Annotated in this window: 61 protein-coding genes (1 of these 61 running past the window's edge); 36 read left to right on the plus strand and 25 right to left on the minus strand. The window is 61.5% G+C overall.

Annotated elements, in window-relative coordinates:
• The 8 genes from BS629_RS03980 to BS629_RS04015 all read left to right on the plus strand — a co-directional run.
• On the plus strand, positions 1-158 hold the final stretch of the coding sequence (locus BS629_RS03980; protein WP_018245117.1) for an aldo/keto reductase. 1012 nt of this gene lie to the left of the window's left edge; 158 of the gene's 1170 nt are visible here — the last part of the coding sequence; its start codon lies beyond the left edge, outside the window; its stop codon occupies positions 156-158.
• Positions 159-372: 214 nt separating this feature from the next.
• Positions 373-891 (plus strand): cytochrome P460 family protein, encoded by a 519-nt coding sequence (locus tag BS629_RS03985; protein WP_018245118.1) that lies wholly within the window; start codon positions 373-375, stop codon positions 889-891.
• A complete protein-coding gene (locus BS629_RS03990; RefSeq protein ID WP_018245119.1) occupies positions 888-1604 on the plus strand; it encodes a DUF4405 domain-containing protein in 717 nt (238 codons plus the stop codon). Before BS629_RS03985 ends, BS629_RS03990 begins: the two co-directional genes overlap by 4 nt.
• A gap of 92 nt (positions 1605-1696) precedes the next feature.
• Positions 1697-2536 carry an SDR family NAD(P)-dependent oxidoreductase gene (locus tag BS629_RS03995; RefSeq protein ID WP_018245120.1) on the plus strand — a complete coding sequence of 280 codons (840 nt, stop codon included), beginning with the start codon at positions 1697-1699 and terminating at the stop codon, positions 2534-2536.
• 35 nt (positions 2537-2571) lie between these two features.
• Positions 2572-2949, plus strand: coding sequence for a DUF1330 domain-containing protein (locus tag BS629_RS04000; protein WP_018245121.1), 378 nt, complete (start codon positions 2572-2574; stop codon positions 2947-2949).
• A 96-nt stretch (positions 2950-3045) separates the two neighbouring features.
• Entirely contained in the window at positions 3046-4116 is a 1071-nt protein-coding gene (locus tag BS629_RS04005) for an alpha/beta hydrolase family protein (RefSeq protein ID WP_018245122.1), read from the plus strand.
• A gap of 232 nt (positions 4117-4348) precedes the next feature.
• Positions 4349-5185, plus strand: a complete 837-nt coding sequence (locus BS629_RS04010; protein WP_018245123.1) for an SDR family NAD(P)-dependent oxidoreductase — start codon at positions 4349-4351, stop codon at positions 5183-5185.
• Positions 5186-5400: 215 nt separating this feature from the next.
• Positions 5401-5817, plus strand: coding sequence for an ester cyclase (locus BS629_RS04015; RefSeq protein WP_018245124.1), 417 nt, complete (start codon positions 5401-5403; stop codon positions 5815-5817).
• A 122-nt stretch (positions 5818-5939) separates the two neighbouring features.
• On the opposite strand, the gene BS629_RS04020 is transcribed toward BS629_RS04015, so the two are convergent.
• The gene (locus BS629_RS04020; RefSeq protein ID WP_018245125.1) at positions 5940-6515 is read right to left on the minus strand and encodes a peroxidase-related enzyme; all 576 of its coding nucleotides are present in this window, start codon (positions 6513-6515) and stop codon (positions 5940-5942) included.
• A complete protein-coding gene (locus BS629_RS04025; protein WP_018245126.1) occupies positions 6512-6994 on the minus strand; it encodes a CMD domain-containing protein in 483 nt (160 codons plus the stop codon). The genes BS629_RS04020 and BS629_RS04025 overlap by 4 nt, the downstream gene beginning before the upstream one ends.
• 161 nt (positions 6995-7155) lie before the next feature.
• Between BS629_RS04025 and BS629_RS04030 the strand changes: the two genes are divergently transcribed.
• From BS629_RS04030 to BS629_RS04055, 6 genes are read left to right on the plus strand one after another with little or no spacing between them, the layout of a single operon-like run.
• Positions 7156-8154, plus strand: a complete 999-nt coding sequence (locus tag BS629_RS04030) for a LysR family transcriptional regulator (protein WP_018245127.1) — start codon at positions 7156-7158, stop codon at positions 8152-8154.
• On the plus strand, positions 8151-9641 hold the full coding sequence (locus tag BS629_RS04035) for an NAD(P)-binding domain-containing protein (protein ID WP_018245128.1): 1491 nt from the start codon (positions 8151-8153) through the stop codon (positions 9639-9641). The genes BS629_RS04030 and BS629_RS04035 overlap by 4 nt, the downstream gene beginning before the upstream one ends.
• Positions 9634-10374 (plus strand): amino acid ABC transporter ATP-binding protein, encoded by a 741-nt coding sequence (locus tag BS629_RS04040; protein ID WP_011650774.1) that lies wholly within the window; start codon positions 9634-9636, stop codon positions 10372-10374. Before BS629_RS04035 ends, BS629_RS04040 begins: the two co-directional genes overlap by 8 nt.
• A 16-nt stretch (positions 10375-10390) precedes the next feature.
• Positions 10391-11215, plus strand: coding sequence for an amino acid ABC transporter substrate-binding protein (locus tag BS629_RS04045; RefSeq protein WP_018245129.1), 825 nt, complete (start codon positions 10391-10393; stop codon positions 11213-11215).
• Between the two features lie 55 nt (positions 11216-11270).
• Positions 11271-11978, plus strand: coding sequence for an amino acid ABC transporter permease (locus tag BS629_RS04050; protein WP_018245130.1), 708 nt, complete (start codon positions 11271-11273; stop codon positions 11976-11978).
• A gap of 19 nt (positions 11979-11997) precedes the next feature.
• Positions 11998-12690 (plus strand): amino acid ABC transporter permease, encoded by a 693-nt coding sequence (locus tag BS629_RS04055; RefSeq protein WP_018245131.1) that lies wholly within the window; start codon positions 11998-12000, stop codon positions 12688-12690.
• A gap of 219 nt (positions 12691-12909) precedes the next feature.
• Here the strand turns inward: BS629_RS04055 and BS629_RS04060 are convergent, their stop codons facing one another.
• Positions 12910-13431 carry a hypothetical protein gene (locus BS629_RS04060; protein WP_018245132.1) on the minus strand — a complete coding sequence of 174 codons (522 nt, stop codon included), beginning with the start codon at positions 13429-13431 and terminating at the stop codon, positions 12910-12912.
• A 650-nt stretch (positions 13432-14081) separates the two neighbouring features.
• Here BS629_RS04060 and BS629_RS40200 point away from each other — a divergent pair.
• The 4 genes from BS629_RS40200 to BS629_RS04080 are packed head-to-tail and all read left to right on the plus strand — an operon-like array spanning position 14082 to position 16741.
• Entirely contained in the window at positions 14082-14210 is a 129-nt protein-coding gene (locus BS629_RS40200) for a hypothetical protein (RefSeq protein WP_018245133.1), read from the plus strand.
• Positions 14207-14956 (plus strand): metal ABC transporter ATP-binding protein, encoded by a 750-nt coding sequence (locus BS629_RS04070; RefSeq protein ID WP_018245134.1) that lies wholly within the window; start codon positions 14207-14209, stop codon positions 14954-14956. The genes BS629_RS40200 and BS629_RS04070 overlap by 4 nt, the downstream gene beginning before the upstream one ends.
• Positions 14953-15825 (plus strand): metal ABC transporter permease, encoded by an 873-nt coding sequence (locus BS629_RS04075; protein ID WP_018245135.1) that lies wholly within the window; start codon positions 14953-14955, stop codon positions 15823-15825. The genes BS629_RS04070 and BS629_RS04075 overlap by 4 nt, the downstream gene beginning before the upstream one ends.
• 16 nt (positions 15826-15841) lie before the next feature.
• Entirely contained in the window at positions 15842-16741 is a 900-nt protein-coding gene (locus tag BS629_RS04080) for a metal ABC transporter substrate-binding protein (RefSeq protein WP_018245136.1), read from the plus strand.
• A gap of 36 nt (positions 16742-16777) precedes the next feature.
• Here BS629_RS04080 and BS629_RS04085 read toward each other — a convergent pair whose 3' ends face one another.
• From BS629_RS04085 to BS629_RS04095, 3 genes are all read right to left on the minus strand, one after another.
• Complete coding sequence (locus BS629_RS04085) at positions 16778-17086, minus strand: Dabb family protein (protein ID WP_018245137.1); 309 nt, start codon at positions 17084-17086, stop codon at positions 16778-16780.
• A 108-nt stretch (positions 17087-17194) separates the two neighbouring features.
• Positions 17195-17620, minus strand: coding sequence for a hypothetical protein (locus tag BS629_RS04090; RefSeq protein ID WP_018449254.1), 426 nt, complete (start codon positions 17618-17620; stop codon positions 17195-17197).
• Between the two features lie 142 nt (positions 17621-17762).
• A complete protein-coding gene (locus tag BS629_RS04095; protein ID WP_050566337.1) occupies positions 17763-18206 on the minus strand; it encodes a RidA family protein in 444 nt (147 codons plus the stop codon).
• Positions 18207-18437: 231 nt separating this feature from the next.
• On the opposite strand from BS629_RS04095, the gene BS629_RS04100 reads away from it, so the two are divergent.
• Positions 18438-19136 (plus strand): TetR/AcrR family transcriptional regulator, encoded by a 699-nt coding sequence (locus tag BS629_RS04100; protein ID WP_018245140.1) that lies wholly within the window; start codon positions 18438-18440, stop codon positions 19134-19136.
• 76 nt (positions 19137-19212) lie between these two features.
• On the opposite strand, the gene BS629_RS04105 is transcribed toward BS629_RS04100, so the two are convergent.
• From BS629_RS04105 to BS629_RS04125, 4 genes are all read right to left on the minus strand, one after another.
• A complete protein-coding gene (locus BS629_RS04105; protein WP_018245141.1) occupies positions 19213-19563 on the minus strand; it encodes a DUF2200 domain-containing protein in 351 nt (116 codons plus the stop codon).
• Positions 19564-19770: 207 nt separating this feature from the next.
• On the minus strand, positions 19771-20667 hold the full coding sequence (locus tag BS629_RS04115; protein ID WP_018245142.1) for an MBL fold metallo-hydrolase: 897 nt from the start codon (positions 20665-20667) through the stop codon (positions 19771-19773).
• 60 nt (positions 20668-20727) lie between these two features.
• Positions 20728-21216, minus strand: coding sequence for a GlcG/HbpS family heme-binding protein (locus BS629_RS04120; protein ID WP_018245143.1), 489 nt, complete (start codon positions 21214-21216; stop codon positions 20728-20730).
• 4 nt (positions 21217-21220) lie between these two features.
• Positions 21221-21907 (minus strand): DsbA family protein, encoded by a 687-nt coding sequence (locus BS629_RS04125; RefSeq protein ID WP_018245144.1) that lies wholly within the window; start codon positions 21905-21907, stop codon positions 21221-21223.
• Between the two features lie 106 nt (positions 21908-22013).
• Between BS629_RS04125 and BS629_RS04130 the strand changes: the two genes are divergently transcribed.
• Positions 22014-22910 (plus strand): LysR family transcriptional regulator, encoded by an 897-nt coding sequence (locus BS629_RS04130; RefSeq protein ID WP_018245145.1) that lies wholly within the window; start codon positions 22014-22016, stop codon positions 22908-22910.
• A 389-nt stretch (positions 22911-23299) separates the two neighbouring features.
• Positions 23300-23926, plus strand: a complete 627-nt coding sequence (locus BS629_RS04135; RefSeq protein ID WP_018245146.1) for a class I SAM-dependent methyltransferase — start codon at positions 23300-23302, stop codon at positions 23924-23926.
• Between the two features lie 266 nt (positions 23927-24192).
• On the opposite strand, the gene BS629_RS04140 is transcribed toward BS629_RS04135, so the two are convergent.
• The gene (locus BS629_RS04140; protein WP_018245147.1) at positions 24193-25350 is read right to left on the minus strand and encodes an acyl-CoA dehydrogenase family protein; all 1158 of its coding nucleotides are present in this window, start codon (positions 25348-25350) and stop codon (positions 24193-24195) included.
• A gap of 165 nt (positions 25351-25515) precedes the next feature.
• Between BS629_RS04140 and BS629_RS04145 the strand changes: the two genes are divergently transcribed.
• Positions 25516-26208, plus strand: coding sequence for a winged helix-turn-helix transcriptional regulator (locus BS629_RS04145; protein ID WP_018245148.1), 693 nt, complete (start codon positions 25516-25518; stop codon positions 26206-26208).
• 274 nt (positions 26209-26482) lie between these two features.
• On the plus strand, positions 26483-26992 hold the full coding sequence (locus BS629_RS04150; RefSeq protein WP_018245149.1) for a DEAD/DEAH box helicase family protein: 510 nt from the start codon (positions 26483-26485) through the stop codon (positions 26990-26992).
• A 253-nt stretch (positions 26993-27245) separates the two neighbouring features.
• Here BS629_RS04150 and BS629_RS04155 read toward each other — a convergent pair whose 3' ends face one another.
• The 4 genes from BS629_RS04155 to thrC are packed head-to-tail and all read right to left on the minus strand — an operon-like array spanning position 27246 to position 33525.
• The gene (locus tag BS629_RS04155) at positions 27246-30158 is read right to left on the minus strand and encodes a sensor domain-containing phosphodiesterase (RefSeq protein WP_018245150.1); all 2913 of its coding nucleotides are present in this window, start codon (positions 30156-30158) and stop codon (positions 27246-27248) included.
• Positions 30155-30769: a GNAT family N-acetyltransferase gene (locus BS629_RS04160; RefSeq protein WP_018245151.1), complete on the minus strand. Its 615-nt coding sequence runs from the start codon at positions 30767-30769 to the stop codon at positions 30155-30157. Before BS629_RS04160 ends, BS629_RS04155 begins: the two co-directional genes overlap by 4 nt.
• A gap of 29 nt (positions 30770-30798) precedes the next feature.
• Positions 30799-32097, minus strand: a complete 1299-nt coding sequence (locus tag BS629_RS04165; protein WP_018245152.1) for a M16 family metallopeptidase — start codon at positions 32095-32097, stop codon at positions 30799-30801.
• A gap of 3 nt (positions 32098-32100) precedes the next feature.
• Positions 32101-33525 (minus strand): threonine synthase, encoded by a 1425-nt coding sequence (gene thrC / locus BS629_RS04170; protein WP_018245153.1) that lies wholly within the window; start codon positions 33523-33525, stop codon positions 32101-32103.
• 275 nt (positions 33526-33800) lie between these two features.
• Between thrC and BS629_RS04180 the strand changes: the two genes are divergently transcribed.
• Positions 33801-34448: a hypothetical protein gene (locus BS629_RS04180; RefSeq protein ID WP_018245154.1), complete on the plus strand. Its 648-nt coding sequence runs from the start codon at positions 33801-33803 to the stop codon at positions 34446-34448.
• Between the two features lie 185 nt (positions 34449-34633).
• Here the strand turns inward: BS629_RS04180 and BS629_RS04185 are convergent, their stop codons facing one another.
• The gene (locus BS629_RS04185) at positions 34634-35323 is read right to left on the minus strand and encodes an HAD family hydrolase (protein WP_018245155.1); all 690 of its coding nucleotides are present in this window, start codon (positions 35321-35323) and stop codon (positions 34634-34636) included.
• 201 nt (positions 35324-35524) lie between these two features.
• On the minus strand, positions 35525-37357 hold the full coding sequence (locus tag BS629_RS04190; RefSeq protein ID WP_018245156.1) for a methyl-accepting chemotaxis protein: 1833 nt from the start codon (positions 37355-37357) through the stop codon (positions 35525-35527).
• Positions 37358-37618: 261 nt separating this feature from the next.
• Here BS629_RS04190 and BS629_RS04195 point away from each other — a divergent pair, with 261 nt between their 5' ends.
• Together BS629_RS04195 and BS629_RS04200 are read left to right on the plus strand one after the other, a co-directional pair.
• Positions 37619-37828 carry a hypothetical protein gene (locus BS629_RS04195; RefSeq protein ID WP_018245157.1) on the plus strand — a complete coding sequence of 70 codons (210 nt, stop codon included), beginning with the start codon at positions 37619-37621 and terminating at the stop codon, positions 37826-37828.
• Between the two features lie 235 nt (positions 37829-38063).
• Positions 38064-38495 carry a hypothetical protein gene (locus BS629_RS04200; RefSeq protein WP_245315051.1) on the plus strand — a complete coding sequence of 144 codons (432 nt, stop codon included), beginning with the start codon at positions 38064-38066 and terminating at the stop codon, positions 38493-38495.
• 46 nt (positions 38496-38541) lie between these two features.
• On the opposite strand, the gene BS629_RS04205 is transcribed toward BS629_RS04200, so the two are convergent.
• Positions 38542-39228, minus strand: coding sequence for an ArsR/SmtB family transcription factor (locus tag BS629_RS04205; protein ID WP_018245159.1), 687 nt, complete (start codon positions 39226-39228; stop codon positions 38542-38544).
• An 84-nt stretch (positions 39229-39312) separates the two neighbouring features.
• On the opposite strand from BS629_RS04205, the gene BS629_RS04210 reads away from it, so the two are divergent.
• From BS629_RS04210 to BS629_RS04220, 3 genes are all read left to right on the plus strand, one after another.
• Complete coding sequence (locus BS629_RS04210; RefSeq protein WP_018245160.1) at positions 39313-39642, plus strand: NIPSNAP family protein; 330 nt, start codon at positions 39313-39315, stop codon at positions 39640-39642.
• A complete protein-coding gene (locus BS629_RS04215) occupies positions 39639-39989 on the plus strand; it encodes an antibiotic biosynthesis monooxygenase family protein (protein WP_018245161.1) in 351 nt (116 codons plus the stop codon). The genes BS629_RS04210 and BS629_RS04215 overlap by 4 nt, the downstream gene beginning before the upstream one ends.
• A gap of 153 nt (positions 39990-40142) precedes the next feature.
• On the plus strand, positions 40143-41285 hold the full coding sequence (locus BS629_RS04220; protein WP_018245162.1) for a site-specific DNA-methyltransferase: 1143 nt from the start codon (positions 40143-40145) through the stop codon (positions 41283-41285).
• 155 nt (positions 41286-41440) lie between these two features.
• Here the strand turns inward: BS629_RS04220 and BS629_RS04225 are convergent, their stop codons facing one another.
• Genes BS629_RS04225 through mutY form a run of 3 tightly spaced genes read right to left on the minus strand, consistent with a single transcriptional unit; the run spans position 41441 to position 43532 of the window.
• Entirely contained in the window at positions 41441-41806 is a 366-nt protein-coding gene (locus BS629_RS04225; protein WP_018245163.1) for a nuclear transport factor 2 family protein, read from the minus strand.
• Between the two features lie 5 nt (positions 41807-41811).
• Positions 41812-42426: an HAD family hydrolase gene (locus BS629_RS04230; RefSeq protein ID WP_026188650.1), complete on the minus strand. Its 615-nt coding sequence runs from the start codon at positions 42424-42426 to the stop codon at positions 41812-41814.
• Between the two features lie 2 nt (positions 42427-42428).
• A complete protein-coding gene (mutY, locus tag BS629_RS04235) occupies positions 42429-43532 on the minus strand; it encodes an A/G-specific adenine glycosylase (RefSeq protein ID WP_018245165.1) in 1104 nt (367 codons plus the stop codon).
• Positions 43533-43640: 108 nt separating this feature from the next.
• Between mutY and BS629_RS04240 the strand changes: the two genes are divergently transcribed.
• The 5 genes from BS629_RS04240 to BS629_RS04260 all read left to right on the plus strand — a co-directional run bounded on the left by BS629_RS04240 (position 43641) and on the right by BS629_RS04260 (position 49357).
• Entirely contained in the window at positions 43641-44138 is a 498-nt protein-coding gene (locus tag BS629_RS04240; protein ID WP_018245166.1) for a DUF721 domain-containing protein, read from the plus strand.
• Positions 44138-44332 (plus strand): hypothetical protein, encoded by a 195-nt coding sequence (locus BS629_RS04245; RefSeq protein WP_018245167.1) that lies wholly within the window; start codon positions 44138-44140, stop codon positions 44330-44332. Before BS629_RS04240 ends, BS629_RS04245 begins: the two co-directional genes overlap by 1 nt.
• Before the next feature lie 258 nt (positions 44333-44590).
• Positions 44591-44815, plus strand: a complete 225-nt coding sequence (relB, locus tag BS629_RS04250) for a type II toxin-antitoxin system RelB family antitoxin (RefSeq protein WP_018245169.1) — start codon at positions 44591-44593, stop codon at positions 44813-44815.
• 213 nt (positions 44816-45028) lie between these two features.
• Positions 45029-45799 carry a DsbA family protein gene (locus BS629_RS04255; RefSeq protein ID WP_018245170.1) on the plus strand — a complete coding sequence of 257 codons (771 nt, stop codon included), beginning with the start codon at positions 45029-45031 and terminating at the stop codon, positions 45797-45799.
• 96 nt (positions 45800-45895) lie between these two features.
• The gene (locus BS629_RS04260) at positions 45896-49357 is read left to right on the plus strand and encodes a chromosome segregation SMC family protein (protein ID WP_018245171.1); all 3462 of its coding nucleotides are present in this window, start codon (positions 45896-45898) and stop codon (positions 49355-49357) included.
• Here BS629_RS04260 and BS629_RS39565 read toward each other — a convergent pair.
• Positions 49354-49671: a hypothetical protein gene (locus BS629_RS39565; RefSeq protein WP_077987942.1), complete on the minus strand. Its 318-nt coding sequence runs from the start codon at positions 49669-49671 to the stop codon at positions 49354-49356. The genes BS629_RS04260 and BS629_RS39565 overlap by 4 nt on opposite strands.
• A gap of 442 nt (positions 49672-50113) precedes the next feature.
• Between BS629_RS39565 and ppdK the strand changes: the two genes are divergently transcribed.
• Positions 50114-52822 (plus strand): pyruvate, phosphate dikinase, encoded by a 2709-nt coding sequence (gene ppdK, locus BS629_RS04270; protein WP_018240961.1) that lies wholly within the window; start codon positions 50114-50116, stop codon positions 52820-52822.
• Between the two features lie 37 nt (positions 52823-52859).
• Here ppdK and BS629_RS04275 read toward each other — a convergent pair whose 3' ends face one another.
• Positions 52860-53138 (minus strand): hypothetical protein, encoded by a 279-nt coding sequence (locus BS629_RS04275; protein WP_018240962.1) that lies wholly within the window; start codon positions 53136-53138, stop codon positions 52860-52862.
• Between the two features lie 244 nt (positions 53139-53382).
• Positions 53383-53580: a hypothetical protein gene (locus BS629_RS04280; RefSeq protein WP_012756389.1), complete on the minus strand. Its 198-nt coding sequence runs from the start codon at positions 53578-53580 to the stop codon at positions 53383-53385.
• 143 nt (positions 53581-53723) lie between these two features.
• Between BS629_RS04280 and BS629_RS04285 the strand changes: the two genes are divergently transcribed.
• Entirely contained in the window at positions 53724-53969 is a 246-nt protein-coding gene (locus tag BS629_RS04285; protein ID WP_018449220.1) for a hypothetical protein, read from the plus strand.
• Between the two features lie 16 nt (positions 53970-53985).
• On the opposite strand, the gene BS629_RS04290 is transcribed toward BS629_RS04285, so the two are convergent.
• Positions 53986-54378 carry a hypothetical protein gene (locus BS629_RS04290; protein WP_018240964.1) on the minus strand — a complete coding sequence of 131 codons (393 nt, stop codon included), beginning with the start codon at positions 54376-54378 and terminating at the stop codon, positions 53986-53988.
• Positions 54379-54576: the final 198 nt, after the last annotated feature.

Here is a 54576-nt window from a genome sequence, read left to right on the forward strand (position 1 = left end):
CGCGCAATATCGATCATCTGAATGAGAACCTGGGTGCGCTTCGGGTCGAGTTGACACCTGACGACCTCCGCGAGTTCGGGACTGCCCTCGCGGCGCTGACCGTGCATGGCGGACGCATGAACGAAATGCAAATGGGTCTGGTTGACCAAACAACCTAAAGCGCGTCGCGATCTTTCCGACCTCCAGGCGCCGCGCGTTTTTCAGACGCGCGACGCTGCAGCACTTTGAATTGCTGCAGCAATTTGGCGGATTAAGAAGCCCGCTTTCTAAGCCCATGCAAATACCGCCGCCTAATCTGATCGGCTTCGCCGGACTACGGTGTCGTCGATTGTCCGTGTCAAATCCCGCTCCGGTAAACCAAGGGAATCCTCTATGGCTGACGCCAGATCCAAAAAATCCAATCAACCATTCGCCGCAATCCAACGTCTTGTCGTGACCGTGGCCGCTATCGTCTTCAGCGTCTTCGGCCCATTCAGCTCTTCGGCAATGGCGCAGGCAACCGGAAACCGAGCAACCTTCCCAAAGAATTTCGATGAGTATGTCCACTATGCGACCTACGACCGTGGCTCTTCCAGGGAGGAGGCGTTTGCAACGCGCGAAACTCTGGAGATCGCGAAGTCCGGCCGACCGCTGCCGCCCGGCACGCAATTGGTCCTGGGCATCTGGGCTGACTACAAACTCACCGGCTATTTCGTCATGGAGAAAGGTGTGGACTGGGGTCTCAGCGTCCCGGAGGAGCAGCGCACCGGAGACTGGCATTTTCAGCAGTTCGATACCAACATGCAGGTCAGTCGGACCGCGTTCGCCGAGCGATGCCAATCGTGCCACGGGTCTCAGGCAGATAACGACTTCATGTTCACGACCGACAGAATGCGGGCTTACGTCCCTTGAAGCCGCTGTTTCTCTTGCGGTTGATCCTCGATGTCTTGGCGGCCGGCTTGTTGCTGGCCGCTCTGGCTTACAACTGGCTCGGCAATGCGGCACATGAGATAATCGGCATGGGGATGTTCCTGCTGCTGATCAGCCACAACATTTTCAACCGCCGTTGGTACGGCATGATCACGAAGGGCTGGCGCGAACCGCGCGGTATCGTCACCAGGGTGATCAATCTCTCGCTGCTGATCACCATGCTGACCTTGCTGGCAACCAGCATAATCATCTCACAGACTGTCTTTGGCTTCCTGTCTTTGACCGGCACCTTCACCTTGCGCCAGATCCACGCGTCGGCGGCATATCTGGCGCTGCTCATGGCTTCCATTCACCTGGGTCTGCACTGGTCGATGATCATCGGCGTGGTGAGCAGCAGGTTCGGCATGACGGCCGAGGGCAGACTGCGGACGCTTGTTTTGCGTGTGGTCGCCATCACCATCGCCGTCTATGGCGTTCAGGGCTTGCTCACGATCGATGTCGGATCGAAATTGTTCATGCAAATGAGCTTCGACTTTTGGGATTTCCAGACTGCGGCGTCGGCCTTTTTCCTGCATCACATGGCGATCATTGGGCTTTTCGTGTTTCTCGCCCACTATGGCCTTAAGCTGATCAGGGGCCGAAAGCGCCGGACGCGTACTCTCGGCCATAAAGCAGTTAAACGCGGGTCTATTTAGAAACCCGCTTTCTAGCTTCATGCAAATTATGCATTCTAATCAAATAGACCGAGCGCATCTATCTTCCTGTCTGTCGAAACAGGGAGTTAAGCGTGAGCAAAGTTTGGTTCATCACAGGCGTGAGCAGCGGCATCGGCGCCGGGGTCGCCAGAGCGGCATTGAAGGCTGGCGACAAGGTCGTTGCCACCTCCAGAAATCTCGACAAGGCCCGTGATGCCTTGCGCGACGTTGCTGGTGACGATCTTGCGTTCATCAAGTTGGACGTGACCAGCGAAGTACAGGTCAATGCTGCTGCAGAAGACGCCGCCGCGCGGTTCGGACGCATCGACGTCGCGGTGAACAATGCTGGCTATTGCCTGCTCGGCAACTTCGAAGAGCAGAGCCTTCCCCAGATCGAAGCCCAGTTTGCCACTAATTTCTATGGCGTTGTGCATGTCGTGCGCGCCGTGCTTCCGGTCATGCGCAAGCAGCGGTCGGGTCACATCATCAACATCGGCGCCGCAGCCGGCGTCATCGGCCTGAAACACTGCGGTGCCTATTCCGCCACCAAGTTCGCGATCGAGGGTCTGGCGTTTTCCGTCGGGATCGAGGTCGAGCCATTCGGCGTCAAGTTCACGACCGTCGAACCTGGAGCCTTCCGCACGGATCTGCTGGACAGCCAGAATGTTCGTTACGTTCCCAGAAGCGGCATCGAAGACTATGCCGGCGATGCAACATCCGAGGTCACCTGGTCGAGCTTCCATGGCGTGCAACCTGGCGATCCCGACAAGCTCGGCACGGCCGTTGTCACCGTCGCCGCCATGGAAAATCCGCCGAAGATATTCGTCGCCGGAACGGATGCGATCGCCATGATCGCGCCCGGCATAGAAAGCCGTCTCAGCGACATGCGAACCCATGACGAACTGTCCAGATCGACGGACGGATCACTCTGATCATCCTCAACTCAAAAACCAAAGGACCCGACACAATGAAGAAGATCGCTTTCGGAGTGGCTGCCGCCATCGCCTTGACCCTCACCACGACCGCCTTTGCCCAGGATTCGCAGGCCCCCGGCTACATGATTGCGAATTATACGATCAAGGATCAGGCCGGCTACAACAAATACATGGAAGAGGCCGGTCCGCTCGCTCCGAAATTCGGCGGCAAGATCATCGTGTTCAATCTGAATGCGACGGCGGTGGAAGGCGAACCGAAAAAGGTCATGGCCATCGCCGAGTTCCCAAGCGTGGCTGACGCGCAGCGCTTCTACAATTCTCCGCAGTACACGGCCGCGCGGAAATTTCGCGTCGCGTCGACCGAAGGCTCGGTGATCATCACCGAAGGCTTCGTTCCTCCCAAGCAGTGAACGCGGACGGTGGCAGAGGGTGCCGACACCCCTATCCGGTGCCCTCTGCCTCGATTGTCCCGATAACGCAACGTCTCAAGCAAACAGGAGCCTGATATGGCCAAGCAAACTGATACGATCGTTTCACAGGAAGGTGCTTTCAACAGCCGCCGCCAACTTCTGAAAGCCAGTGCGGCGCTCGCGACGCTGCCTCTCATGGCAGCGGCCGCGACCAGCGCACAGGCCGCAGATACCAAGGCGGCCATGGCTGCGACAGCGCCGGATGCAAACTCCGAAGCGTTCATCAACGGCATGGCCGACCTGATGGCGCATTCGACGCGCACACCGGTTCTGCGGTGGCCGAACGAATACGGCATGGACTATGAGGAAATCTTCTTCCCGGCGATGGACGGCATCACGATCGAGGGCTGGTTCATTCCAGCCGCCGGCTCCGACAAGTTGCTCATCATGAACCACCCGATGCCCTGCAATCGCTACGGCTATCCGGGGCATCTGGCGCCCTGGCAGGACTTTGGCGGCTTCGAGGTGAACTTCCTGCCGGAATACAAGATCCTGCATGACGCAGGTTACAACATCATCACCTATGACATGCGCAACCATGGCCGCAGCGGCACCGGAAGCGGTGGCATCAATGCCCATGGTACCCTGGAATATCGTGACGTGATCGGATCGCTGCGTTACGCCAAATCGCGGCCCGACACCAAGGACATGAAGACGGCCCTCTACAGCCGTTGCCTGGGCGCCAACTCTACCATCGTCGGCATGCACAAGCACCCGGAAGAGTTCACCCACATCAAGGCGATGATTGCATTGCAGCCGGTAACGCCTGCCGTCTTTGTCCAGACAGCGATGGAAAATCAAAAAATCGCCAACGGTGTCGAGCTGTTTGATGCCGCCTACTTCAAGCGGACCGGCTATCATCTCTCCGACGTCTGGCCGATGGAATATGCCAAGTCGGTGACGGTTCCGACATTGGTCGCGCAGGTCCGCGACGACTTCTTGACCAAGCCGTCTAATGTTCAGGAGATCTACGACACGATTTCCTCAAAGGATAAGAAGCTTTTCTGGATAGAAGGCACGGACCAGCGTTTCCAAGGCTACAATTATTTCGCGAAGAACCCGCAACTGGTGCTGGACTGGTTCGCCACTCACATCAACGTCGCCTAAACGCAGACGTCTTCACCTTTAAACAGGATCCCGTCTTTGGGGACGGGATGGTTCAATCCTCCTTCACAAGGAGGATTGAACACCAGTGGGGTTTAATTGGGCGCGGGACGTCAGCATGTCCGTTCTCCCGGCGCATTCATAAATCTCATTTCTAAGTTCATGCCGATAATACCATCTAATCGTGCCTCGCTAGGCGATCTATCCTCCGGTTCATCAGGAAGAGGAGTGAGATATGAGCAAGGTTTGGTTTATCACGGGTGCAGGCAGCGGTATCGGTGCTGCCAGTGCCAAAGCGGCCCTGAGGGCAGGCGACCGCGTCGTCGCGACCGGCCGCAACCTCGACAAGGTACGCAATGCCCTGAGCGACGTCGCAGGCGACCGCCTTCTATTCGTCCAGCTGGACGTCGCCAATGAGGAACAGGCCAGAACTGCGGTAGACGAAGCTGTGAAGGCGTTCGGTCGCATCGACGTTCTGCTCAACAATGCGGGCTACAGCCTGCTCGGCAACTTCGAAGAGTTGAGCACCGCCGAAATCGAAGGGCTGATGTCGACCAATTTCTACGGGGTCATGTATGCGATGCGCGCGGTTCTTCCGGTCATGCGCAAGCAGCGGTCGGGCCGGATCATCAATATCAGTTCGCTTGCCGGGATCGTCGGCTTCAAGCACTGCGGGGCATACAGCGCCTCGAAATTCGCGGTCGAAGGCCTCTCGCAGGCGGTTGCTCAGGAAGTCGAACAATTCGGCATCAAGATCACCGCCGTCGCACCTGGCTTCTTCCGGACAGATCTGCTCGACGCCCAGAATGCGAAGTACGCCGCCAGCACCATCGAGGACTACGCCGCCGAAGGCAGCGCTGAAGACATGTGGTCAGGCTACAACGGCAAACAGGGTGGTGATCCCGCAAAGCTGGCCGACGTCCTTGTCAAGTTCGTCGGCATGGAAAATCCGCCAAAGCAATTTCTGGCTGGAAGCGATGCTCTTGCGGCCTACCAGCCGACCCTCGAAGGACAGCTCGACGCGCTGCGCGCATACGAGCAATTGTCCAAGTCGACAGATGGTTCCTTCTGAGGATAAGAGTGGGGTGGCCGTGGCAAAGAACCATGACGACACTCCGAAAAGACGCGGCGCTATCGTGAGTTGGTCTCGTGGGTCCCGCTTTTCATGCCCCGCCGATTTCCCCAGAGCGCCGCATGAAATTCACCGCCGCCGTTTCGACAAGCCGAAACTCATCGTCGATCGATCGCAACCATCCAGCTTGAAACAGTGCTTGAAGGAGAACAGGAATGGCAATGGAACGCAACAAAATGGCAATGCGCCGGTTTGTCGAGTTTATAAATACAGCTAGCGAACAACTCGCCGCGGAGTTGATTGCTCCGGAGGCGATTTTCCATGTCCCTGGGCGGCAAGAGCCTCTGCGCGGCCCGGATGGTTACCTCGAGATCATTGGAATGATGCGAGGCGGCTTTCCCGACATCCAATGGACTTTGGAAGAAATCATCGCTGAAGACGATAAGATAGCCGCACGCTTCACAATGCGCGGCACGCACCACGGTCCGTTCCTTGGCGTTGAGCCGACAGGTAAGTCGATCACGGTCCAGGCCGTGAACTTTTACCGCCTCGCTGATGGAAAATTTGTCGAAGAGCGTGGTCAACCCGACTTGCTGAGCTTGTTGCAACAAATCGGCGCGGTTGCGGGTTAGTGCGGGGCTGAAGCTCTGAGCGCTCATTCCGGACAGATGAAGGGCGGCCATTCGGTCGCCCTTTTCGCTTGTGTGATCGGCTCGCTCTCGGGTCGCCGGTTGCAGCACGATTGCGACGCGCTTTAGTCCTTCATCGGCTCGCCGAGCGTATGCATCAGGCGGTTCGCCCAGCCGAAGATGGCCGATGAGAGGACGAGATCGAGAGCCTCCAACTCGTCGAGCCCGACATCTGCCAGCGACTGCGCGTCGGCCACGACCGCCTCGGGCGGTGTGGTAGACAGTCGGGCTGAAAAGTCGAAGATTGCCTGGAGGTGCTCGTCGAGCGTCGCCTCGAGACCATCGGCGAATACGGCTTCGATGACATCAGTGCGTTTTGTCAGATTGTTGAATCGGGATGCATGGACGGCGGCGCAGTAGACGCAGCGGTTGACGACGGAGGCGGCGACCGCGCCCAATTCGCGCTCGCTCCCCGCCAGTCCGTCCTTGCCGTACATGATCAGGTTGAACAGCGGCGAGCGGACCGCGAGCGTCTCGGGATCATGCGCCAGGGTCAGCACATAGGGCGAGATGCCCTTGTTCGATGGCGTCGTCTGCATCGCTGCATGCTGCTCGTCGGTGGCGGTCGCGAAATCGACCGGAATGACATAGGGCTGCCAGCGCGGCACCGTGGTGGTGAAGGTGTGGACGACCTCGCTCATCGCATTTCTCCCAGCAGCTTCAGGCCGGCGAGAACCCGCACCTGGTAATTGACGAAAGCCGCAAGCTCCGCGAGCCGGACGATGTCAGCGTCGGTGACGCCGACCTGACGCAATGCCTCGACATGGGCGCGCGTGGCATCGCGCGGCGCGAGCGTCAGCCGGTCGGCATGACGAACGATCTCCGCAGTCCGCGGGTCCGTCACCTTCGTGTCCGGCTCGGCGAGCAAGGCTGTCGCCGCTTCGCCGGCGCGGGCAACGAGCGTGTCGTAGTGGCTTGCGAGCGCCGGGCTGCGGTTGTGGCGCGCCATGCGGGCGGCAAGCGCGGCCCTCAGGCCGTGCGACAGTCCGCCGGGATCGCGGGGCAGAAGCACGGCGTCGTGGGCCGCTTCACTGAGGCGCAGGATTTCCGCGCGTTTCCCCATGGCTTCCGCGAGGGCTGAACCCGGGCTCACAGAGGCAAGAGTTTCGATGAGTGTCAAAACAAGCTCCTCAAGACGTCAAAGGACATAAGCCCTAGGTAGGCCTGACGCCTCATTATGTCAAACTGGAATGATAACGAGCATTCGATGTGAATTTTTTATCTACTGCCAGTCGTCAAATGAGAATTGTCATGCTTTACTGACATGAAGGAGAGTGTTTGATGTCCATTATGCATTCTAACTCTTTCGATATAAGGCAACTTGAAGCCTTCGCAGCGGTGATGTCCGCCGGCAGCGTGACCGGGGCGGCAAGGCTGCTGGGACGATCGCAGCCGGCGGTCACGCGGCTGATTCAGGATCTGGAAGCCGATATCGGCTATGCGCTGCTGCATCGAAGCGGCCCGCGCATCAGCCCGACCGCGCGCGGTCTGCAATTTCATGCCGAAGTGGAACGCCATCTTGCCAGCCTTGCCCATATCCGCGAGCGGGCGAACGCCATCGGTCTCGATGAACCGCCGTCGCTGACGATCGCGGCCACGCCTTCACTTGCGGCCGGCGTTCTGCCCCAGGCGATCGCAGCCGTCGCGCCGGACCTCATACCGCGTCATCTCCATGTGCAGGCGCTGGCGGCAGAGAACGTCGTGCAGGCGGTGCTCGCCCGCTCGGCGGACTTCGGCATATCAAGCCTGCCGCTGGAACATCCCGGCCTCGACGTGCACTGGATTGCCGAAGCGCCCTGTGTCGTTGCGCTCGCCGCCAACGACCCACTCGCCAGCAATGACGTGGTGCGTCTTTCCGATCTCGCCGAGCGCCGCATCATCACGCTCGCCAATCCCTATCGCCTTCGGCACCGCATCGACGAGGCTTTGGAACGGGCAGGCGTCGCGCTGCAACAGATGATCGACGTCAACGCCTCGCTGACGGCCCTCACCATGGTTCGGGCCGGACTGGGAGCGGCCATCGTCGAGCCGGCAACCGTCTGCGGCGTTCCGCTCGAGGGGATCGTGATGCGCGTCCTTGACCACACCATCCCCTTCCTGTTCGGCGCCATCTCGCCGGCCGCGATGCCGCTGACCCCGACGGTCGCCGCCGTCATCGATGCGGCGCGCGCGGTGGCCCTGGCGATGCCCGGGTGCCGGCTGCATGACGCAGGCGGCGTTGAAGCCTTGGCCGACACCGTCTATGGCGGTAGCCCGATGACCGAGGAGGTGCCGTCATGAGCGACCTCTCGGCGTTTCCGAACAGTCTCGAAGCGCTCGAGGCACGCCTGCGGCAGGACCTCGCCTGGCTGGAGCTGCCGGCCAAGTCCTGGGTTCCGCCCCGCGTCGTCGATGGCCAAGGGGTGGTCGACGTCGTGATCATCGGTGCGGGCATGGCCGGGCTCGTCGCCTCCGCCATGCTGAAGCGGCTCGGCGTCGCCAACCACGTCGTTCTCGACAAGGCGCCTGCCGGAAGCGAGGGGCCATGGGTCACCTTCGCCAGGATGCGAACCCTACGCTCTCCCAAGCAACTGACCGGGCCGGCGATGGGCCTGCCGGCGCTGACCTTCCGCGCCTATTACGAGGCGCTGCACGGCCGCGATGCCTGGGTCGCGCTCGACAGGGCGCCGCGTCAGACATGGATGGATTACCTGGTCTGGTACCGGCGTGTGCTTGACCTGCCGGTGCGCAATGGGGTCGCCGTCGAGGCCATTCGTCCGCGCGCCGACGGCCTGCTCGATGTCGTCTGCCGTCACGATGGCCGGACCGAAACGAAGATCGCGCGCCATGTGGTGCTGGCGACGGGCCGCGACGGCCTGGGCGGCCCCTTCGTGCCGCCGATCGCCGATGACGTCGATCGCAAGTTCTGGGCTCACACCGCCGACGAAATCGATTTCGCCGCATTGCGCGGCAAACGGGTTGGCGTCGTCGGCGCCGGGGCCTCGGCGATGGACAACGCCGCCACCGCGCTCGAGGCAGGCGCCGCCCGGCTTGACCTGTTCGTGCGCAGGGCCGACCTGCCACGGATCAACAAATTCACCGGCATCGGCAGCCAGGGCGTGGTGCACGGCTTCGCCGGTCTGCCGGATGACTGGAAGTGGCGGTTTCTCGACTACGCCATGCGCTCGCAGACGCCGCCGCCGCGTCCGAGCGTCTTGCGTGTCAGCGCATTCCCGCAGGCCCATCTCCATCTCGCAAGCCCGATCAACCGGCTGCAACGGGAAGGCGATCATATCGTCGTGACGACGCCGAAAGGCAGCTATCCCGTCGATTTCCTGATCTTCGGCACCGGCTTCAAGGTCGACCTGACGAACCGGCCGGAACTTGGCCCCGTCGCATCGCATATCCGTCTGTGGCGCGACCGCTTTCCCGTGCCCGCCGACATGCGAAACGACGAGCTTGAAACCTCGCCGGACCTCGGCGACGCGTTCGAGTTCCTCGAGGTTGAGCCGGGCGCCTGCCCGGCGCTGGCCCGCATCCACTGCTTCAATTTCCCCGCCACGCTCAGCCACGGCAAGCTCACGGGCGACATTCCCGCAATCAGCGAAGGCGCCGACCGGCTTGCCCGCGGCATCGTCAGGGCGTTGTTCGTCGCCGACCGCGAGCGTCATTTCGCCGATCTCCAGGCGTTCGACACGCCCGAATTGCTCGGAGACGAGTGGGCCGACGACGAGACCACGACGCTTTCCGACCTCTCTGTCGAAAGGACACCGACCCGAAATGCTTGAGCTCAAAGATCTAAAGCTGTCCTACGGCAACACCCAGGTCCTGAACGGTGTCGATCTCTCGGTGAACCGCGGCGACGTGGTGTCGATCATCGGCCCCAGCGGCACCGGCAAGACAACATTGCTGAAGTGCATCAACTATCTGGCCAAGCCGGCCTCCGGCACGATCGCCTTCGATCAGGTCAGGATGGACTACCGGAAGCCGGACAGCACCGCGGTCCAGGCGATCCGGCTGCGGACGGCGATGGTCTTCCAGCAGTTCAACGTCTTCAAGAACATGACCGTCATTCAGAACGTGATGGATCCGCTCGTCGTCGTGCAGCGCAAGTCGAAGGACGAGGCGCGTTCGATCGCTTTGCAGGAGCTTGAGCGGGTGGGCCTTTCGAACAAGATCGACAGCTACCCGTCCCAGCTTTCCGGCGGCCAGCTGCAGCGAACCGGCATTGCGCGTGCGCTGGCCGTCAAGCCTGATGTCATGCTCTTCGACGAACCGACGTCGTCGCTCGACCCCGAACTCGTCGGCGAGGTTTTGAAGGTGATCAGGGACGTCACGTCATCAGGCATCACCTCGCTCCTCGTCACCCACGAGATGCAGTTCGCAAAGAACATCTCGAACCGCATCGTCTTCATGGATCGGGGCGTCGTCGCCGCTCAAGGCAGCCCTGCCGAGATCTTCGACACGCCCTCCAACCCGCGCCTTGCCCAGTTCCTGAATTCCGAACACTCCATCCAGTAAAGAAAGGATGCCTGACATGTCTTCCATCAAGTCGACTTCCCGCCGCACCTTCGGCCTCGCTGTCGCCGGCGTTGCCTTTGCCCTCGCAACCGCGGGCCTATCCCATGCCGAGGACGTGCGCACCATCAAGATCGCCACGGCTGCCGAATCCAAGCCGCTCTCGTGGGGTGCCATCGGCGTCGAGCCGCAGGGTTACGAACCCGATGTCCTGAAGGCGATCAACGCCAAGCTGCCCCAGTACAAATTCGTGATGGAGGGTGCTGCCGACATCGCTCAGGAGACCGGCCTTGCGACCGGCAAGTACGACATCGCGACCGGCGGCTACTACCGGGCGCCCGCTCGCGAAAAGCAGTTCCTCATTCCCGAGAGCCCGATCGGCGCCAGCCTGATCAAGATCTACAGCCGCAAGGATAGCGGCATCAACGAGATGAAGGATCTGGTCGGCAAGAAGATCGTGCCGGTGACGGCCGGCGGCGGCATCTACAAATTCGCCACCGCCTGGCAGGAAAAGAATCCCGACTTCAAGATCGAGATCACCGCCTCCAGCGCCGGCATTCCCTATCCGGATCGCCTGAAAGAGGTCGAGAACGGCAAATACGACGCGCTGGTTTTGCCGTCGAACCTTGGCGAGCAGACGGTCATCGACCAGCAGAAGCTCAACGTCAAGGCAAGCGAGCCGGTCGCGATCAACAACACATTCGTGCTGATCCATCGCTCCGAGGAGAACAAGGCGCTCTCCGCAGACATCGACAAGGCTCTGAAGGAGCTCAAGGCCGACGGCACGCTCGCCAAACTCTCGCAGAAATGGTTCGGCGAGGACATTACCACCTACATGAAGTAACGCCCAAGGCAGGGCCGACGATCAAGGCTGAATTTGAAACAAGGAGTGTTCCCAAGTGGACCTTTCCATCATGATCCCCGAGCTGCTCAAGGCATTGCCGCTGACGCTTGCGATCACGTTCACGGCCATGATCGCCGGCTTCCTGCTGGCCCTGATTGCGACGACGTTCCGGGTACGCAGGATACCGGTTCTCAGCCAGCTGGCCGACCTCTACGTGTCCTATGCCCGGAGCGTCCCCGTCGTGCTGCAACTGTTCGTCGCCTTCTACGGACTGCCGCTGGTCGTCGCTCTGTTCGAGGTCGAGGACTTCGTGTCCCCGAATGTCGCGGCGATCGTCGGCCTCAGCCTCTACCATGGAGGCTATCTTTCCGAGGTTCTGCGGCCAGCCTACCTCGCCGTAGAACGCGGTCAGCACGACGCCGCCGACAGTCTCGGATACACCTTCCTTCAGAAGATCCTTCGTGTCGTCGGACCCCAGGCGGTGCACATCGCCCTGCCAGGCTACGGCAACTCGATCATCTACCTCATCCACAACGTCGCACTCGTGATGTACATCGGCGCCGCGGATGTCATGGCGACCGCCCATCTCGTCATGGAGCGCGACTACAATCAGTACCAGTTCGAGACCTACCTTGTGCTGGCGGTGATCTATTCGCTGCTATGCCTCGTGGCATGGATGGTCGTGCGCTTTTTCGAAACGCGAAACGCAAAGTTTGCGCCCAATACCGCACCGGCCAAGGCCACCATGATGGCAAGCGTCTGATCGAATAGGAGGTCATCACATGTTCGATTCCGAAGTCCTTCTGCCCGATCTCTGGGACATCCTGGGCGCGGTCCCGGTGACGCTCGCCATGGCGCTTGGCATCTTTGTCTTTTCTACGATCGTCGGCAGCCTTTTTGCGATGGTGGAATACCGGCGGGTCCCGCTGCTTCGGGAACTGGTCGTCGCCTACAAGGTCGTCTTCAAGGGCGTTCCGATGGTGATCGTGATCTTCCTTGCCTATTACGGCTTGCCGCCGACGCTGCAGTTCCTGACCTCGCTCGTCGGCATCGATTACAACGGCCACTCGACGCCGAACTGGATCACGCTCATCGTCGCCCTGACCGCCTGCGTCGCAGCCTTCCAGGCGGAAGTCGTGAAGGGCGCCCTCAACTCCTTCGACAACGGTCAGGCCGATGCGGCCTACTCCCTGGGCTACAAGCGCAGCCAGGTGTTCCGCCGGGTGATGCTGCCGCAGGTCATCGTCGCGGCCATCCCCGATCTTGCCAACTCTATCATGGTGATCATGAAGGCACTGTCGCTGGGATTTGCCATCGAGGTCGTCGACATCTTCGCGCAGTCACAGCTGACCGCGGCGCTGAACTTCTACTATCTCGAAGCCTTCCTGATCGCCGTCGTCATCTACATGGTGATCGCCTATCTCGTCACATATGCCGCCGACCGGATGGAACGGGCGCTGAGGGTATGGGCCTAGGGTAGTTTGCCCTTCCTCGAGCACGATGCAGGGGTCAGGATACACTCGTTTCGGCCTATAGCGGCCAGAGGCTTGGGCTTTGGTTGAAGGGCGGCATAGGCCGATCTCCGCCAAATGTCAGAGACCGCCCCGAATGCGGAGATCGGACGCGTCGCAACAATGTCGCCTTCATCGCGAGTTTCGCGAATGGAAAGTATTATGGGACACAGTTACATTTCGTCACTTTAGGAATGATGGACCGAGGGTTTCATGGGCATCCCATTCCTCGTTCAGCGCCTGGAGCGTCTCTGTTGGAAATCCCTGCTGCCGATCCTTTTGAAACGAAGGTTCAAGCAAGAAGCGACCAACTTTCCACAGTTCCGCCATGAGCAGCCCGAGCAGTTGCTTGCGTTTAACCCGGATTGAGATGATGGTTTTCTCATCGCCAGTGAGCTCATAGGCCCCATGACACAGCGGGAACTCTTGGATCATAAGCAGCATCGTATGTTGTTGCCGAGCGTCCGGGGTCACTGACAGGGCATGGCCGCCGGGTTCATCATAGAGCGCAATGGACACGACCTCGTTGGCTAAGACGCCACGGCACAGTTTCAGAAGCTCTGATGCTGGATCCGAGAACACGTCACTGATGCGGCACCTCACTATTCCGCCATTGCAAGAGATGAGAAGATCGCTCCAACCGTGTCGATCGAGCGTGAAGCAGAAACCCAGAGCATCGCAAACGTCAGGAGGCGATCTGGTCAACTTTTCATTTCCCTTTGCGTAACGCTGGTTGGCTAATTGAAGGCGGGATGGGCCGGTGCGAGTTTGGATGGCCAGGCCGCAAAATCTTAGTTCGGGATGGCAGCAAAGCTGTCAGGACCTGAAACCCAATGAAGTTGGCCCAAGAAGGTCCTAAGCCTTTGAACAGCTCGTTCTGGCGTTTCCGTCCGCGTCCATTGCCGGCGTTCCACATGCGTGTCGATATAGCGAAACTCTATCAGGCCCGATGATTGCGCTGAAATCCGAAGGTAGGGCACCGAGGGAGGGGCATGGTCGGTTTGTTGGACGCATAGATCAGCCATCGATGTCCATCCGAACAGCGCACTCCGAAGCGAACTTCGAGCGATGAAATCGGCAAGTTGCTCAATGCCCTGCAAGGCAGACGAGAATTTTTCGTCTTCCGAATGTCCTCGCACGTTGCGAATATGGTCAACAAGTAGGGGCCATGGCCTGATCATGTGTCAAGTCTGGCCCGGCAGCACATGGCTGTCAAATGGGTGCACGCACGCGATCATCTCATGTCGAATGCTGCCCGTATTTAGCTTAGCGATGAATCTGGGATTGGCCTTCGCCTCAATCTCGCCGCAATCGTTATAACATAACCGTAATGTTATTACATTGTAGGATGCGCCATGCCCCCGAGCCCCGATCGCCCCTCCGTCAGCCTGCTGGGACAGTCGGCTTTATCCAGGATGATCGGCATGGCGCTGGTCCTTGCCGTGCTCTGGCTGGCGATCCACTGGGCGGTTCTCTTGCCATGACGCCGCTGATCCGTCTGGAGAATTTGACCGTCGCCTATAACAGGCACCCCGCCGTCCATCATGTCTCCGGCGCCTTCGCCTCGGGCAGCCTGACGGCGATCGCCGGGCCGAACGGGGCGGGCAAGTCGACGCTTTTGAAGGCGATCATGGGCGAGCTTCGCCCCGCCGAAGGCAGGGTCGAGCACCGGCTGGGGCGGGCGGAATTCGGTTACCTCCCGCAGGCGGCCGAGATCGACCGCCGCTTTCCGATCTCGGTCATCGACACCGTCATGCTCGGCGCCTGGAAGAAGACGGGAGCCTTCGGCCGCATCGCGCCCGCCGAGATGAAAAGGGCAGGCGAGGCGCTGTCGGCAGTCGGCCTCGAAGGTTTCGGCCGGCGCCATGTCGGGTCGCTGTCGGCCGGCCAGTTCCAGCGCGTGCTCTTTGCCCGCCTGCTGCTGCAGGATGCCGGCATCATCCTGCTCGACGAGCCGTTTACGGCAATCGATGCCCGCACGACCAGGGACCTCATCGATATCGTCACCCGCTGGCACGGCGAGGGCCGCACCGTGATTGCCGTGCTGCACGATTTCGAGCTCGTCTGCGCCCATTTCCCGCAAACCCTGCTGCTTGCCCGCGAACTGGTCGGCTGGGGTGCGACTGCAGACGTCATGTCCTCCGTCAATCTCCTGAAGGCGCGAGCCATGGCCGAGCGCTGGGACGAGGATGCGAATGCCTGCGCACCTGAAGAGGCGCCGGCGGCATGACGGCCTACGATCTCTTCCTGGCGCCCTTTGCCGATTACGGTTTCATGCGCCGCGCGCTCGTCGCCTGCCTCTGCCTCGGGCTCGGCTCCGGACCGATCGGCGTCTTCCTGATGCTGCGGCGCATGAGCCTGATGGGCGACGCCATGAGCCATGCCGTGCTGCCGGGGGCTGCCATCGGTTACCTCGTCGCCGGCTCGCTGTCGCTGACGGCTATGGGCCTCGGCGGCCTCATCGCCGGCCTGTCGGTGGCGCTGCTTTCCGGCGCCGTCAGCCGGATGACCGTGCTGCAGGAAGATGCAAGCTTTGCCAGCTTCTATCTCGCCTCGCTGGCGCTCGGCGTGCTGATTGTCTCGCTACGCGGCTCGAATATCGATCTCCTGCATGTGCTCTTCGGCACCATCCTGGCGATCGATGCGCCCGCCCTTTATCTGATCGGCGCGATCACCTCGATGACCCTCGTCATCCTCGCCTTCATCTACCGGCCGCTGGTGGCGGAATGCTTCGATCCGGGGTTCCTGCGCGCCGTCGGCGGGCGTGGGCCGGCCTATCACGTGCTCTTCCTGCTGCTCGTGGTGCTGAACCTCGTCGCCAGCTTCCAGGCGCTCGGCACGCTGATGGCGGTCGGCCTGATGATGCTGCCGGCAGCCGTCGCCCAGCTCTGGTCGCGCAGCCTGCCGGTGATGATGGCGATATCAGCCGCAAGTGCCGCCGCATCCGGTTATCTCGGCCTGATCGCCTCCTACCATCTCGAGCTCGCCTCCGGCCCGACGATCATCATGACGGCGGCGATCCTCTACGGCCTTTCTATTCTTTTCGCGCCCTCCGGCCTGGCCCGGCGCTTCTTTCCCCGCCCGCATTTGAAGGGCTGATCCCAAGGAGACTTCGATGACATCGCACAGACTGCTTCTCTCCGCAGCAATCCCCGCTTTGATGGCGCTGTCGGCCATGCCCGCCTCCGCCGAAACGCTGAAGGTTGTGGCGTCCTTCACCGTGCTTGCCGATGTTGTGAAACAGGTCGGCGGCGAGCACGTCAAGGTGACGAGCCTCGTCGGGCCGAACGGCGATCCCCACGAATTCGAGCCGTCGCCGGCCGATGCGAAGAATTTGAACGCGGCGCAGGTTACCTTCGTCAGCGGCGAGGGGCTGGAGGGCTGGATGGACCGGCTGATCACCGCCTCGGGCTATAAGGGCAAGCCGGTCACCGTTTCCGAAGGCATCAACACCCGCACCATGGAAGAGGACGGCGAAAAAATCACCGATCCGCATGTCTGGAACAGCCCCGTCAACGTCAAGGTCTGGGTCGCCAATATCGAAAAGGCGCTGTCATCGGCCGATCCCACCGACGCCGCCGCCTTCAAGGCCAATGCCGAGAAGTACACAAAGACGTTGGATGAATTGAACGCCTACGCCCACGCGAAATTCGACAAGGTGGCCGAGGATCGCCGTAAGGTGCTGACCAGCCACGATGCCTTCGGTTATTTCGGCCGCGAATATAATGTCAGCTTCCTCGCCCCGCTTGGTCTGTCCACCGAAAGCGAGGCCTCGGCCGCCGACGTCGCCAAGCTGATCGAGCAGATCAAGGGCGAGCATGTGAAAGCCTATTTCTTCGAGAATTCCAACGATCCGCGCCTGGTCAAGCAGGTCGCCAAGGCAACCGGTGCCGAGCCCGGCGGCGAGCTCTATGTCGAATCCCTGTCCGACGCCAAGGGGCCGGCGCCGACCTATGAGAAAATGTTCAAATACAATGTCGACCAGCTCGCCGCCGCCATGGCGAAATCGAGCTGAGGATCGAGAGGGCTGCGGGGTTTGACCCCGCAGTCTTTACAAATTGAGGTCGAAGACCAGGATGCCGGCAAGGCCTCCATCCGTCGACGAGACGATGCGCTCGCCAACAGCCACATGTTCGGGATGGATGAGATAAGCGTCGCGGGCCTCGGCGCTTTCAAAGGTCACGGCAAACCCGTCGACGAAGCCGCCATGCAGTCCCTCGGGCGAAACATTCGGCCCGTATTTGATGTCCAATATGCCGGGAATGACCTGTTTCAGGGCGACGATTGCCGCAAACAGCGACTGCTTGTCGTCGGTCGTCACCGCGGTTTTCAGCCGCAGGAATACGCAGTGCAGGATCATCCGTGGTCCTCCCGATTTTCTTTGAGAGGACAATAGCGGCGAAAGCCGGGAGAGCAATGAGATTTATTTTCACGCAGGCGTTGCGCCGCGAGCCGGCACCCCAACCGATTACATCTGGTCGGTCTTAGCCAGAGGCCGCTTGTAGATCTTCTGGACGAGATCGCTCGCCAGCGCGCGGGCTTCGTCTTTCTCAGCCGCCGTCATCGGCCGGCAGGTGATCCTGGTGTTCGAACTGTCAAGCACTGTTGTAGTACCGGAATTGGCGATGACGAGATGCCAGCTGCAGGAGGCGACCTTGTCGATGGCGACGGCACCATGGCAACCTGTGGACAGGCAGAAGGCAACGGTCGCCTGCGCCCCGTGATCGCCTTTATACGCCAGCTCGACGGCTTTCTTAATATCTGTGACCCATCGCTCGCATTGCGCCTGTTTTGCCCCCGGCTGGCAGCTCTTGGTAACGGGAGTGACGTCGCCGGCCTGAAGCGGCGATACGCAAAAAACACCCATCGAGAGGGCGAGCAGAAACTTGAGCATGGGATTTTCCTTGTACAAGGAATGAGTGGCGCACATCGCAGGCGATTGGTCAATGGCCACCCACAAAAGCGCAGGTGGCACGCCAAGCAGATGTTGGCGCGCCACCGGGAAAATCCGAAATTGTGTAGATCCGGCGCCGCCGCTATTCCAGAACGACGGTGGCTTCGACCTCGAAGAGCATGGGATCGATGGCCAGCTTGGGAACGGGAATCAACGTCTGCGCCGGCAGCGACGCGCCGAACATGTCCTTGACGTTCTTGGTCAGCACCTCGAGCTTGGACATATCGTGATCGACCACGAAGACCGTGAGCTTGGCGACCTGATCCGGCCTGGCGCCGAGCGCATCGAGGGCGGTGCGCAAATTCGCATAGGCCTGCTTCACCTGGACGGCGAAATCGGGCGACAAGGCTCCCGTGCTGTCCTGGCCGCCCTGTCCGGAGATGTAGGCCAGCCGGCCTTGGCGGGGCACGATCACCGCCGTGCTGTAGCCATTCGGCGAGGGGTCGTAGAGGTTTTTTGGATTGACGATATCAAGCTTGAGATCGTCCTCATTGGCTGGCGCCGCAGTGGGAACGCTGATGGTCATGATGATGAGTCCTCCGATAATGAGATGTTTGATTGACACGATTTTCTCTCGGCTTCTCAGGACTGCGAGCAACGGATCCTCGCGGCCTGCAGGATGGAACTTTGTCGCTATAGAATTGACTCGTACGTGGTACGATTAAATTGCATCGTACGACGTACGAGTCAATCGGTCAGGATCGACATTCCCAGCATTGTCGGCTTAGATCGACATCTGATGAGTAAAGGGAGACGAATGGCAGCCAAACGCAGCGGCGCTGAGAGCAAAGGGTCCGGGCGGACAGGTGAGTCACCCCAGTCCGGGCAGGAGCCGCGCAATGAACCGCCTCTCTCGCTGGAACGGATCGTGGCGACCGCGGTGGAACTGCTGGACGCCGAGGGCATCGACGGATTGAAGATGCGTCGGCTGGCCGATCGCCTCGGCGCGGGCGCGATGAGTCTCTATTGGCACGTCGACAACAAGGAAAAGGTCTTCGATCTGGCGCTCGATTCGGTGCTCGAATATCGCGGCCCGCCTGAGGTCGATGCGTCCCGAGACTGGCGCGGCGACGTCGTTCATATGCTCGAAGACTGGCGCGCCAGCATGCTGCGCCATCCCTGGTCGGCATCGCTGCTGCCACGCCGGGCGCTCGGCCCGAACATCCTCGGCCGCCTGGAACTGCTGAGCAAGACCTTGTCCGGAGCCGGTGTCGCCGATGCTGATTTGAACGTCGCGATCTGGTCGCTCTGGAATTTTGTGATCGGCGCGACCACCACCCGGGCGAACTTCGACCTCTCGGACGACGACAGGACCGCCGCGCAACAGCGCCTGACAGGTCTCAGCCAAGACTACCCGACGATCGAGCGCTCTCGTCTGCTGCTGGACAATGATTGGGACGGCGCTTTCAGGAAGGGCCTCGACTTCCTGCTCGATGGCCTTGCCCCGCGACAATGAACATTCGTCATTCCTGGACGAGGCGGTGCCGGATTCTGCGCCCGTGCCTTGGGTGAGCTCATGCAAACCTGACTGGCTATTTCCGCAGGATTTTCTCCATCGCTTTCCCCTTGGCGAGTTCGTCGATCAATTTGTCCAGATAGCGGATTTCCCGCATCGTCGTTTCCTGGATATCTTCAACGCGGACGCCGCAGATCACGCCTGTAATCAACGATCGAGAGGGATTCATCCGAGGCGCTTGCGCAAAGAAATCCTCGAAGTTGGTCTTCTCCGCCAATTGATCGTCCAGGCTCTGCTGGCTATGCCCCGTCAGCCAAAAGATGATTTCATCGACCTCTGCCTTCGTGCGCCCCTTCTTCTCTGCCTTGGCGAGATAGTGGGGATAGACGCTGGCGACGCTGACTGAATAGATGCGATGCTTCGTCATGCGTGCTCCTCAACGTTCCGGATATTTTCCGGCTTGAGATAGCTGACTTCAAGACCTCAACAAGTGGCCGACAACGGTACCAGCGTAGGGGAAACCTTCGGCTTCCGTCCACGTCGCATCAGGTGCCAAGGCCGCAAGTAGATTGCGGCCATTGTCTTCCGATGAGCCCTCATAGGTGGCCCGGATGAAGATTAGCGCTCATGGCGATCAGCCCCACTTCATTTCGCCGGTCGCGACCTTGGAGCCAATATCGAGCGCAACACCCATGCCGAGGTTGGGGAAACGGCCTTCCATGGCGGCCTTCAGCGATGCGGAGTCCTTGGCCTTGGCCAGTTCTTCCTCGAAGGCCTTCAGGTAGGCGATGGTATGTTCCACACCCGCGAGGTCGGTCTTGGCGTCGGACGTCATGTGTCCGGCCACGACGACGGCCGGCTTGCGCGCCGCGAGCTTTTCGAGATTGGCAACCCAGGCGGCGCGCAGTTCCGCGCTGTTGGTATCTGCCGTCCAGACGTGGACGCCGTTGAAGATCATCACGCCGCCGAACACGGCATTCAGCGATGGAACGAAGAGGTAGCGACGATTGGCCATGCCTTCCGCATCGACAATCTCGATGGTCTCGCCATCAACAGTCAGCCTCTTTCCGTCAAAGGTTTCCGGCATGACGATGTCAGCCAGAGTCTGGGGACCGTTTTCCTTGAGCTGCGGCCCCCAGACGGCCAGCTTCTTTTCGACGCTCGCCTTGATCGCATCGACTGTCGCCGAGGCAGCGATCACCTTGGCATCGGGGAAAGCTACCTTGATCGGGCCGAGGCTGAAGTAATAGTCCGGATCGGACTGGCTGATGTAAATCGTGGTCAGCTTTTTGCCCGTCGCCTTGATGGCGTCGGCGAGCGCCTTTCCATCGGGCAGCGTGAAGCCGCCATCGATCAGCACAGCTTCGTTCGCGCTGGAAACCAGAACGGGCGCGCGGAAGAAGCCATTCTGCCCTGCAGGGAAATGCTTCCAAGTGAGGCTTCCTGCTGCGTGGCCGAGGCCTGCGGGTGCAAGTACGGCGGTCACGCCAGCGGCGAGAGTGGTTTTCATGATGGTTCTCCTGGTGAACATGGTCCTGGTGTCCTGTCTTGGTTCATTCATGCGTCATATCAATGTGGATCGGCGGTCGGGCTAGAGCGCCTTCGCGCCGGTATTGGCGATTGCGCCATCATCTGCGGGCATGCCGCCACTGACGCCGATCGCACCGATTACCTGGCCATCGGCGACGAGAGGCACTCCGCCTTCGACCGGAAAAGCTCCCGGCACGGCAAGCAGATTGCTCTGGTTGTTATGAAGGATCACATCCTCGATCGCCTTGGTCGGCGTCTTGATACCGTTTGCGGCCTTCGCCTTACCGAGCGCGGCGTCGATCGTGCCGATACCCGCCTGATTGGAGCGTTCGAGATAGACGAGGTTACTGCCGGAATCGACGATGGCGACCGTCATCTCAAAGCCTTTCTTGCGCATTTCCGCGAGGGCGGCCGCGGCGACCTGCTTGGCGCGCTCGATGCTGATCGGCGCGCCGTAGGGTGGCACACTCTGGGCGAAACCGGGCGTCGCCGATGCTGCCGCGAGCATGAAGACAGCCAGTGCTGTATAGGTCGTGCGCTTGATCATCATCGGGTTATCCTTTCATCGGATGGCTATTGCGACCGAGACGTGCAGGTGAAGCGCCTGTGTTGGACAGCCTGGCGAGGAGATCGCCGCCGCTGAATAGGTCCTGCGCCTTGAGCAAAGTCCGGTCCGCGCCGTCATCCACGATCAATCCCGGTACGCCATCGACTGCGAACTCACGCGTCAGGGCGCGCGCCGAGGCCATGCGCGCGCGATTGGCGGCCAGCAGGTCGGAATCGGGAGAAGCGAGGCGGGAGGCTGCCGCATCAAGTCCAACACTGACCAGCACGCTCTGCAGTTCGGACATGTCCGTGACATCGCGGCCCGAAACATAGCGCGCCTCCTGGATGAACCGGAGCGCATCGAGTTCGTGCTGCCCCGCCGTCAGGGCAACGGCAGTTAGTGCCAGCGTGGCCGGACCAGAATCCAGCATGCCGCCTTTTGCCAGAACCTGGCTCCGGTAGACATCGCTAAACCGCTGCCCCGTGAGGCTCCCAATGCGCTGGTCGTTTGACCAAGCGAAGGCGGCGAACTGTTCGTCCATCGCCCTGGCCCCGGAGTCGGAAAACAGACCGGTCGGGGCGAGCGACACTGTCAGATCAGGTGCCGCGGCGAGCTGTGCGAGCAGCGGCGATGCGCCATAACACCAGCCGCAAAGGGGATCGAAGAGATAGGTGATGTGGGTCTTGCCAGTCATGTCGGCTCCTTCTTGAGCCATAGATGACATGAGCCGATTGGAACGAGAAGATCGAGAAAAATGACAGAATGTATGCTAGAGGCTGACAATAAAATCGGAGAATACTATGCAGGAAGCGACCAATCTCAATCGGCTGGCTTATTTCGCGGCCGTCGTTGACGCGGGATCGTTCACGAGAGCTGCGGAATATTTGGGCATCACCAAGGCGGTTGTCAGCCAGCAGGTCGCAAGGCTTGAACAGGAGGTCGGCACCACATTGCTGATGCGCACGACGCGGCGGGTGCAGGCGACCGAAGCCGGGCTGTTGTTTCACGCCCGATGCGTCTCGATCCTGCGCGACGCAGAGGATGCCCTGGGAGAGTTGGCTCAGCGCAGGACGGAACCCAAGGGCCTTCTGAGGATCACCGCCCCCTACGACTACGGTACCTCGGTTGTCGTGCCCTTGGTCGCCGCCTTCCGCCGACGCTATAATGATTGCAAGGTGGAACTGAACCTCAGCGACAAGATGGTTGATCTGGTTGCCGACAACATGGACCTTGCCATCCGCGTCGGCTGGCTGGCTGATTCCAGCATGCAGGCACGACGAATCGGATCGTTCCGCCAACTCTTGGTGGGATCGCAAGCCTTTGCCGCGGAGATAGCGGCAATGAGCGAGCCGATTGACTGCACGCCTCTACCCTTCGTGGCCAACAACGCTTTGAGAGAGCCGCTTATATGGACGTTCACTCGCAGCGATGGAGACGCCAGGAGCGTCCGTTTTAAAGCGGACATCGCGATCAATACCACGCCAGCGGTCATGGAGGCGGTCCGACAAGGCGCAGGTCTGTCGGTTCTGCCCGATTTTCTCGCGACCGCCGGCATATTGGCGGGAGACCTCATTCCAGTCCTGCCTGAATGGCAACTCCCATCCGGCGGCGTTTACACGGTCTATCCCGCCGGGCGATTTCGGCCGCCCAAAGTTTCCGTGTTTGTCGACATGCTGATCGCAGCGTTGAAGGCGTGAAGCTATCGAATGTCGCGTAAACGATCGGAAATTGACATCGGATGTTGATATGGAGACGAAACCGGATACCAGCGCCTTGGTAAAGCCCCGCGAAATTCAGTCTGCCAAGCGTCCTCCAACATGTCTTGGTCTGGCGCTTTCCGGGCGCGACCGCTGGCGAAGCAGACCGACGGCTTCCAGTAGCTCGCGCGGGTGGTGTGAGTGACCAAAATGAAGGCGCATTGCCGCCCGGCAGCATTGGCTCGGTCTGTGGTGTCTCTGACCGCATTTCTGCTAAAGCTCGGAAGCAAATCGCCCGCGATGTCACCAACTGCCGAAGTGTGAACGGCGCAACGGGCTGATGGGCCTCTCGCTCATCAGGCCTCTTGTCTTGAAGGAGGAGCGCTAGGATGAGCACCGACCTGGATACCGTGCGGTCCTATGATACGGTCGCGGCGGAGTACGCTGCGGAGGCCGCGGCGATGCCCGAATGGGTCGCGACAGAGATCGATACGTTCGTGACCGAACTGGGCGGCTCGGGCAGGGTGCTGGAAATCGGAAGCGGTGGTGGGCGAGATGCACTTGAGCTGGAGAAGCGGGGAATTAGCGTCCGGCGCACCGATATTTCAAAGGGTTTCGTCGAACTGCTTCGCGAAAATGGCTTCGAGGCCGACCTGTTGGACCCGCTGACCGAAGACTTGGCCGACCCGCAGCGTCCCGGCACGCCATACGACGGGATCTGGGCCTGTGCCTGCCTGATTCATGTCGCGCGCGAGGATTTCGGCACGGTGCTTGGACGGCTTGCCGAGGCGACCCGGACCGGTGGCCGATTGCACGCCTCGGTTAGAGAGGGCGAAGGCGAGGATGTGTCCACACACGGCAGTGCTGCAGCGCCTCGGCGCTACGTCGAGACGTACTGGCGCGAGTCTGCCCTGCGGTCCGCACTCACAGACGCCGGCTGGATCGTTAGCGAGGTACGTCGGTGCGTCGGAAAGCCCCATGATCGGTGGCTGAGCGTTCGGGCGAGTCGGGCGTGACGCACACAGAACTTGCGGAAGTGGCCGGTTGTGGCGCGACTATGAACTCTAGGTGATCACCGCAATGTCGGCTTCTGGGCGAAGGCAAAGATCCCCTCTGTGGCCGACATGGGGGCGCATTGCTGCCGTGGTCGGTCGCATATCGGCCCAAAACGCACAAGAGGTTGCTCTGTCGTCCCTGCTGGCGGGGCTCGTCCATTCGAATTCTGGACGTCAAACTAACCACCTAGCCTATGATTCCGCGGAGTTCGTCGTTGCGCCAGGCGCTAGAAAATCTTCTCGGTGGGAAGTCCGAGCGCGAATGAACCCGCGTATTGCGCCTGGGCTCCGGGCTGCATCGGATGATAGCGAGCGCCCTGTATGTCACGGAAGCAGCGCTCCAGCCCGTTCTCTCGATAGAATGCCGCGCCGCCTGCGACCTCCATTGCAAGCTCCGTCACCTCGATAGCGTGCCGTGCGACCAAGGAACGGCCGATCATAACCTCGTTGACGGTTTCCGCGGACGGTTCGTTTCGAGCAACTACCTCTAACATCCAGCGATGCGCGATCTGTGCGGCCCTCAGAGACGTTTCCATGCGCCCGACCAACCCGATCACATGATCGTTGTTGGCCTTGCTACGGACCATCTTGACTGCGATGTCGCGGGCGCTCTCGGCGACGCCAAGATAGACCGCGTAGATCAGAGGAAACGCGATCGTGCCGATGACTTGAAATACTGGATGCCATTGCCCCGCGCTTCTGGAAAATGCGACACTGGCATCCGGCACGAAGAGGTTTTCGATGATGACATCGTTTGACCCGGTTCCCCTCATTCCGAGTGTTCGCCACGTATCCTCTATCGAAACCTCTGGCGATGCCATCGGAACGCCGAAATGGATGACGGAGCCCGCGCCATCCGGTTCTTCATAAACAGCACCGGTCATCAGGATGTTTCCTGCCGCCGCGCCGGAAGTGAAGCGTTTACGCGCGGTGATCCGGTATCCGCCATCAACTTTCATGGCCTTGCCCGATCCGCCGATCCAGTCCGATCCGCCGCTCGAGAGCAATATGATTTGCTCCGATGCAACACGTCTCAGGAGCGGCTCCACCGCGGCCACCTTTTGATGCCGCCAGCGCCAGGCGGGGATGGCGACTTGATGGGTATGCATGGAAAAGGCAAGCGCAGTGGACCCACATGCACGAGCAATGGATTTGAGCATCTCAGAAAGTTCGGGCACTTCCGCGCCCAGCCCGCCCAATTCGATTGGAACGCCTGCCCGCACGAGTCCAGATTCCTTTAGAAGCGCGTAATTCTCGCCGACGAAGGTGTCGCTCTCGTCGATCGATGCGGCGCGTTGCGCGATGGTGGGCAGGACCGAATTGGTTAGTTCGACAATGGTCCGACCGCCGGCAAGGTTCTGTTTTGGTTCTGTAAGCCCGAGCATATCAATGCCTCCTATCTCGTGAGGATTGAGACTCTGCGCTCGTTTCACAATTGCGGCTAGTACACGAACTGTACTGAACGCCGCCCCCGTATGGCTGGGCAAGGAGCATTTGGCGGACCGGTTGTTTTACAATATTGTGCCTGATCCAGACCGGTGGAGGTCCTTATGGTAGAGCGTGACGGCTACGGGCAATTCTGTCCAGTATCAATGGCGTCGGAAATCCTCTGCTCGCGGTGGACGACCTTGGTCGTCCGCGAATTCCTTTGCGGATCGACGCGCTTTAATGAGTTGCGTCGCGGTCTACCGAAAATGTCTCCGGCACTCCTGTCAAAACGCCTGAAAGAACTGGAACAATCGGGCGTCATCACGGTGACAAGGAGTGCGAACGGCATTGCCGATTACCAACTCACGGCAGCGGGCGAAGAATTGAGACCTCTGATTATAGGTCTCGGAAATTGGGCTCAACGGTGGATGGAATCGCGACTTTCCTTGAAGAATCTCGACCCTTCTCTGCTCATGTGGGACATGCGGCGGAGCCTCGATACAAGAAGACTTCCGACCCGCCGTTGTACGATACAGTTTCTGTACCCGGAACTTTCGGCCGCGCAAAAGAGCTGGTGGCTTGTGGTCGAAAACGGAAAAGTCGATCTCTGCAACTTCGATCCGGGCTATGATGTAGACCTTCTCGTTGAAGGGTCGCTCCGTTCGATGACCGCAATTTGGATGGGCCTCACGACCATACGTCAGGAAACCGATGCAGAAACGCTGAAACTTGAAGGGGACAGGGTCCTCGCGCGCGACATGCAGGAATGGCTCGGTCTTAGTGTGTTTGCCAAAACCCCCCGGATGAGGGCTTGAACCATCGAAGGCGAGTGGTTCTGACGGATACAGCCCAGCAACGAAGACCCGTCACCCAGCCGGAAAGGCTCTAGTTCCAGTGCATCCTCAATATCCACCCCCCGGGTACCTGAAGTGTTGTCGATCTTGGTATGATCTAAGAGGATCTGGTCGGCCAAGGATTGGCCGCTCGGAAAACATACGTGAGCAGTGAGAGGGGCTGCCATTTCTTTGGCGACGCGTGCTTAGGGAGAGTGTCTTTTCACCAGATCGAAGTCCATGATAAGCGGCGCCTATGGGAATCAAGAACTATTTGATCGAAGGCGGTTCCGGCACTGGGAAAACGTCTGTCGCTACCGAACTGGAGCGGCGGGGCTACCATGTCGTCCATGGTGACCGGGTCTTGGCCTATGTCGGCGACCCCGAGACGGGCCAGGCACTCGCACGACCACCCGAAGGCGCGGACCGCATCATTTGGGGATACGCCCACTGGATCTGGCGTGTCGACAAGGTCAGCGCTATTGCTGCCGACACCACCCATCCTGCCACTTTCTTCTGTGGCGGCTCGCGCAATTTCCACAAATTCCTCGACCTTTTCGATAAGGTTTTCGTGCTCGACATAGACGTTGAGACTTTAAACCGACGATTGGATGGGCGGCCAAATGAGCCGGGCTTCGAGCCGGCCGAGCGGACGCTGGTGCTCCGCTATCATCATACCCGGGAATATCTTCCCATCGGCATCAATATCGACACGACGGGTACTGTCCCAAGTGTCGTCGACGATATCCTCGCTCAACTCACCTGACGCTCTGAAAGTAATGAGAATGGGATGGGAGGCACTCGATTATTGCGGGAACGCGAGTCGCCTGAACGACTCACAGGCGGCATTATCGCTTTCGTAGTCGACCGGCAGCTCTCAGAACGAGAAACCCGGTGTCTTAACGACCAACAAGACGGCGCAAAGTACCCGCATCCCTCAACAACAAACAGATGTCCGCCTCGGGCTGAAGCCGGCCTTTGGTTGCTACCGAGGAAACCGACGAGACCGGCCGCTCCGCTTACGCCCGTTTCGTCAGCGGAAAGCGGTCGCGCAGCAGCCGCAGCACCGATTCCGACGGGATCGGCGGGCCGAAAAGGTAGCTCTGGCCGTAGTTGCAGCCCATCTTGGCGAGTTCGATCGCATCCTCGTTGGATTCGATCCCCTCCGCCACCACCTTCATCTCAAGTTCGCGCGCCATTGATATCACCGACCGGAGCACGGTCGCCTTCTTGTCGCTGCCGTCGCGCACCAGCGCCTTGTCGAGCTTGATCATGTCGAAGGGGAAGCGGGTGAGATAGGCGAGCGACGAATATCCGGTGCCGAAATCGTCGAGCGCCAGCCCGATGCCGGCTTCCTTCAGCTTCTGCAGCACCAGCCGGGCCTGTTCCGGATTTTCCATCACCATGGATTCCGTCAGTTCGAGCTTGAGGCGCGAGGGCTGGCAATGCGTCTTGGCGAGAACCGAACGCACGTCGTCATAGAGCTCGTTGTTGAGCAGCTGCACGCTCGACAGGTTGATCGACACGAAGATCGGCAGTTCGCCGGTCTGGTGCTGCCAGCTCATCAGGTCGTTGGTCGCCTGTTCCAGCGCGAACATGCCGAGCGGGCCGATAAGATCGGAGGCCTCGGCGATCGGGATGAATTCGGACGGCGGGATATTGCCGCGCTTGGGATGTTCCCAGCGCATCAATGCCTCGAAACCGGCGACCTCGACATCCTCCAGCCGGGCGATCGGCTGGTAGACCATCGACAATTCCTTGCGTTCGATGGCGCGGCGCAGATCCGTTTCGAGCTGCAGCCGGTCGGTGCCGAAGTCGCGGAAGGCCGGCTGGAACGGTTCGACACGGTTGCCGCCGGCCCGTTTTGCCCGGTACATCGCAAGCTCGGCGTCGCTGAGCAGGCCGGTGGCGCTCTCCTGCCGGTCGACCCAGGAGGCGAGGCCGACCGAGGCGGTCAGGATGATCTCGCGATTGGCGAAGTTGATCGGCACCATGATCGCCTTGCTGATCGCATCGGCGAAATCGGCGACCTTGGCCGGATTGTGCTCGGAAACCAGGATGAGGCCGAACTGGTCGCCGGCAAGCCGCGCCAGCGTGTCCTGCGGTTTCAACAGCCGGCGCAGGCGCCGCGTCAGTGCGATGAGGATGTTGTCGCCGGCGGCAACGCCGAGCGAATCATTGACCAGCTTGTAGCGGTCGATGTCGATCACCATGACAGTCGGGCGCAGCGTGTCGCCGCCCGGCGCCAGCGCCAGCACCGACTGCAGCCGGTCGAGGAAGACCTGCCGGTTCGGCAGGCCGGTCAGATTGTCGTGCAGCGCATCATGCAGCAGCCGCTCGATGGAATTCTTCTGTTCGGTCACGTCGACGATCGTGCCGACGCAGCGGATGATTTCGCCGTTCGAGCCGAGCACCGGCCGGGCGCGGATCAAGAGCCAGTGGAAATGCCCGTCCTCGGCGCGGATGCGGAACTCGTGGTTCAGCCGCCCGCGGCGATGTTCGAGCAGCACGTCGAGCGTGGCGCGGAAGCGGTCGCGGTCGTCGGGATGCAGCCGCGGCAACCAGTTGCGCGCCGCGCCATGCATGGCGCCCGGCGACAGGCCGAGCTTGATCGAGACGTCGGGAATGGTGACGACGCGGTCGCGCGCCACGTCCCAGTCCCACACCATGTCGCCGGAGCCGGTCAGCGCCAGCGATTGCCGCTCGAGATCGGAAAACAACCCCTGCTGGAAGGCGCCGCCGGCAAAAGCGTGCTGCATGACGGTGAAGCCGATCAGAAGCACGATGAGCACCAGGCCGCCGCCGAGTGCGGGCTGGATGATGTCGTTGTCGAGCCGTCCGGTGACCGTCAGCCACGCCCCGAACAGCCAGACGAGGATCAGCGCCCAGGCCGGGACCAGCAGGATGGCGCGGTCATAGCGGTTGAAGCCGAGATAGATGATCAAAAGCAGCCCCATCGTCGCCGTCAGCGCGAAGGAAAGCCTGGCGATGCCGGCGGCAATCGACGGATCGTAGATCGCCACGCCAAAGAGCAGGGCAAGGCCAAGCACCCAGGCAAGTGTCGCGTAACCGAGATGCGCATGCCAGCGGTTGAGGTTGAGATAAGTGAACAGGAAGATGACGAAACTCGACGCCAGCGCCACCTCCGCACAGGCGCGCCATATTCGCTGATCGGCCGAAGCGACGCTGATCAGCTTGCCGAGGAAACCGAAGTCGACGCAGATATAGCCGAGCACCGCCCAGGCAAGGGCCGCCGTCGCCGGCAGCATCGAGGTGCCCTTGACGACGAAGAGGATGGTCAGGAACACGGCGAGCAGGCCGGCAATGCCGAGCACGATACCGCGATAGAGCGTGAAGGCGTTGATCGTGTCCTTGTAGGCGTCCGGTTCCCAGAGATAGATCTGCGGCAGCTCCGGCGTCGACAGTTCGGCGACGAAGGTGATGACGGCGCCGGGGTTCAGCGTGATGCGAAAGACGTCGGCCTCGTCGCTTGGCTGCCGATCGAGCGCAAAACCTTCGCTCGGGGTAATCGCGCTGATGCGCTGCGAGCCGAGATCCGGCCAGAACAGTTTGGAATTGACCAGACGGAAATGCGGCGCGACGATGACGCGCTCAAGCTGTTCTTCCGAAACGTTGGCGAGCGCAAACACCGCCCAGTCGCCCTGATGGTTCTCCGAGCTTGCCCTGACCTCGATGCGGCGGCGGATGCCGTCGGCGCCGGCCGCCGTCGAAACCTGGAAGGCCTCGCCCTGGTTGGCGTAGATCTCGGTCGTCGCCGTCAGATCGAGTGCGGTATCGTCACGGGAAATTTTTACAGGTTCGGCCGCCTGGGCAACACCCGCCGCGAAGGCGAAGGCCGCCAGGAAAAGGGCTGCGATCACCGCGATCACTCGTCCGGACGGTGACTTGGGCAGCATGCGGTCTCTTGTCATCGGCTGTCGGTTTTCCTGCCTTTATCCGTATCGGTGGCGAGACGTGAAAACATCACATGGTCATGCCACTGACCGTTGATCTTTAAATATCCGCGCAGATAGCCTTCCTGTTGAAACCCGGCTTTTTCAAGCAGACGAATGCTGCGCGCGTTATCTGGAATACAGGCTGCTTCGATACGGTGCAACTCAAGCCCGGCGAAGATGTAAGGAATAACCAATTGAAGGGCGGCGAACATATGTCCCTGGCCGGCATGGCGCTCGCCCATCCAGTAGCCGATCATGCAGCTTTGTGCCGCACCCCTTCTGATGTAGCCGATGGTGACGCCGCCGACGAGCGTCATGTCGCCTTTCAGGAAAATGAACAGCGGTACCGCCTGGCCCGAGGCATATTCCTGCTTGCCACGTACGACGCGGGCGCGGTAGGCGCCCTCCGTCAGCTCGTCGCGCCGCCAGGTCGGCTCCCAGGGTTCCAGGAACTTGCGGCTTTCGGCGCGCAGCCGGTGCCACTGGTTGAAATCCTGATAGCGCGGCAGGCGCAGGAGATATCTGTCGTTCTCCAGCTCCACCGCTTCCGGCTGCCGCGACAGGAACCGAAAAACCGATTTTGGCATCGATCACTCCCGGCAGGACAGACGTCGGCTCAGCGGCTTGCCTGCAGCGTCTTCGACGCCGGGACCGAAAGCGAGGCGGTGATGTCTTCCATCGGCGCGAGCTGTTCCAACGGACCGATCGCCGAAAGCGTCGGCACCGTGTCATAGAACAGCCGGCCGGCGAGGTCGGTCAGCCGCTCGATGGTGATGCCCTCCAGCCGCTCCATCATCTCCGGATTGGAGATCGGCCGGCCGTAAAGCATCATCTGCCTTGCGATCTGGCCGGCGCGGGCCGCCGGGCTTTCCGCACCCATCAACAGCTGGGCGCGGATCTGGGCGCGGGCGCGCTCGATTTCCTTCTGGTGGATCTGATCGGCTGATTTGTGCAGCTCGTCGATGATGACGGGCACCAGCTCCGGCAGGTTTTCACCGCCGGTCGCGGCATGAATGCCGAAGATGCCGGTGTCGGAAAAGCCCCAGTGGAAGGCATAGACGGAATAACAGAGGCCGCGGAACTCGCGCACTTCCTGGAAGAGCCTGGAGGACATGCCGCCGCCAAGGATATTGGCGAGGATCTGCGAGCAGTAGAAATCGCGGGCGTGGTAAGGCTTGCCTTCGAAGCCGAGCAGGATCTGCGCGTCCATCAGGTCGCGCGGTTCGCGCACGCTGCCGCCGATATAACGCGCCGGTTCCATGACGGGCGGCGCGGAAGGGGCCGTCGGCAGGCTCGCGAAACGATCCTCGACCATGCGCAGGAATTCTTCATGCTCGACGGCGCCGGTGGCGACCACGAACATGCGGTCGGTCGTGTAGTTGCGGCTGAGATAGCCACGGATCTGCTGCGGCGTGAAGGAGACGACGGTCTCCGGCGTGCCGAGGATCGCCCGGCCGAGCGTCTGGTCGCGGTAGGCGACCTCGGAGAACCGGTCGAACACCACGTCGTCGGGCGTGTCGTTGGCGGCGTTGATCTCCTGCAGGATCACCTGCTTCTCGCGCTCCAGCTCCTCTTCCTCGAAGGCCGATTCGGTCAGGATGTCGGCGAGGATGTCGACGGCAAGCGGCACGTAGTCCTTGAGCACGCGGGCATAATAGGAGGTCGTCTCGGTCGAGGTCGCGGCATTGACTTCGCCGCCGACATCCTCGATCTCCTCGGCAATCTGGCGGGCCGTGCGGCGCGCCGTGCCCTTGAAGGCCATGTGTTCGAGCAGATGAGCGATGCCGTGCTCGTTATCCGTCTCGTTACGCGATCCCGATTTGATCCAGACTCCGAGCGCAACGCTTTCAAGATGCGGCATGGTCTCTGTGACTACTGTCAGCCCGGATTTAAGCCGGGTGCACTCAACTGTCATTGGCTATCTTTCTGCGCCTGCTGTCGTCTCGCCGCGGGCATGCTTGCCGATAAAAGTCTCAACGGCTTTCAGCTCCGGTTTGATGATCTGGAAACGCTCCTCCCTGTGCATTAGATCAGCAAGCCACGTCGGAAGCGCCGGGTCAATACCGCAGGCGGATTTTACGGCGGCGGGGAATTTCGCCGGATGCGCGGTCGAAAGCGTCACCATCGGCGTATTCGGCTTTTCTTTCTTCTGCGCGACGAAGACGCCGATCGCCGAATGCGGATCCAGGAGATAGCCGGTCTCGGCATGGGTCTGGCGGATCGTTTCGGCCACTTGCTTCTCGCTGGCGCGCCCGGCGCGGAAGTCGCGGCGGATCGCCTTCAGCGCTTGCGCACCGATCTCGAAGCCGTTGGATTGCTTGAGGCTTTCCATCGCCGCGCGCACCTTCGAGGCGTCGCGGTCATAGGCTTCGAAGAGCAGCCGTTCGAAGTTCGAGGAGATCTGGATGTCCATCGACGGCGAACTCGTCGCCTTGACCGCCTTCATGTCGTAGCGGCCGGTCTTCAGCGCCCGCGCCAGAATGTCGTTCTCGTTGGTCGCGATCACCAGCCGGTCGATCGGCAGGCCCATGCGCTTGGCGCAGTAGCCGGCGAAAATATCGCCGAAATTGCCTGTGGGCACCGTGAACGAGATCTTCCGGTCCGGTCCGCCAAGCGCCACCGCCGCCGTGAAATAATAGACGATCTGGGCCATGATCCGCGCCCAGTTGATCGAGTTGACCCCTGACAGCCGGACCTTGTCGCGGAAGGCCACGTCGTTGAACATCGCCTTCACGAGGTTCTGGCAATCGTCGAAATTGCCCTCGACGGCAAGCGCATGCACATTTGATGAAGACGACGTCGTCATCTGCCGCTGCTGCACCGGCGAGACCTTGCCGTGCGGGAAGAGGATGAAGATGTCGGTGCGCTCGCGGCCGGCGAAAGCGTCGATCGCCGCCCCGCCGGTATCGCCCGAGGTGGCGCCGACGATCGTCGCCCGCTCGCCGCGCTTCTCGAGCGCATAGTCCATCAGCCGGGCAAGCAATTGCATCGCCACGTCCTTGAAGGCGAGCGTCGTGCCGTGGAAAAGCTCCATGACGAAGCTGTTCGGCCCGGTCTGGACGAGCGGCGCGATCGCCGGATGGCGGAAAGTGCCATAGGCCTCGTCGATCATCGCCCGGAAGGTATCGTCGGGGATCTCGCCATTGGTGAAGGGCGACAGGATGGTGAAGGCGATCTCCTGATAGGTCTTGCCTCTGAGCGCCCGGATCTCCTTCTTGGAAAAGCTCGGCCATTTCGAGGGAACGTAGAGCCCGCCGTCGCGCGCCAGCCCCGTCAAAAGGGCGTCGCAAAAGCCGAGGGAAGGGGCCTCGCCGCGGGTCGAGATATAGTCCACGTTCGTCATCCTTGATCTATCGCTGGAGGAAATCCGGCCGGGCGCGCCATGGCCCGCTCTGCCGGAAATCTGGGCCGGAAATCGAAAAGGGGCCGCCCTGCGGGCAGGGCTCTGCTTGTATGCTTTTGAACTTGCCCGCATCCGGCGTCGAAAAGTGCATCAAAACGGCGCTTACCCAATCGATTTTTGTTTGCGCCGCTGATATAGACCATCGCAAACCGTCATGAAAGGCCTCGCGAAAAAGACATGGGGCCTCCAAGAAACGCTTGTACAAGGGATGGAATATGGTGCTCGGCAAGGTCTCGCGTCTCATCGTCTCCGCATATTTTCTTGCCCTGCTGACTGGTTGCAACTCGCTCGGCATAGGCGGCGACAGCAAGTCGTCAGCGCCGACGACCCAGCCGAACGGCACCGCCCAGATCATGCCGCTGGCGCCCGCCAACCCCTCTTCGAACAATCCTTCGATCGGCACCGCCACGACGGCGCAGGGCACGGTCGCCCCCGTCGTCCAGGGCGCCTGCCCGCAGATCTTCATGCGTGATCAGGACGCGATCTTCCGCACCTATGCCAAGGGCAAGAAGGACGATCCGCAGCAGGTCGTCTTCCAGGCCTCCTTCGGCGATTACACCCGCCAGTGCACGCTGAACGACACGAACCTGACGATGACTGTCGTCGCCCAGTTGCGCCTCGTTGCCGGCCCGGCCGGCACGCCAGGCCCGGTGACGCTGCCGATCCGCATCTCCGTCCTCGACGGCGAGACCGTGCTTTATTCCGAGGTCACCAAGTTCCCGACCGAGATCCCGCCGGGCACGCCGGGTGCGCAGGTCATCTTCCGCAAGGACGGCATCAAGATGCCGGTCGGCTCCGGCGCTCTGGTGCGCGTCAATGTCGGCTTCGACACCCAGCCGGCAAAGACCAAGAAGAGCAGCTAAGGCAATTCGGGCTTCGACCTGACATCGGCCCTCATCCGGCTGCCGCCACCTCTGCCTGGGTCGAGCCACGTGCCTCCACCCCGGTAAGGTTAGGGTGAGGGGCAACCATCGGCGCGAACGGGACAGCAGTGGGAGAAACCATGAAATGGTTTCCACACAGCCCGCGGATTGCGGGCCTAAAGCGTTTAGAGAACGTTGTCCCAGGCCGCCAGTGCGGCGACGACGCCTGGCAGGTCGTTCATGCGGGAGATTGCCGTTTCGGCGCCGGCATCCGTCAATTTGTCGGCATGGGCGGGATAGCTGTGCGAGGCGCCGGTAAAACCGATGACGCGCATGCCGGCGGCGCGCGCCGCATGCACGCCGTGCACGGAATCCTCGACCACAACAACCTTGTCAGGCGAAACACCCATCTGGCTTGCGCCATGCAGGAAGATGTCGGGCTTCGGCTTGGCGCGGTCCGGGCCAAGGTCCTTGGCGGAGAAAATGTTCGGCGCAAAAAGCGACTTCAGGCCCACCTTGGTCAGCATCATGTCGAGCCGCTTGGTGCTCGAATTCGAGCAGATGCAGCGCTTGATCGGCAGCTTGGAGACGGCGAATTCGACGCCCGGAATGGCCTGGACGTCCTGCGCCAGCCTGAGGTCGAGCATCTTCTCTGACTTATCGAGCAGCGAGGCCGAAAACGGGATGCTCGCCTCGCGCTCGATCTGCAGCAGGATGTTGCGCCATGTCATGCCGGCGAAGCGCTCGCCCATTTCTTCGACGCCGATCGGATATCCGGCCTCTGTGAGAAGCGCTGATTCGACTTCCGCCGCGATAATTTCCGAATCGACGAGAACGCCGTCGCAGTCGAAGATGATGAGGTCGAAGCCGTCCATATGTTCACGCCTTGCTGAAAGTCTGGGCTGGAAGCCTGGGTCTTGTCCGGGAATGCTGCGGCTTTACACGATGCCCGGCCAAAGCTCAACCTGATCTCAAGCATGGCTGCGATGCGGCAAGCGACCGGCTCCGGCGTCGCTGCCGGATCGGCCGTGCCGGGTTGGCGCGGGAATGGACAAATGGCGAGCAGATAGCAGCCGTCAGGCCGCCAGCTGCCCACCCCGGCGTCCCGCTGCAGATTGCGTCGAGGCTGTCGCCCGAAGCCTGAACCGGGAAACCAGTTCGCGCAGCTTGGCAGCTTCCTGGGCAAGCTGGCCGGATGCCGCGGTGGATTGCTCCACCATCGCTGCGTTCTGCTGGGTCACCTGGTCCATGGAATTGACGGCGGTGTTGACTTCGGCAAGGCCGGTCGACTGCTCTCTGGCCGATACGGCGATGGCATCCATGTGCTGATTGATGCGGGCAATCTGCTCGCTGATCGCCTTCAGAACCTGGCTGGTATCGAGAACCAGTTTGACGCCGCTTTCCACTTCCACCGACGATTTCTGGATGTGGCCTTTGATTTCCTTTGCCGCCTGCGCCGATCTCTGGGCGAGCTCGCGAACTTCCTGCGCCACCACCGCAAAACCCTTGCCCGCGTCTCCGGCGCGTGCCGCTTCGACGCCGGCGTTCAGCGCCAGCAGATTGGTCTGGAAGGCGATCTCGTCGATCACGCCGATAATGCTGGAGATCTGCTGGGACGAAGCCTCGATGCGGCGCATGGCTTCTTCGGCATGCGACACGACTTCGGAAGACTTGGCGGCGTTGCGGTTGGCATCGGTCGCTTCAGTGCGCGCCTCATCGGTCCGCTTGCTGGAGTTCGAGACATTGGCGGTGATCTGATCGAGCGCTGCGGCGGTTTCTTCGAGAGAGGCTGCCTGCTGTTCGGTTCGTTTCGACAGATCGCCGGCCCCGGATGCGATTTCCCTTGTGCCTTCATCGATCGCGGCAATGGCGGTTGCGATCGCGCTGAGCGTCTGATCGAGCTGCCGGATCGACATGTTGAAATCATGCCGGAGGCCCTCGAAATCGGGGGCGAAGGGCTCGTCGATCTGGAAGGCGAGATCGCCGGATGCAAGCCGCTTTAAGCCTGCGGCGAGACCCGATGTCGCCGCCCGCAGCCGTTCGGCGGCATCGTCGTCAGCCTGCTTGCGCGCCGTGACCCGCTCGGCTTCGCCCTGCAATCGGGCTGCCTCGGCGTCTTGCTCAAGCTGCTTGTTGGCAATCGCTGCCTGGCGGAAGATTTCGACGGCCGATGCCATCGTTCCGATTTCATCGGTGCGGCCGATCCCGGTGCAGGCAATAGCTGTGTCACCACCGGCGAGCCTTTGCATGTCGTTGGAAAGCGAAAGAATAGGCTTAGTGACGGTCTTGCGGGTCAGGAAATAGAGGCCGAGCGCAAACAGCGCGGCCGCGGCGAGAAGTGCTTTCAGAACAATATCGACCGACGCTTTTATCTCGGCGCTATGTTTGGAAATTTCGTCCGACGCCGCGGTGATCTCATCCCCGGCCTGTTCCATGGCCGATTCCAACGTCGAGAACTGCTGCATGAATTCGGGCAAGGCCTTCAATGCCGCCGAGGGATCCTGGCTCGCCAGATCGACAATCTTCTTGGCGCTTTCGACATAGGTCAGAAGGGGAGGTTCGATGCTGGCAAGCAGCGCTTTGGTCTTTTCGTCGGCGGCAAGCGCCTTGTTGGCAGCTATCATCTCGCGGAACGACGCGTCGTGCTCCGCCAGATCCGCCTTCACCCCGGCAGCTTCTATGCCTGCTGCCGGATTGGACGCCAGCATGGATGCCAGCACGTCCGCGCGCATTGCGTCATGCATCATGTCGGCCTGCATGTGGTTGCGCAGGATCTGTGCCGACCGGGCAACGTCGGCGTTGTTTTCGGAGAGGGTCGAGGCGGACCAGATGCCGACGCCCGTCGCGCCGCCCGCCAACCCGAAAATCGCGATGCTCGCAATGATGATCTTATGCTGGATCGACGCCATGATAGGGCTCTCTCGTTAATTTAGAAGGTGAGAGTACCAGAACATGCTTAATGATTTCTCAGCAGCGTCTCGCTTAGCGGCGCGAAAACAATAGGTTGCAGCGCAAATTTCACTTTCGATGAGAAGTTGAGCTCTTTGTGGGTCGAGCGGATGCCCGATGCCGATAGAATGACGGACCTGCGCGAGTGCCGGGGGATCGTCGAGGCTCATTGCTGCTTCACGGTCTGGGGCGTACCATGCATGCGCAAGAGGAGAGGGACAATGAGGCTTTCAGCTTTCGTCCGACCGGCGGCAGCCGTAGCGCTGCTGTTTGCCTTCACATCCACCGACGTTATCGCCAAGGGCAAGCACCGAAGCTGTGCGCAGCTGCAGGCGATGAAGGATAATGCCCTGACCGGCGGAAAGCATGCCGGGGATGGCACCGACAAGAGAGCCAAGATCGAAAGGAAGATGAGGAAGAAAGGCTGCTAGAGGCAAGTCGCCGATAGCTTGCGAGCACCGAGAGAATGGTCTGGCAGCAGGCGAGCCTGTTACCGCGTTGAGGATGGCGCGACATCCATCAAATCCGCGTCATGGCAGACGAACCGCAGCCCGGGGACTACCTTTGGCAAACTCATGCACTAGATGGCGATCGAGGAGGACGCCACCGCCGCTCTTGGGAGGAGAACAAGCGGCATGCCAATGAATGGATGAAGAGGAAGACTGCATGACGTTCGAGGACATCATCGAAACCCTGGAAAAGACTGACATGCCCGACAGCCGGATCGACGCCTTCATCACCTGTGCCTTTCTGTTGAAGCAACTCCGGCCGGCCGAGCCCAACGATTTCGACGGTCCTAACGACTACCTGCCGAGCAGTATCAAGTCAGAGCACGGCTTCCTGATGGCGCGACCCTTCACACACGACGTCAATCACGCCATCGACCTGTGCCGGGAAGTCCGGCCGGATGCGGTTTGGCACCTCGCCCGCGGCCGCCAGACAGCGGACGAGTCGCTCTACGGTGCGCAACTGCGCGAGATCAAGGAGGGTGAAAGCGTGCTCGGTGAAGCCGAGAGCAATCACGCAGCCCTGGCGCTCACTCTCGCGGCGCTGCGCGCGCATGTGCGGCAGGAAGATGAAAAGAGGGCAGGTGCATGAGGGAGGTGGATTCTGCACTTGAATCTTTTGCAGATTCGTAACAAACCTACCCATCAATCGGAAAAAGCTTCAGGAACTGCCGGTCGCCTTCCGGAGAAAACAGGATCGAGCGGCTTTCGGCCGTGCGCCGCGCCCAGCCTTTGTCGAGGAAGCTTGAAAGCAGGGCCTTGCCGAGGCTGCCGGCGAGATGGGCGCGTCTTTCGCTCCAGTCGAGGCAGGAGCGGCAGAGCGGCCGGCGCGACGATCTGAGGTCGCGAACATCGATGCCGATGCATTCGAGATCGCTTTCACCCTTTTCCGTCAGCGCCAGGCCTTCGCCGACCGCCTCGATCGAGCCGGAGGCAATCAGGCTGTCGAGCATGCGCACGCCGTAATCACCGGCAAGGTGATCGTAGCAGATGCGCGCCTTGCGCAGCGCCGGCTCCTTCGGTCCCGGCTGGTGACGCAGATGGCCGCGTCCGGCGGCAAAGCCCATCATGCTTTCGATCAGCCGGGCGACGGCCTCGTCGGCCAGCGTGAAATAGCGATGGCGGCCCTGCTTGCGCTGGGCAAGCAGCCCGCCGGCTTCGAGCTTGGCGAGATGCGTGCTCGCCGTCTGTACGGTGATGCCGCCGACGCCGGCAAGCTCGGTCGCCGTCAGCGCCCGGCCGCCGGTGAGTGCCGCCAGCATGTTGGCGCGGGCGGGATCGCCGATGAGCGCGCCGATCTGCGCAATGTCAGGACCTTCCTTCATAGTTCGATCGTAACCGAAGCATCGCCGTCAGGCAATGTGCGAAAACGGCCCAGGAGAGCACTGAGACAGCAAAGGAGAAACGATATGATTACCTGCTTCATCCGCTATCAGATCGACCCCTTCAAGAAGGAGGCGTTTGCCGAATATGCCCGCAACTGGGGCCAGGCGATCCCGCGAAACGGCGCCGATCTGATCGGCTATTACGGCCCGCATGAGGGATCGGCAACGACGGCTTACGGCGTCTACAATATCGAAAGCCTCGCCGCCTACGAGGCCTATCGCGCCAGGCTGGCTTCCGACCCGCTCGGCCGTGAGAATTATGAATTTGCCAGACGCGAAGGCTTCATCCTGAAGGAGGATCGCATCTTCCTCAAAAATGTCTCCGCTCCTCACGCAAAGCTGGTGCAGCCATGATCGCCGTCATCTTCGAAGTCGTGCCCTACATGGGTGAACGCCACAAATATCTGGATCTCGCCGGCGAGCTGCGCACTGAGCTCGAAAAGATCGACGGCTTCATCTCGATCGAGCGTTTCGAGAGCCTGACGAACCGGGGCAAGCTGCTGTCGCTTTCCTTTTTCCGCGATGAGGAAGCCGTCAAGCAGTGGCGCAATCTCGAGGCGCACCGGGCAGCGCAGCAGGCCGGACGCGGCGGAATCTTCGCCGATTACCGCCTGCGGATCGCCAGTGTCGTCCGCGATTACGGCATGTTCGAACGCGACGAGGCGCCGGCCGACAGCCGCAGGGTTCACGACGCCGCCTGATCGCCGGCAGCCGGCCGGCGTCGACAAAGTCTGCCGCTCACTCATCGGCCACCCGAATAAATTCCCGAAATCGGCCACCGCTTCAGGCTTTGGTAACTAAGTTGCGTAACCATAACGGACAGTTAAGCGTAGAGCGTATGAGTGAGTATCAGAATGGCATCAGTTTTTCCGCTTGCCGACCTCAAGGCTTCCGTCAAGTCGGATTCCCGGCCGGATTCTTGGGTCGACACGATCATCAAGGGCGATTGCGTCAGCGCCCTTGAAGCTTTGCCCAGCCACTCCGTCGATATCATCTTTGCCGACCCGCCGTACAATCTCCAGCTCGGCGGAACGCTGCATCGTCCCGATCAGTCGCTGGTCGATGCGGTCGACGACGAATGGGATCAGTTCGCCTCCTTCGAGGCCTATGACGCCTTTACCCGCGCCTGGCTGCTGGCCTGCCGGCGTGTGCTGAAGCCGACAGGCTCGATCTGGGTGATCGGCTCCTATCACAATATCTTCCGTGTCGGCGCCACGCTGCAGGATCTGAATTTCTGGATCCTCAACGACATCATCTGGCGCAAGACCAATCCGATGCCGAATTTCAAGGGCCGCCGTTTCCAGAACGCCCATGAGACGATGATCTGGGCAAGCCCCAGCGCCAAGGCCAAGGGCTATACCTTCAATTACGATGCGCTGAAGGCCGCCAATGACGACGTGCAGATGCGCTCCGACTGGCTCTTCCCGATTTGCAACGGCAGTGAGCGGCTGAAGGGCGAGGACGGCAAGAAGGCGCATCCGACACAAAAGCCCGAGGCGCTGCTTGCCCGCGTCATCATGGCCTCGACCAAGCCCGGCGATATCGTGCTCGATCCCTTCTTCGGCTCGGGAACGACGGGTGCGGTCGCCAAGCGTCTCGGCCGCCACTTCGTCGGCATCGAGCGCGAACAGGATTATATCGATGCGGCCTCGGCCCGCATCGCCGCCGTCGAGCCGCTCGGCAAGGCGGAACTGACCGTCATGACCGGCAAGAAGGCCGAAGTCCGCGTCGCCTTCAACGTGCTGGTTGAAAGCGGCCTGATCAAGCCCGGCCAGGTGCTGACCGACGCCAAGCGCCGCTATAGCGCCATCGTCCGCGCCGACGGCACGGTCGCTTCAGGCGGCGAGGCCGGCTCCATTCATCGTCTCGGCGCCAAGGTGCAGGGTCTCGATGCATGCAACGGATGGACCTTCTGGCATTTCGAAGACGGGCAGTCCCTGCGCCCGATCGACGATCTCAGGTCCGTCATCCGCAGTGATCTGGCAAAGGCGGAGTGAGCACCACCTTCGCGAGATCGAGATACCTTCTTCCGATTTCCCTCCAGTTGCGGAAGAAGATCAAGGCGCCCGGGGTCAAGCCCCGGGCGTCTTCTTTTGTTTGTGCGCAATTCCGGACGCAAAACCGCTCTACACTTTTGCTGGAATTGCTCCAGTCAGAACTCCTGGTAATCGGTGACGTCGACCCGCGTGACGCGCCCTTCCGCATTGAAGGTGATCGTCTCCTCACCCTCGCGGATCAGCGGCTTGCCTGATTTGCTGTGGGTGGCGCGCACCGACCAGACCGATCGGCCGGAGAGCGGCGTCAACGTTTCCACCAGCGAATTTTCCGCCGTCTGATCGGGATAGTCGTCGAAATAACGCCGGAAGGCAGCCATGATCTCGGCGCGGCCGGCAAGGCTGCCGACGCCGTTCGAGACATAGGTGGCATCCTCGGCGAAATAGGCCTCGATGGCGGGAAAATCGAGGGCGTTGATGGCGGCGTGAAAACGTTCGATCTCTTCTGCGGGGTCGAATGCCATGGGTCTCAGACCTTCAATCCGTAAGCCGTGAGATCGCTGCGCAGCTTCTCGGGCCCCGAAAACAGCACCGCATTCCAGCCATAGGCCTTGGCACCTTCGACATTGACCGGTGCGTCGTCGATGAAGATCGTCGCAGCGGGATCGAGGCCGAAACTTTTCGTATGCGTCTCGTAGATGGCGATATCCGGCTTGATCAGGCCGACATCGCCGGAAACGGTAACGCCACGCGGTAGGTTGAGGAAGGGAAAGCGCGCCTGCGCCTCGCGGAAGGTGTCGGAGGCGAAGTTTGTCAGCATCGTTACGTCACGCCCCTCGGCAATCAGCCCTTCCATGATGGCGACGCTGTCGTCATAGGCGTGCGGCACCATCTCGTGCCAATATTTGCGGAAGGCGCGGATATGCTCTTCACGCGCCGGGTGCTGTTCGATCAGCAGCGCTTCGGCTTCCGCCCATGTGCGGCCGCGGTCCTGCTCGATGTTCCAGTCATGGGTGCAGACATTGGCGAAGAACCAGTTGCGCTCCGTTTCATCGGGGATGAGGCGGCTGAAGGGAAGATGCGGATCGTAATGAATAAGGACTTTGCCGATATCGAAAACGATATGTCTTATGTCGGTGGTCATGGTCATCCCTTGGATGTTTTAAACGCGAGAGGAATAGCCGCTGCGATCGCTTTTTTCATGATGGTCGGCAAGGCCTGGGCTTCAAGATTTGTAACCGGCTCCCACCATCCGTCATCCGGGCCGTCATCCATGGCGACCTTGGCAGCGATTGCCGCACGCCAGATCGAAAGCCTGAGCTCGAAATGGGTGAAGACATGGATGACGGTGCCAGAGGCCTGCCATGCCGCTTCGAAGGGAGCGGCCGCAGCCGAGGTCTCGCCGTCGATGCGCGCTGTCCACGCGGTCGTCGGCACCTCGGTCATGCCGCCGAGCAGGCCGCTGTCGATGCGCCGCCGCAACAGGATCTCGCCATCGCCTGTTACCGCGATGAAGGCCGCGCCATATCTGACCGGCTTCTCCTTCTTCGCCGCCTTGACCGGAAAGAGCTCGGGATCGGAAAGTTTGAGCGCCTCGCACGCCCCCCGGAACGGACAGAGCGAACAGGCCGGCCGCTTCGGCGTGCAGATCGTGGCACCCAGATCCATCATCGCCTGGGCGAAATCGCCGGGCCGATCGGCGGGCGTCAACCGCGCCACCTTCTCTCTCATCGCCGGCTTTGCCGCCGGAAGCGGCGTGGCGATCGCATAGAGCCTGGAGATCACTCGCTCGACATTGCCGTCCATGACAGCCGCCTGCCGGTTGAAGGCGATGGCCGCGACGGCCGCCGCCGTATAGTCGCCGATCCCGGGCAGGGATTTGAGGCCTTCTTCGGTGTCGGGAAAGACGCCGCCATGCTCTCTTGCCACCGCTTCGGCGCATTTCTTCAGGTTGCGAGCCCGCGCGTAATAGCCAAGCCCTGCCCAGGCGGCCATCACCGCGTCGTTTTCGGCCGCGGCAAGATCGGTCACCTCGGGCCAGCGCTGCAGAAACCGCTCGAAATAGGGTTTGACCGCCTGCACCGTCGTCTGCTGCAGCATCACCTCGGACAGCCAGACGCGATAGGGATCGGCCTTGACGCCGCGGGCCGCCATGCCGGGCGAAACGCGCCAGGGCAGCTCGCGGTGGTGGCGATCGTACCAGTCGAGCAGGGGCTTTGCTGAGGGCGTGTCGAGTGTGGTGATCGTCATGATTTGCCGCGATGGGGGGAAGTGCCTATACTTGGCGAAGCAATGCCGCGCGATCAAGTCGCCTATGCGAATTGAAGCGCGAATTGGCGGCGGCGCCGAAGGGTTTCGATGAGTTATCCACGCAAAGATGTGAAGCAGATCTCCGAGCTGGCGAACGGGCTGATCGATCCCGTTCTTGCCCGGCGCGCCGGCATCAGCACGGCTCTGCTCGGCTCGTGGAGCGAAATCGCCGGCGAGGATTTCGCCGATTGCACCCGGCCGGAAAAGATCGCCTGGGCCCGCGGCGGCAATGAGGTCGGCGGCTTCCGCCCCGGCGTGCTGACCATTGCCTGCGAAGGCGCGCGTGCGCTCTTCCTCACCCATGCCCAGGGCGAACTCATCCAGCGCATCAACAGCTTCTTCGGCTTTGCCGCCGTCCACCAGATCCGCATCGTCCAGAAGCCGGTCTCACAACCGATCCGCCGCTCCCGCACCCCGGCGCCGCTGAAAGGCGAAGCCGCCCGCAAGCTCGAAGGCATGATGGAGGGGATCGAGAACGACAAGCTGCGCCAGGCAATCCAGCGCTTGGGGACAGCGGTGATGGGCAAGCGGGGGAATCAACGCTGATGAGCAAAACGCCCAACTTGACCGGCAACGCCAAGACCGGCGGCCTGACTGAAGCCTGTGCTGAAAAGATCAGTGCGGTTGACGGCCTGGTGCTCAGCCCGCGCATGCGCAAGCTCCTCGCCGAGACCAAGGATCAGCCGCCCGAAGAACGCCGCCAGGCGATCCGCGCCCAGTTCACGCGCAAGTGCGCCTAAGCGTTGGTCTATACCGCCGAATCCGATCCCCTCTGTTATCCGGTCGGCCTGCCATTCAATGCGGAAGTGCTTGATCGTGAACGTGTCATCGAGGCCATGATCGAGAGCTTTGCGGGCTCCGAGCAGCCGCTACGACGCTGATCCTCGACATCTTCACCGAACCTTGACGCTACCCTCTTGAACTTTCCTCGGCGGTGTAGAGGCACTGGCAAAACGCTTCGGATGCCATATTTGTATATAGCAGACGGGAGAAAAATCATGCTGGTCTTGCAGTTGCCCCCTGATATCGAAGCGCGGCTGAATGAGCTTTCCAGGCGTACCGGCCGCAGCAAGAGCTTCTATGTGCGGCAAGCCATCCTCGCGCATCTCGACGATCTGGAAGATGTCTATCTTGCCAAAAGGCGCCTCGAAGAACTTCGCCGCGACGAGGGCGATAGCGTGCCGTTGGCCGAGCTGACGGCGCGTTACGGGGTGGACAATTGAGTTTCATCGACCAGCCGATACCGGCTGGCAGCCGCCGCGATATCTATCGGCAAAATTCGCAGACGGACCAATCTTGCAATTTTTGGTCTAGTCGTCTTCCCGCGGTCACAATTCTTTGAAGGAAGTTGGTGAAGCGTGGCTTGTGAGCGGCCGTCAGCCGTTATATCGCACAGTCACGCCGTCAATCTCATTAGTTATGGGGAATCCATGCAGATGTCCGAAATGCAACTGACGAAACGCCGCCTGCTCAGCGGTATCGCCATCGCCGCAGCTGCCGTTGCGCTTGTCGCCTGCAACGACAGTAAGGACGCTGCCGATGCTTCGTCCTCCGGCAAGACCATGGCTGATGGCACCAATGTCGACACCATGCAGACGGCGGCCACAGCGGCGACCGAAATGCCGCAGTCCGACGGCGATGTCGACATGGCCGCAGTGCTGAAGCCCGGCGCGCTGCCGGAAATGGCGCTTGGGAAGGCCGACGCCCCGGTCAAGATCGTCGAATATATGTCGATGACCTGCCCGCATTGCGCTCATTTCCACAACACCACCTTCGACACGATCAAGCAGAAGTACGTCGACAGCGGCAAGGTGCAGTTCATCATCCGCGAATTCCCCTTCGACCCGCGCGCTGCCGCAGCCTTCATGCTCGCCCGCTGCAGCGCCTCCAATCCGGAACAGTTGAGCACGCCGGAACAGTATTTCCCGATGGTTTCGATGCTCTTCAAGCAGCAGCAGATCTGGGCCGCCGCCGATGACGGCCGCGCCGCACTGCTGCAGATGTCGAAGCTTGCCGGATTTACTGAGGATAGCTTCACGAAATGCTTGACGAACCAGAAGCTTCTGGATGAAGTGAACGCCACGCGGGAAAGAGGTTCCAAGGATTTTGGCGTCAACGCCACCCCGACTTTCCTGATCAATGGCAAGCGCTACTCTGGAGACATGCCGGTTGACACCATGTCGAAGCTTATCGACAGCCTGCTCTGAACCGGATCGTTTCGATAGAACGGGCGACGGCGAAAGCCGTGCGCCCGTTTTTTTGTGGCTGCATGACAAGCCCGTCCCGCGCTGCGGAGCTTCTGCATGAAGTTCAACAAGCTGCGCCTGGTCGGCTTCAAATCCTTCGTCGAGCCGACGGAATTCATCATCGAGCGCGGGCTGACCGGCGTTGTCGGCCCGAACGGCTGCGGCAAGTCTAATCTCGTCGAGGCGCTGCGCTGGGTGATGGGCGAGAATTCCTACAAGAACATGCGCGCCTCCGGCATGGACGACGTGATCTTTTCGGGTTCCGGCAACCGCCCGGCGCGCAATACCGCCGAAGTGGCGCTCTATCTCGACAATGGCGAGCGCACCGCGCCTGCCGCCTTCAACGACAGCGACGAGATCCAGGTCACCCGCCGCATCGAGCGTGAACAGGGTTCGCTCTATCGCATCAACGGCAAGGAAAGCCGCGCCAAGGACGTGCAGCTGCTGTTTGCCGACGCCTCCACCGGCGCCCGGTCGCCGTCGATGGTCGGGCAGGGGCGTATCGGCGAGCTGATCCAGGCCAAGCCGCAGGCCCGCCGCCAGCTGCTCGAAGAGGCGGCCGGCATCTCAGGCCTGCATTCCCGCCGCCACGAGGCCGAACTGCGGCTGCGCGCCGCCGAAGGCAATCTCGAACGTCTCGACGACGTCACCTCGCAGCTCGAAAGCCAGATCGAAAGCCTGAAGCGCCAGGCCCGCCAGGCAAATCGCTTCAAGACGCTGTCTGCCGATATCCGTGCCCGCGAGGCAATGCTGCTGCATATCCGCTGGGTGCAGGCCAAGGAGGCCGAGGCCGAGGCCGACAGCGCGCTGAACCAGGCGACCTCAGTCGTCGCCGAAAAGGCGCAGATGCAGATGGAGGCGGCGAAGAACCAGGGCATCGCCAGCCTGAAGCTGCCGGAACTGCGCGAGGGCGAGGCGCGTGCCGCCGCCGCCCTGCAGCGCCTGCAGATCGCCAGAAGCCAGCTGGAGGAGGATGCCGGCCGCATTCTGCGCCGCCGCGACGAGCTGACCCGCCGTCTCGCCCAGCTTGCGGAAGATATAAGCCGCGAGGAGCGGCTGGTGGCCGACAATGCCGTCATCCTGGCGAGGCTCGATGCCGAAGAGGCGGAGATTTCAGAAATCCTTGCCGATTCCGGCCGTTATGCCGAGGAAACCCGCGAGGCCTTCGAGGAGGCGGCGGCAAAGCTTGCCGACAGCGAGCGCATCTTTACAGCGCTGACGGCCGAGCGCGCCGAGGCGGCTGCCGGCCGCAACCAGCTGGAACGCGCCATCCGCGATCTCACCGACCGCCGGATGCGCCTCGAACGCCAGATGGATGAGGCAAACCAGGAACTGTCCGCTGTCGGCGAGAAGATCGCCGGCCTGCCCGATCCCGACGAAAAACGCGCCATCGTCGAGGCCGGCGAGATCGCCGTCGCCGACGCCGAAGCCGCCGTTCAGCTGGTCGACCAGGCGCTTGCCGTTGCCCGCCAGACCGAGGCGCTGTCGCGCGCGCCGGTCGATCAGGCCCGCTCGAGCCTGAATGCGCTGGAAACCGAGGCCCGCACCATCTCCCGCATGCTCGCCGCCGGTGCTGCCGCCGGCAAATTTCCGCCGGTTGCCGACGAACTGAAGGTCGACCGCGGCTTCGAGACCGCACTCGGTGCTGCCCTCGGCGACGATCTGGAATCGCCGCTTGATGCCGAGGCGCCGGCCCATTGGTCGGATAATGGCGATGGCGCCAGCGATCCCGTCCTTCCATCCGGTGTTGCGCCGCTGCTTGCCCATGTCCGCGCGCCGGCGGCACTCACCCGCCGGCTGCGCCAGATCGGCCTGGTCGCGGAAGGCGATGCCGAGTCGCTGATGGCGGCGCTGAAGCCCGGCCAGCGGCTGGTGACGAAAGAGGGTGCGGTCTATCGCTGGGACGGCCATGTCACCGGTGCCGACGCCCCAAGTGCCGCGGCGCTCCGCCTTGCCCAGAAGAACCGCCTGGCCGAGCTCGAAAGCGAAGCAGCCCTTGCCCGCGACGTGCTTGCCGAAGCCGAAGAGCGGCAGGCAGCGGCAGCGGAAGCGATCCGCGCCGAGGAGCGCCGGCTTGCCGAGGCGCGTGACATGAGCCGCCTGTCGGCGCGCCATCTCGCCGAAGCGCGTGATGCGCTTGCCGCCGCCGAGCGTGCCTCCGGCGATCTCATTCGCCGCCGCGATGTCGTCAGCGAGGCCGCCAGCCAGCTGCGCGCGCAGCTGGAGGAGATCGCCATCCAGGAAGAAAATGCCCGCATCGAGCTGGAGGACGCGCCCGATCTGACTGCGATCGACGAGCGGCTGCGGTTCCAGCAGGCGGAAGTTGCGACCGATCGTGGAGCGCTGGCCGAAAGCCGCGCCCGCCATGAAAGCCTGGCGAGGGAAAACGAAGCCCGCCAGCGCCGCATCATGGCGATCGGCCAGGAGCGCGACACCTGGCGCCAGCGGGCGGCAAGCGCCGAAGATCATGTCGCGACGCTGCGCGAACGCGAGGAAGAGGCGCGCGAAGAGGCAGCCGAGCTCGAACTGGCGCCGGATGAATTCGACGACAAGCGCCGCGCCTTGCTTAGCGAATTGCAGAAGGCCGAGGAGGCGCGCCGCCAGGCCAGCGATCTGCTGGCTGAGGCCGAACGCATCCAGCGCGAGGCCGACCAAAAGGCGACGACGGCGCTGTCGGAACTTGCCGAATGCCGTGAACGCCGCGGCCGTGCCGAGGAGCGCCTGGTCTCCGCCCGCGAGAAGCGGCAGGAAAGCGAAGGCCGCATCCGCGAGGTCCTGAACGTCGCGCCGCACGAGGCGCTGCAGCTGACCGGGCGCCCGACCATGCAGGCGCTTCCCGATCCGCGCGAAGTCGAGCGCGAGCTGGAACGCCTGCGGATCGAGCGCGAGCGGCTGGGCGCCGTCAACCTGCGCGCCGACGAGGAGCAGAAGGAGCTGAGCGAGAAGCTCGAAGCGCTGATCAAGGAACGCGACGACGTCATCGATGCGATCCGCAAGCTGCGCGGCGCCATCCAGAGCCTCAACCGCGAGGGCCGCGAGCGGCTGATCGCCGCCTTCGACATCGTCAATGCCCAGTTCCAGCGGCTGTTCACCCATCTTTTCGGCGGCGGCACCGCCGAGCTGCAGCTGATCGAATCCGACGATCCGCTCGAAGCCGGCCTGGAAATCCTCGCCCGTCCGCCCGGCAAGAAGCCGCAGACCATGACGCTGCTCTCGGGCGGCGAGCAAGCGCTGACGGCAATGGCGCTGATCTTCGCCGTCTTCCTCACCAATCCGGCGCCGATCTGCGTGCTCGACGAAGTGGACGCGCCGCTCGACGACCACAATGTCGAGCGCTACTGCAATCTGATGGACGAAATGGCGGCTTCCACCGAAACCCGCTTCGTCATCATCACCCACAACCCGATCACCATGGCCCGCATGAACCGCCTCTTCGGCGTCACCATGGCCGAACAGGGCGTCTCCCAGCTCGTCTCCGTCGACCTGCAAATGGCCGAGCGCCTGCGCGAGATTGCCTAAAGCAATTCCAGGAAAAGTGCGCAGCGGTTTTCCGTCCGGAATTGCGAAACCAAAGACAATAATTCCAGGAAAAGTGCGCAGCGGTTTTCCGTCCGGAATTGCGAAACCAAAGACAATAATTCCAGGAAAAGTGCGCAGCGGTTTTCCGTTCGGGATTGCGTGAAACCAGGCGGACGCAATTTCAGCAAAGGTGCGGCGCGGTTTTGCGCCCGGAAATTGCGTAAAATCAAGGGCCGAGCAATAAACACCAAAAAAGGTCGGCTCTCTTGTCGCTTGTACCCCATTTGGGTGATGCTCTTTTCGCTGACTTGCATTAGAAGTTGTTTCAACGCAACCTAATTACTCTGCTGGAAAGCGGGCGACCAAAGGTTGCGCATTGTCGAATTTGCGTGCGGTTTTCCGGGCGAGGGCAAGAACCGGAAACCGAGAGCAAATCTTGGGAAGTAGCGATCTATTTTCTCAGGAATTGCGTATGACGAGGTCAGAGCGGTTCTCTTTACAAAAAGCTGAGCCGTTCCTGGGTTGAGGGACCCCCCGTCCGGTTTTCCTGGCCGGACGGAAACAAGGCTTTGCGGGACATTGTTGCAGTCCCGCAAAGCTTTTTTTATGCCTTGTTTGCTGTTTGGGCGCCTTTCAACCGTTTCGATGCCGGCCACGGCCAAGATTTATTGTGCAGCGCAACATTCTGCCGCATTTGTCGATTTTCATTTCAACACCAACGGATTAAGCTGATCCCGATTTGGTGTTGGGGGGAAGATGACCAAGTGGGTCTATAGGTTCGGCGACGGGCAGGCTGAGGGCCGGGCGCGCGATCACGAGATTCTGGGCGGCAAGGGCGCCAATCTGGCGGAAATGTGCGCGCTCGGATTGCCGGTGCCGCCGGGGCTGACGATCGTCAGCGACGCCTGCAACACCTATTACAAGAATGGCCGCCATATCGAGGATGCGGTGAAGGCTGAGGTGCGCGCCGGCATATCGGCGATCGAGGCGGTCACCGGCCGCCACTTCGGCTCCGTCAGCCAGCCGCTGCTGCTCTCGGTGCGCTCCGGCGCCCGCGTCTCGATGCCGGGGATGATGGACACGGTGCTCAATCTCGGCCTCAACGACGAGACCGTGCAGGCGCTGGGTCATGATGCCGGCGACGCGCGTTTTGCCTGGGACAGCTACCGCCGCTTCATCCAGATGTATGCCGATGTCGTCATGGGCCTCGGCAACGACGCCTTCGAGGAGATCCTGGAAGACGAGAAGGCCAAGCTCGGCCATGAATTCGATACCGAACTCAGCGCCTCGGAATGGCAGCATATCGTCTCGCTCTACAAGAAGCTGATCGAGGAGGAGCTGGAGCGGGAATTCCCGCAGGATCCCGAAGTCCAGCTCTGGGGCGCGGTCGGCGCCGTCTTTTCCAGCTGGATGAGCGCGCGCGCTGTCACCTACCGCCAGCTCCACAATATTCCGGAAGGCTGGGGCACGGCGATCAACATCCAGGCGATGGTCTTCGGCAATCTCGGCAATTCGTCCGCCACCGGCGTTGCCTTCACCCGCAACCCCTCGACCGGCGAGAGGGCGCTTTACGGCGAATTCCTGGTCAATGCCCAGGGCGAGGATGTGGTGGCCGGCATTCGCACGCCGCAGAGCATCACCGAGGAGGGGCGGATTTCCTCGGGCTCCGAAAAACCCTCGATGGAAAAGCTGATGCCCGAGGCGTTTCGCGAGCTCTGCCACATCTGCACCGAGCTCGAGATCCATTACCGCGACATGCAGGATATCGAATTCACCATCGAGCGCGGCAGGCTGTGGATGCTGCAGACCCGTTCGGGCAAGCGCTCGACCCGGGCGGCAATGAAGATCGCCGTCGACATGGTCGACGAGGGCGTGATCACCGAGGATGAGGCGGTGTTGCGCATCGAGCCCTCCAGCCTCGACCAGCTGCTGCATCCCACCATCGATCCGCGCGTCACCCGCCAGGTGATCGGCACCGGGCTGCCGGCGTCGCCGGGCGCTGCCACCGGCGCCATCGTCTTCACCGCCGAAGAGGCCGTCGAGGCGGAATCCGAAGGCCGCAAGGTCATCCTGCTCAGGGTTGAGACCAGCCCCGAGGATATTCACGGCATGCATGCCGCTGAAGGCATCCTGACGACGCGCGGCGGCATGACCAGCCATGCGGCGGTCGTTGCCCGCGGCATGGGCATCCCCTGCGTCGTCGGCGCCGGCACCATGCGCATCGATCAGCGCAACGAGCGGCTGCTCGGCATCGGCGTCACGCTGAAGAAGGGCGATATCATCACCATCGACGGCTCGGCCGGCCAGGTGTTGAAGGGCGAGGTGCCGATGATCCAGCCGGCGCTGTCGGGCGATTTCGGCCGCATCATGGGCTGGGCCGACCGCGCTCGGCGCATGACGGTGCGCACCAATGCCGATACGCCGGCCGATGCGCTGGCCGCCCGCTCCTTCGGCGCCGAAGGCATCGGCCTTTGCCGCACCGAGCACATGTTCTTCGAGGGTGAGCGCATCCATGTGATGCGCGAGATGATCCTTGCCGTCGATGAGACGGGCAGGCGGCTGGCGCTCGACAAGCTGCTGCCGATGCAGCGGCTGGATTTCACCGGCCTCTTCACCGTCATGCACGGCCTGCCGGTAACGATCCGCCTGCTCGATCCGCCGCTGCACGAATTCCTGCCGAAAACAGACGACGAGGTGGCCGAGGTCGCCTTCGCCATGGGCATGGAGCCCTCCGTGCTTCGCCAGCGCGTCGATGCGCTGCACGAGTTCAACCCGATGCTCGGCCATCGCGGCTGCCGGCTGGCGATCTCCTATCCCGAAATCGTCGAAATGCAGGCCCGTGCCATCTTCGAGGCGGCGATTGCCGCGGCCCAGGAGACCGGGGCTGCCGTCGTGCCGGAAATCATGGTGCCGCTCGTCGGCCTGCGCGCCGAGCTCGATTACGTCAAGGCGCGGATCGATGCCGTCGCCGGCGACGTGATGAGCGAGGCCGGCATGAAGATCGATTATCTCGTCGGCACGATGATCGAGCTGCCGCGCGCGGCCCTTCGCGCCCATGTGATCGCCGAAGCCGCCGAATTCTTCTCCTTCGGCACCAACGACCTGACGCAGACCACCTTCGGCATCTCGCGCGACGATGCCTCGGCCTTCATCCCCACCTATCAGCGCAAGGGCATTATCGAGCACGATCCCTTCATCTCGCTCGATTTCGACGGTGTCGGCGAATTGATCAGCATCGCCGCCGAACGCGGCAGGCGCACCCGCAACGACATGAAGCTCGGCATCTGCGGCGAACATGGCGGCGACCCGGCCTCGATCCGCTTCTGCGAGACGATCGGCCTCGACTATGTCTCCTGCTCGCCGTTCCGCGTGCCGATCGCCAGGCTGGCAGCGGCGCAAGCGGTGATTTCAAATGGTCTGGACGAGGTCCGGCGCGGTCCGAAAGAGCTGCGGGCAGGCTTGTAAGATATTCGGTGGAGTTGGGGCAGGGCGCCCGTGGCGCTCAGTGATGATACCGCCAGCGATCGCGGTAGATATAAGGCCCGTTCAGATCCCAGGCCATGCTCTGCATCATCTCGGCACTCTGCGCCCGCGATTCGGCGCGCCGGTCGAGATCGATGCGCTGCAGGCAGGTGGCAAAACCATCCGTGCCGCGCCGGAAGCCATAGCTGAGGCACCGCTGCTCATCCGCCGCCCGCCGCTCCTCCGGCGTCATCGTCTGGCAGGCGGAGAGCCCGGCGACGATGGTGGCCATGACGGTGATGAGAAGACGAATACGCATTGGTTTATTCCTTGGAATGCATTTCCCCGAGGAAAGGCCATTCGGGCGAGGGCGTCAAGCCGCTCTTCCCAGGAGATCGCTGAGACCAGCCCCTCATCCGGCTGCCGCCACCGCTCGCGGGGCGAAGGGGACATGCCGCGACCTCTCCGTTCCCCTTCTACCTCTCGCGTGGCACGTCCCCTCGCCCCGTTTTTACGGGGAGAGGGTTAGGGTGAGGGGCAGCCATACGGCACGACCAGCATCGTCACGCCGCCCCAGCCGGATCCCCAATCGGCAGCAGCGCCGGATTGAGCGGTGGATCCTGCGGGTTCTTCGTATCGGCCGGATCCTGCGCCGGCGTCAGCGGCGGTTTTTGCTGGATGGGGTCGGGAATGCCGGGTGTCGGCGTCGGGCCGCGCGGCGTATCGGCATTGGGTGTCGGGATCGGGTCCTTGTTGGGCATGAGTACCTCCTTTTCGAAAAAGGAACGGCAGCCTCAGCACTTGGTTCCACTTTCGCCGGCCAAGCTTTCTATGCATGAGGGGCATTCCTCTGTATGAGGAAAGCATGGCCTCTCCAAAAGAGGCCGGAATCACTGGAACGAGCATGGCCCTTCGCGATCGATTTTCGAAAAAACTGAACTGTCCGCAATGCGGCAATGAGGGCTTCGCCGAAGCCTCGGAAGTTGACGATCCCAAGCGCAAGCATCCGGATTTCAAGGTCGATCAGCTGCCGCGCGGCTTTGGCGTGCAGCGGCCCTCGAACAACCAGGAAAATTTCATGATCAAGTGCGAATGCGGGCGCAAGTTTCCCTTCCGCAGTGTTGCGGAAGCCGCGGCCGAGCGCCGCTGACATCTTGATCTAGAACTTAGATCCGCTCCAGCAGTTCGATGAAGGCATCGGCGAAACGCACCAGCGGCGCGGTCTCTTCGTCAGGCGCCTGCATGCGGATCTCCGTGCCGTGATCGTCGAGCAGCGCCAGCACCACGCGCATCTCCTGGCCGTCATCCGGAATGCGCAGCACGGCGATGCGCCGGCAATTCTGGACGAGGCCGCCGGCCGGCAGGTCGAACAGCAATTCGCCGCCGGAGCGTGCCGCTGCCTGGCGCACCGCCTCGCAGAAGCCGGCATCGCCGCCGGCATAACCTTCGAGCGAAAGTTCGAGCTCGAGCAGCTCCATCGGCAGCATCGGCTCGGACTGGTGGTCGATCCCGCCAAGCGCAGACGCCTGCGGCCTTGCTGCAATCTCGGGTGAAATCATCCCGTCTCTCCTCTACATCTGGAGATGAAACCGCGGCAGAATGGCTCTTTTTTGACATATCAGCAAGGGCTTATGAAGCAGCCCCCGTTTCACCATGGCCTTCCGCCGTGGATTCCAACGCAATGCCTCAGACAATAGTTTCAATTTAGCCGAATCTTGCCCCAGATCCGGATGACTTTAGGCCGGGCCGACCTAAAA

It is taken from the genome of Rhizobium leguminosarum bv. viciae USDA 2370 (genome assembly GCF_002008365.1).
GTDB lineage: Bacteria > Pseudomonadota > Alphaproteobacteria > Rhizobiales > Rhizobiaceae > Rhizobium > Rhizobium leguminosarum.

Bases quoted from the DNA above. Each gene is read 5' to 3' on its own strand.
- thrC (WP_018245153.1), bottom strand. From the start codon at position 33,525: ATGACGAACGTGGACTATATCTCGACCCGCGGCGAGGCCCCTTCCCTC.
- BS629_RS04210 (WP_018245160.1), top strand. From the start codon at position 39,313: ATGATTACCTGCTTCATCCGCTATCAGATCGACCCCTTCAAGAAGGAG.
- BS629_RS40200 (WP_018245133.1), top strand. From the start codon at position 14,082: ATGCCCCCGAGCCCCGATCGCCCCTCCGTCAGCCTGCTGGGACAGTCG.
- BS629_RS04150 (WP_018245149.1), top strand. From the start codon at position 26,483: ATGGGAATCAAGAACTATTTGATCGAAGGCGGTTCCGGCACTGGGAAA.
- BS629_RS04090 (WP_018449254.1), bottom strand. From the start codon at position 17,620: ATGCTCAAGTTTCTGCTCGCCCTCTCGATGGGTGTTTTTTGCGTATCG.
- BS629_RS04075 (WP_018245135.1), top strand. From the start codon at position 14,953: ATGACGGCCTACGATCTCTTCCTGGCGCCCTTTGCCGATTACGGTTTC.
- BS629_RS04035 (WP_018245128.1), top strand. From the start codon at position 8,151: ATGAGCGACCTCTCGGCGTTTCCGAACAGTCTCGAAGCGCTCGAGGCA.
- BS629_RS04195 (WP_018245157.1), top strand. From the start codon at position 37,619: ATGAGGCTTTCAGCTTTCGTCCGACCGGCGGCAGCCGTAGCGCTGCTG.
- BS629_RS04245 (WP_018245167.1), top strand. From the start codon at position 44,138: ATGAGCAAAACGCCCAACTTGACCGGCAACGCCAAGACCGGCGGCCTG.
- BS629_RS04180 (WP_018245154.1), top strand. From the start codon at position 33,801: ATGGTGCTCGGCAAGGTCTCGCGTCTCATCGTCTCCGCATATTTTCTT.
- BS629_RS04135 (WP_018245146.1), top strand. From the start codon at position 23,300: ATGAGCACCGACCTGGATACCGTGCGGTCCTATGATACGGTCGCGGCG.
- BS629_RS04285 (WP_018449220.1), top strand. From the start codon at position 53,724: ATGGCCCTTCGCGATCGATTTTCGAAAAAACTGAACTGTCCGCAATGC.
- BS629_RS04165 (WP_018245152.1), bottom strand. From the start codon at position 32,097: ATGACAGTTGAGTGCACCCGGCTTAAATCCGGGCTGACAGTAGTCACA.
- BS629_RS04205 (WP_018245159.1), bottom strand. From the start codon at position 39,228: ATGAAGGAAGGTCCTGACATTGCGCAGATCGGCGCGCTCATCGGCGAT.
- BS629_RS39565 (WP_077987942.1), bottom strand. From the start codon at position 49,671: ATGCAAGTCAGCGAAAAGAGCATCACCCAAATGGGGTACAAGCGACAA.
- BS629_RS04255 (WP_018245170.1), top strand. From the start codon at position 45,029: ATGTCCGAAATGCAACTGACGAAACGCCGCCTGCTCAGCGGTATCGCC.
- BS629_RS04275 (WP_018240962.1), bottom strand. From the start codon at position 53,138: ATGCGTATTCGTCTTCTCATCACCGTCATGGCCACCATCGTCGCCGGG.
- BS629_RS04145 (WP_018245148.1), top strand. From the start codon at position 25,516: ATGGTAGAGCGTGACGGCTACGGGCAATTCTGTCCAGTATCAATGGCG.
- BS629_RS04070 (WP_018245134.1), top strand. From the start codon at position 14,207: ATGACGCCGCTGATCCGTCTGGAGAATTTGACCGTCGCCTATAACAGG.
- ppdK (WP_018240961.1), top strand. From the start codon at position 50,114: ATGACCAAGTGGGTCTATAGGTTCGGCGACGGGCAGGCTGAGGGCCGG.
- BS629_RS04005 (WP_018245122.1), top strand. From the start codon at position 3,046: ATGGCCAAGCAAACTGATACGATCGTTTCACAGGAAGGTGCTTTCAAC.
- BS629_RS04030 (WP_018245127.1), top strand. From the start codon at position 7,156: ATGTCCATTATGCATTCTAACTCTTTCGATATAAGGCAACTTGAAGCC.
- BS629_RS04190 (WP_018245156.1), bottom strand. From the start codon at position 37,357: ATGGCGTCGATCCAGCATAAGATCATCATTGCGAGCATCGCGATTTTC.
- BS629_RS04215 (WP_018245161.1), top strand. From the start codon at position 39,639: ATGATCGCCGTCATCTTCGAAGTCGTGCCCTACATGGGTGAACGCCAC.
- BS629_RS04240 (WP_018245166.1), top strand. From the start codon at position 43,641: ATGAGTTATCCACGCAAAGATGTGAAGCAGATCTCCGAGCTGGCGAAC.
- BS629_RS04080 (WP_018245136.1), top strand. From the start codon at position 15,842: ATGACATCGCACAGACTGCTTCTCTCCGCAGCAATCCCCGCTTTGATG.
- BS629_RS03985 (WP_018245118.1), top strand. From the start codon at position 373: ATGGCTGACGCCAGATCCAAAAAATCCAATCAACCATTCGCCGCAATC.
- BS629_RS04280 (WP_012756389.1), bottom strand. From the start codon at position 53,580: ATGCCCAACAAGGACCCGATCCCGACACCCAATGCCGATACGCCGCGC.
- BS629_RS04130 (WP_018245145.1), top strand. From the start codon at position 22,014: ATGCAGGAAGCGACCAATCTCAATCGGCTGGCTTATTTCGCGGCCGTC.
- BS629_RS04045 (WP_018245129.1), top strand. From the start codon at position 10,391: ATGTCTTCCATCAAGTCGACTTCCCGCCGCACCTTCGGCCTCGCTGTC.
- BS629_RS04290 (WP_018240964.1), bottom strand. From the start codon at position 54,378: ATGATTTCACCCGAGATTGCAGCAAGGCCGCAGGCGTCTGCGCTTGGC.
- BS629_RS04095 (WP_050566337.1), bottom strand. From the start codon at position 18,206: ATGACCATCAGCGTTCCCACTGCGGCGCCAGCCAATGAGGACGATCTC.
- BS629_RS04185 (WP_018245155.1), bottom strand. From the start codon at position 35,323: ATGGACGGCTTCGACCTCATCATCTTCGACTGCGACGGCGTTCTCGTC.
- BS629_RS04225 (WP_018245163.1), bottom strand. From the start codon at position 41,806: ATGGCATTCGACCCCGCAGAAGAGATCGAACGTTTTCACGCCGCCATC.
- BS629_RS04220 (WP_018245162.1), top strand. From the start codon at position 40,143: ATGGCATCAGTTTTTCCGCTTGCCGACCTCAAGGCTTCCGTCAAGTCG.
- BS629_RS04100 (WP_018245140.1), top strand. From the start codon at position 18,438: ATGGCAGCCAAACGCAGCGGCGCTGAGAGCAAAGGGTCCGGGCGGACA.
- BS629_RS04230 (WP_026188650.1), bottom strand. From the start codon at position 42,426: ATGACCACCGACATAAGACATATCGTTTTCGATATCGGCAAAGTCCTT.
- BS629_RS04120 (WP_018245143.1), bottom strand. From the start codon at position 21,216: ATGATGATCAAGCGCACGACCTATACAGCACTGGCTGTCTTCATGCTC.
- BS629_RS04085 (WP_018245137.1), bottom strand. From the start codon at position 17,086: ATGATCCTGCACTGCGTATTCCTGCGGCTGAAAACCGCGGTGACGACC.
- BS629_RS04125 (WP_018245144.1), bottom strand. From the start codon at position 21,907: ATGACTGGCAAGACCCACATCACCTATCTCTTCGATCCCCTTTGCGGC.
- BS629_RS04160 (WP_018245151.1), bottom strand. From the start codon at position 30,769: ATGCCAAAATCGGTTTTTCGGTTCCTGTCGCGGCAGCCGGAAGCGGTG.
- BS629_RS04015 (WP_018245124.1), top strand. From the start codon at position 5,401: ATGGCAATGGAACGCAACAAAATGGCAATGCGCCGGTTTGTCGAGTTT.
- BS629_RS04055 (WP_018245131.1), top strand. From the start codon at position 11,998: ATGTTCGATTCCGAAGTCCTTCTGCCCGATCTCTGGGACATCCTGGGC.
- BS629_RS04155 (WP_018245150.1), bottom strand. From the start codon at position 30,158: ATGACAAGAGACCGCATGCTGCCCAAGTCACCGTCCGGACGAGTGATC.
- BS629_RS04140 (WP_018245147.1), bottom strand. From the start codon at position 25,350: ATGCTCGGGCTTACAGAACCAAAACAGAACCTTGCCGGCGGTCGGACC.
- relB (WP_018245169.1), top strand. From the start codon at position 44,591: ATGCTGGTCTTGCAGTTGCCCCCTGATATCGAAGCGCGGCTGAATGAG.
- BS629_RS04020 (WP_018245125.1), bottom strand. From the start codon at position 6,515: ATGAGCGAGGTCGTCCACACCTTCACCACCACGGTGCCGCGCTGGCAG.
- BS629_RS04105 (WP_018245141.1), bottom strand. From the start codon at position 19,563: ATGACGAAGCATCGCATCTATTCAGTCAGCGTCGCCAGCGTCTATCCC.
- BS629_RS04260 (WP_018245171.1), top strand. From the start codon at position 45,896: ATGAAGTTCAACAAGCTGCGCCTGGTCGGCTTCAAATCCTTCGTCGAG.
- BS629_RS04000 (WP_018245121.1), top strand. From the start codon at position 2,572: ATGAAGAAGATCGCTTTCGGAGTGGCTGCCGCCATCGCCTTGACCCTC.
- BS629_RS04010 (WP_018245123.1), top strand. From the start codon at position 4,349: ATGAGCAAGGTTTGGTTTATCACGGGTGCAGGCAGCGGTATCGGTGCT.
- BS629_RS04040 (WP_011650774.1), top strand. From the start codon at position 9,634: ATGCTTGAGCTCAAAGATCTAAAGCTGTCCTACGGCAACACCCAGGTC.
- mutY (WP_018245165.1), bottom strand. From the start codon at position 43,532: ATGACGATCACCACACTCGACACGCCCTCAGCAAAGCCCCTGCTCGAC.
- BS629_RS04200 (WP_245315051.1), top strand. From the start codon at position 38,064: ATGACGTTCGAGGACATCATCGAAACCCTGGAAAAGACTGACATGCCC.
- BS629_RS04115 (WP_018245142.1), bottom strand. From the start codon at position 20,667: ATGTTCACCAGGAGAACCATCATGAAAACCACTCTCGCCGCTGGCGTG.